Source organism: Pseudomonas sp. Ma2-10, from assembly GCF_054330215.1.
The window spans coordinates 1-55,742 of the sequence record NZ_JBTEYL010000010.1; the positions used below are offsets into that span (position 1 = coordinate 1).

Consider the following 55,742-nt stretch of genomic DNA (forward strand, 5'->3'; position numbering starts at 1 on the left):
CGTCGGGTCGCATCATGGTGCTGGCTCCTGAAGGAAATCGGGAGCAAAGCATCAAGCTTCAGCTATTCGCTTGGAATGTGGGGTTCATGGAGCGGATACGATGGGAGGTCCCTCAACCTCCCATTAAAAATAGTTGCGCAGCTTCTAAAGATGATTTTTTGCTTTCAACTCCTCAACACTGATCTCTCGCATCCGAAACTTTTGAATCTTCCCGGTTACGGTCATCGGAAACTCATCGACAAATTTAAAGTAACGCGGTGTCTTGAAGTGCGCGATGCGTTCCTTGCACCACGTTTGCAGCTCCTGCTCGGTGGCACTGTGGTCCGGATGAAACTTGATCCAGGCGACAATCTCTTCGCCATACCGCGAGCACGGAATTCCGATCACTTGCACATCCGCCACCGCCGGGTGGGTAAAGAAGAACTCTTCCAGCTCCCGCGGGTAAATATTCTCACCGCCGCGGATGATCATGTCCTTGTTACGCCCGGCAATGCATACGTAGCCTTCGTCGTTCATGCTCGCCAGATCACCGGTGTGCATCCAGCCAGCCTGGTCGATGGCTTCGGCGGTGCCTTGCGGGTTGTTCCAGTAACCGAGCATCACGCTATAGCCGCGGGTGCACAGCTCACCGATAGTGCCGCGAGGCACCAGGTTGCCCGCCTCATCGATGATTTTGCTTTCCAGTTGTGGCTGGGTGCGGCCAACGGTGGTGACGCGCAACTCCAGTTCGTCTGACGGACCGGTCTGCAACGACACCGGACTTGTTTCCGTCATGCCGTAGGCAATCTGCACTTCGCTCATGTGCATTTCACTGATGACCCGGCGCATCACTTCGATCGGACAGGTCGCCCCGGCCATGATCCCGGTGCGCAGGCTCGACAGATCGAATTCAGCACGTTTGGGCTGATCGAGCATGGCAATGAACATGGTCGGTACACCATAAAGCGCGGTGGCCTTTTCTTCGGCGACGCTGGTCAATGTCAGCAGTGGATCGAACGCATCGTTGGGGTAAATCATGGTGCTGCCGTGGGTCATGCAACCGAGGTTGCCCATGACCATGCCGAAGCAGTGGTACAGCGGCACCGGGATGACCAAACGATCACTGGCGGTCAGGCCGAGGCTTTCGCCGACCATGTAACCGTTGTTGAGAATATTGTAGTGACTGAGGGTCGCGCCTTTCGGGAAGCCGGTGGTGCCGGAGGTGTACTGGATGTTCACCGCCTGGTCGAAATGCAGGCTGTGTTGACGTTCGCTCAACTGCTCGGCCGACACGCTCCCCGCGAGATCGGCCAATTGCGACCACGGCAGGAAACCCGAGGGCGGCTGAACATCAAGACTGATGACACCGCGCAGCTCCGGCAGTCGTTCGCTCTGCAATGCTCCAATGGATTGCTCAGCCAGCTCGGGAACGAGGCCTTGCAGCATCCCGTGATAGTCGGAGGTCTTGAAGGCGCCGGCGCAGACCAGCCATTGGCAACCGGATTGCTTCAACACATATTCGAGTTCGGAGCGGCGGTAGGCCGGGTTGATGTTGACCAGAATCACGCCGATTTTCGCGCTGGCGAACTGACTGATACACCACTGGGCGCAGTTCGGTGCCCAGATACCGAGACGGTCACCGGCCTGCAAGCCCAGCGCCAACAACGCTTTGGCATGCAGATCCACCGCTTCGGCCAGTTGCTGCCAGGTGTAACGCAACTGTTGATGGCGCACGACCAGCGCCTCCCCGGTCGGGTACTGCGCGACGGTGTTATCGAACGCCTGGCCGATGGTCATCGCCAGCAAGGCTTTGTCCTGGGAACCACGGGTGTAACTGCGCTGCGAGCTTGCACTGGGTTGATCCATGACGACCCCTATTGTCTTTATTAGTGGGTTGTTGGAAAGAGGCATATGGCTAGCCCCGATCATTCAGAACGGGCTCTACTCTCGCTCAAGTTGACGTTAACGTAAAGGGTGATTGACAGCCATTCGCCACAGGCTTACGTTAACGTAAAGGTGAGAGCCACATCACTGCCCTCCCTACCCTACAAAAACGCCAAAAGGTGACCCATGAGCTACCCATCCCTGAACTTTGCCCTCGGTGAAACCATCGACATGTTGCGCGATCAGGTTCAGTCCTTCGTCGCCAAAGAGATCGCACCACGCGCCGCTCAGATCGACATCGACAACCTGTTCCCCGCCGACCTGTGGCGTAAATTCGGCGACATGGGCCTGCTGGGCGTGACCGTCCCGGAAGAATACGGCGGGGCTGGCCTGGGTTACCTGGCCCACGTGGTGATCATGGAAGAAATCAGCCGTGGTTCGGCGTCGGTCGCCCTGTCCTATGGCGCGCACTCCAACCTTTGCGTCAACCAGATCAACCGCAACGGCAATCACGAACAGAAAACCAAATACCTGCCGAAGCTGATCAGCGGCGAGCACATCGGCGCCCTGGCCATGAGCGAACCGAATGCCGGTTCTGACGTGGTGTCGATGAAACTGCGCGCCGATAAACGCGGCGATCACTACGTTCTCAATGGCAGTAAAACCTGGATCACCAACGGCCCGGACGCCAACACCTATGTGATCTACGCCAAGACCGACCTGGAAAAAGGCCCACACGGCATCACCGCGTTCATCGTAGAGCGTGATTCCAAAGGCTTCAGTCGCAGCAACAAATTCGACAAGCTCGGCATGCGCGGTTCCAACACCTGCGAGCTGTTCTTCGATGACGTCGAAGTACCGGAAGAAAACATCCTCGGCGTGCTCAACGGCGGCGTGAAGGTGCTGATGAGCGGCCTCGATTACGAACGCGTTGTCCTGTCCGGCGGCCCGACCGGGATCATGCAGGCCTGCATGGACCTGATCGTGCCGTACATCCACGACCGCAAGCAGTTCGGCCAAAGCATCGGCGAATTCCAGCTGATCCAGGGCAAGGTCGCCGACATGTACACCCAACTCAACGCCAGCCGCGCCTACCTCTATGCGGTAGCGCAAGCATGTGAACGCGGCGAAACCACCCGCAAGGATGCCGCCGGCGTGATCCTTTACAGCGCCGAACGCGCCACACAAATGGCCCTCGACGCGATCCAGATTCTCGGTGGCAATGGCTACATCAACGAATTCCCGGCCGGTCGTCTGCTGCGTGACGCCAAGCTGTACGAAATCGGTGCCGGCACCAGTGAGATCCGTCGCATGCTGATCGGTCGCGAACTGTTCAACGAAACCCGCTAAACGGAGCTGTCCATGGCTATCCTGCATACCCAGCTCAACCCCCGTTCGGCGGAGTTCGCGGCCAACAGCGCGGCGATGCTCAAGCAGGTCGACGACCTGCACACCCTGCTCGCTAAAGTGCAGCAAGGTGGCGGCCCGAAGGCGCAAGAGCGCCATACCTCGCGGGGCAAACTACTGCCTCGTGAACGAATTAATCGCCTGCTCGATCTGGGTTCGCCGTTTCTCGAGATCAGCCAATTGGCGGCCTACGAGGTTTATGGTGAAGACGTTCCGGCCGCTGGCGTGATTGCCGGGATCGGCCGTGTGGAAGGCGTCGAATGCATGATCGTCGCCAACGATGCCACCGTAAAAGGTGGCTCGTATTACCCACTGACCGTGAAAAAACACCTGCGCGCCCAAACCATCGCCCAGCAGAACCGCTTGCCTTGCATTTACCTGGTGGATTCCGGCGGCGCCAACCTGCCACGTCAGGATGAAGTGTTCCCGGACCGTGAGCACTTCGGACGGATCTTCTTCAACCAGGCCAACATGAGCGCCATGGGCATCCCGCAAATCGCGGTGGTCATGGGGTCCTGCACCGCCGGTGGCGCGTACGTGCCGGCGATGGCCGACGAAGCGATCATGGTGCGCGAGCAAGCAACGATTTTCCTCGCCGGCCCGCCGCTGGTGAAAGCCGCCACCGGTGAAGTGGTCAGCGCCGAAGACCTCGGCGGAGCCGATGTGCACTGCAAAATTTCCGGGGTGGCCGACCACTATGCTGAGAGCGACGAACACGCCTTGGCCATTGCGCGACGCAGCATCGCCAACCTCAACTGGCGCAAGCTCGGCGAACTGCAACTGCGCACGCCAATTGCCCCGCTCTACAACAACGACGAGTTGTACGGCGTGGTGCCGGCGGATGCCAAGCAGCCGTTCGACGTGCGCGAAGTGATTGCGCGGTTGGTCGACGGTTCGGTGTTCGACGAATTCAAAGCACTGTTCGGGACGACCCTGGTGTGCGGCTTTGCGCACTTGCACGGTTACCCGATCGCGATCCTCGCCAACAACGGCATTCTGTTCGCCGAGGCCGCGCAGAAAGGCGCGCACTTCATCGAGCTGGCCTGCCAGCGCGGCATTCCATTGTTGTTCCTGCAAAACATCACCGGTTTCATGGTCGGCCAGAAATACGAGGCCGGCGGCATCGCCAAGCATGGCGCAAAACTGGTGACCGCCGTGGCGTGCGCCAAGGTGCCGAAATTTACCGTGATCATCGGCGGCAGTTTCGGTGCCGGTAACTACGGCATGTGTGGGCGAGCTTACGATCCACGTTTCCTGTGGATGTGGCCGAACGCACGCATCGGCGTGATGGGCGCCGAGCAGGCCGCGGGTGTTTTGGTGCAGGTTAAACGCGAGCAGGCCGAGCGCAGTGGTCACAGTTTCAGTGCCGAGCAGGAAGCCGGGATCAAGCAACCGATCCTCGACCAATATGAAGAACAGGGTCATCCCTACTACTCCAGCGCCCGGTTGTGGGACGACGGCGTCATCGACCCGGCGCAAACCCGCGATGTATTGGCCCTGGCCTTGTCGGCGTCGCTGAATGCGCCTGTCGAACAGAGCCGCTTCGGCGTGTTCCGGATGTGATCGGGAGAAAATCATGAGCGACTTCAACACCCTCGAACTGCTGACCGACCCGCGTGGTTTTGCGACCCTGTGGCTCAGCCGTGAAGAAAAGAACAACGCGTTCAACGCTGAAATGATCCGCGAACTGATCCTCGCGCTGGACAAAGTGTCGAGCGATGCCAGTCTGCGTTTTCTGTTAGTGCGTGGACGCGGCAAGCATTTCAGCGCTGGCGCAGACCTTGCCTGGATGCAGCAATCGGCCGAACTCGATTACCACACCAACCTCGACGACGCCCGGGAACTGGCGGAGTTGATGTACAACCTCGCCAAACTGAAAGTCCCGACGCTGGCGGTGGTGCAAGGCGCTGCATTCGGTGGTGCGCTGGGCCTGATCAGTTGCTGCGACATGGCCATTGGCGCCGATGACGCGCAATTCTGCCTGTCGGAAGTGCGCATCGGCCTGGCTCCGGCGGTGATCAGTCCGTTCGTGGTGCAAGCCATCGGCGAACGCGCGGCGCGACGCTATGCGCTGACCGCCGAGCGTTTCGGCGGACAACGAGCGCGGGAAATCGGTTTGTTGTCTGAGAGTTACCCGATCGCAGAACTGGAACAGAAAGTCGACCAATGGATCGACAACCTGTTACTCAACAGCCCGGCCGCCATGCGTGCCAGCAAGGATCTGCTGCGTGAAGTCGGCCACGGCGCGCTGACCCCGGCGCTACGCCGCTACACCGAAAACGCCATCGCCCGCATCCGCGTCAGCGCCGAAGGTCAGGAAGGCCTGCGAGCCTTTCTGCAAAAACGCCCGCCGAACTGGCAAGCCGAAACCACCACCAAGGAGCCGCGTTGATGAGCGCACCTGTTCTCACCACCCTGCTGGTGGCCAACCGCGGCGAAATCGCTTGCCGGGTGATGCGCACCGCCAAAGCCCTGGGCCTGACCACTGTGGCTGTGCATAGCGCCACTGACCGTGACGCCCGACACAGCCGCGAAGCGGATATCCGCGTCGACCTCGGTGGCAGCAAAGCGGCCGACAGTTACCTGCAAATCGACAAACTGATCGCCGCCGCCAAGGCCAGCGGTGCTCAGGCGATTCATCCGGGTTATGGCTTTCTTTCCGAGAACGCCGGATTCGCCCGTGCTATCGAAGAAGCTGGCCTGATTTTCCTCGGCCCGCCCGCCTCGGCCATCGATGCGATGGGCAGCAAATCTGCCGCCAAAGCCTTGATGGAAACCGCCGGCGTGCCGCTGGTGCCTGGCTATCACGGCGAAGCTCAGGACCTCGACACCTTCCGCGACGCTTGCGAATGCATCGGTTATCCGGTGCTGCTCAAGGCCACCGCTGGGGGCGGCGGCAAAGGCATGAAAGTGGTCGAGGACGTCAGTCAATTGGCCGAAGCCCTGGCCTCGGCCCAACGGGAAGCGACCTCCTCGTTCGGCGATTCGCGGATGCTGGTGGAAAAGTACCTGCTCAAACCACGTCACGTGGAAATCCAGGTCTTCGCCGACCAGCAGGGCAACTGCCTGTACCTCAACGAACGTGATTGCTCGATCCAGCGTCGGCACCAAAAAGTCGTTGAGGAAGCACCCGCGCCAGGCTTGAGTCCGGAACTGCGTCGCGCCATGGGCGAGGCCGCTGTGCGATCAGCACAGGCCATCGGTTATGTCGGCGCCGGCACCGTGGAGTTTCTGCTGGATTCGCGCGGGGAGTTCTTCTTTATGGAGATGAACACGCGCCTGCAGGTCGAACACCCGGTCACCGAAGCCATCACCGGCCTCGATCTGGTCGCCTGGCAGATTCGTGTAGCCCGTGGCGAAGCGCTGCCGATGACTCAAGCCGAGGTTCCGCTCATCGGCCATGCCATCGAAGTGCGGTTGTATGCCGAAGACCCGGGCAATGATTTCCTGCCGGCGACCGGTCGATTGAATCTGTATCGCGAGTCCACGCAAGGTCCGGGACGGCGGGTGGACAGTGGCGTCGAAGAAGGCGATGACATTTCACCGTTCTACGACCCGATGCTCGGCAAACTGATTGCCTGGGGCGAGGATCGTGAACAGGCGCGACTGCGGCTGCTGAGCATGCTCGATGAGTTTGCCATCGGCGGGCTCAAGACCAACATCAACTTCCTGCGCCGGATCGTTGGCCATCCGGCGTTTGCTGCGGCCGAACTGGATACCGGGTTCATTCCGCGTTATCAGCAAGAACTGCTGCCAGTCGCCTCGGACCTCAGTGACGAATTCTGGCAAGCCGCCGCCCAGGCGTTTGCCCAAAGCCAGCCGAGTACGACCCGTGCCGACGACCCGGTTTCGCCGTGGGCCAACAGCAATGGTTTCCGTGCCGGACTGCCGGCGGAAATCACTCTGCATTTGAGTTGTGAAGGCCAGGATCGCGCGCTGACATTAGGCGACGCTGATGCCCACACCGCTCAACTCAAGGGCGAGCAACTGCTGACCGAGCACAACGGCCTGCGCCGCCAGCATCGGGCAATCCGCCGGGGCGACGTTCTGTATCTGCAATGGGAAGGTGAGTTGCGCCGCATCGAGTCCTACGACCCGATCAGCGCCGTCGAGGCCAGTCACAGCCATCACGGCGGGCTGACCGCCCCCATGAATGGCAGCATCGTGCGGGTCCTGGTGGAAGCCGGGCAAACGGTCGAAGCCGGGGCGCAGTTGGTGGTGCTGGAGGCGATGAAGATGGAGCACAGCATTCGTGCACCACACGCCGGGGTGATCAAGGCGCTGTATTGCCAGGAAGGCGAAATGGTCAGTGAGGGCAGTGCATTGGTCGAGTTTGAAGAAGCATGAAATGAAGATCGGTCCTACGTCTTGCGAGGACCGATCTGATTAGAACCTGGCTGTCGCCTGAACCACCACACCGATAATTCGACACTCTTCGGAGTAAAGGGCTTTGGGATACGTCGGATTGAGCGGGACCAGGTAACGCTGCCCGCCCTCTTCTATCAGTTTGCGAAAGGTCGCCTCGGCGCTGTCGGGCCATTGGGCGATCACCAGCTTTCCGGGCTCCGGCACAATGGCCGGGTCCACCAGGATCATCATGCCCTCGGCGATGCTCACGCCGGTGGGTGCGGTCATCGCATCGCCGACCACCACCAGCCAGAATGCCGGGCCCTGGGCGTGGTAATCGGTCAGTTCGAAACGTGGCTTGCCATACACCGACAGCTCACCGTCGCGTACCTCGGCAGGCGCCCGCCAGTCACTGACCGGGTAGCGGAAATACGGGTTGTACTTTTGCGCCAGGGAAATCTCGTTGTCCGGCAGGGCTAAAGGCTCCCGGATCACCATCGCCACTTCCAGAAAATCCATCCCGAGCGCCCGCAAGACACGGTTCATGTCTTCGATGCTCGGCTGACGGCGTTTATTCAGCCAGTGACCCACGCCGCCCTGGGACATCCCAAGACGGTCGGCGAGTATCTCTTGAGTGACTTTGAGTTCACTCATCTTGGCCTTGACCAATTCAATCCATTTATCCATGTGCGGCACGATACGTGGGCGCCTCCGGCCATCAAAACACAAATTGTAGTATTTAATCTCTCGTCATAAATACAGTACGTACTAGGATTGGTTCACGGATCTAAACCTATCACGGAGCTTGCCATCGCCATGTCCATCCCCTGCAACGACCTGCCCGACATGCAAATCGACACTTCCCTCACCTCGCCCAAAGGCTCTGCCGCCGCGCAACGAGCGCTGGACTATTACTTGAAACCAGCTGTTTCAGAGGAAGTGGTCGAAGAACGTTTTTTTGACGTAAACCGCAACATCAGCTGCGAAGAGGCGCTGGTCCATGCCACGGATTTGCTGCGTTGTGCCGCCGCTATCGCGCACGAGTCAGCCAGCAATTTGCAGGGAGCAAGTCGGGACCTGGCGTTTTCGGCGGTACACATGATCGACATGGCCAAGGCAATGGTAGATCGATCCCTGGAGGGCGATCAGAACGGGTGAGACGAGGGTACTGTCGAGGAGGAAGGGAAAGAATTTTCCAATCGAGCAGATAAAAACATTTGACTTGCAAACGAGAATGATTATTATTGCTTGCAGCTGGTCGCGAGATCAGCCGATTGTCCAAGTGACCTTAGGTCGGTCTCCTGGACTATCTCCTCATCAGGCTAATCACGGTTTTTGACCCGGCTTTTTTGCCGGGTCTTTTTTTTGCCAGTTATTCTGGCTTTACCTTCAGGCTAATGAAGTCTTTAGGTGCTGCAAATTCGAATGGCGCGGATGATATCAAAAGAATATCCATTGGCAAAAGAAGCCCGGCATCATTGGTCCAAACTAATCAAAAATAGCGCTTGAGAATCAATCGCACAGTCTCTAAGCTGCATAAGCGTCAAGGAGGACGCCCCCCGCTTCATCCCAGAATTTCCCGGCTTCCCCCTTCCCAGCGTGTAAAGTAACTGCCATAAAAATCATATTCAGGAATCGACTATGACCGTGGCTAAATCCTCTTTCGACATCAGTGCCAACTTCGACAGTGGCAACATTAAAGTGCTGGACATCAGCAATCCGTTGCAAGCCCTGCTGGCCATCACGCCAGACACCCGCAGCCAACACTTTCAGTGGTTCCACTTCAAGGCCAGCGGTCTGCACGTTGGTCAGGAACACTGGTTTCGTCTGAACAACGCCAGCCAGTCCTCCTACAACAAAGCCTGGGATGGTTATCAGGCGGTGGCATCCTACGACCACGTCAACTGGTTCCGGGTGCCGACCATTTTCGAAGGTGACTGCCTGCGCTTCAGCCTTGAAGCCACCGCCACTCACGCCTGGTTTGCTTATTTCGAACCCTACAGCCGCGGTCGTCATGACTGGTTGATCGAACAAGCGCTGACCAAGGCCGGTACCGAACTGCTGGCCACCGGCAAGAGCGTCGAAGGTCGAGACATCCAGCTGCTGCGTAAAGGCACAGGCGCCGAAGGTCAACGCAAGGTCTGGATCATCGCCCAGCAACATCCCGGTGAACACATGGCCGAATGGTTCATGGAAGGCGTGATCGAACGTCTCGACAAACACGACGATCCCGTATTGAACAAACTGCTGACCAGCGCCGATCTGTACCTGGTTCCGAACATGAACCCCGACGGCGCTTTCCACGGTCACCTGCGCTCCAACGCCATGGGCCAGGACCTGAACCGCGCATGGCAGAGCGCCAGCCAGGAAATCAGCCCGGAAGTGCTGTTCGTTCAGCAGCAGATGGAAAAGTACGGCGTGGACCTGTTCCTCGACATCCATGGCGATGAAGAAATTCCCTACGTGTTCACCGCCGGTTGCGAAGGCAACCCGGGCTACACGCCACGAATCGAAAAACTTGAAGAGCACTTTCGCAGTCATCTGAAGCACCAGACCAAGGACTTCCAGACCAAGCACGGCTACACCCGCGACGAACCGGGCAACGCCAACATGACCCTGGCGTGCAACAGTGTCGGCGAGAAATTCGACTGCCTGTCGCTGACTCTGGAAATGCCCTTCAAGGACAACAACGACGCACCCAATGCGCTAACCGGTTGGTCCGGCAAGCGCTCGAAGCAGTTGGGCAAGGATGTGCTGACTACCGTCGCGGGCATGGTCGATACCTTGCGCTGAATGATCTTTTAGCCGCGATCCTTGCCCCGCAACATGCTGTCCAGCACGTCATCGCGGCGCACCCAACCGTGAAACAAGGCCGCCGCCAAATGCAGTAGCACGGTCAAAAACAGTAGATACGCCAAATACCCGTGAGCCTTGCGCAGGAGCGCAAACACTTGCGCATTGGCCGGCAGGATCGATGGCAACTGCAATGAACTGCTGAGCATCACCGGATCCCCCGCCGCCGACATCATTGCCCAGCCCAGCAGCGGCAGGACCAGCATCAAGGCGTACAACAAAACATGCGAAGCCTTGGCCGCCAGCGCTTGCCAACCTGGCAGATCCGCTGGCAGCGGTGGCTGTTGAGTGGAAAAGCGCACGGCCAGGCGCACGATCACCAAGAGCAAAATCGCGACGCCTAAGGGTTTGTGCAGATGAATCAGCCACTGATGACGCTCGGACACCGAAGCGGCCATGCCCGCGCCGATAAACAGCATGGCGATGATCATCAGCGCCATCAGCCAGTGCAGCAATCGCGCTAACGGCGCGAAGTGGTTCGGTTGAGCGCTCATTGACGAGACTCCTGTTTATTAGCCGCGGGCAACTGGTTGACTTCGCTGGTACGACGCAAGTAGGAAGTGGCGTACCCCGCTGAACGAGCGGCGAGCAACGGGTCGTCGGAACCTTCTATGCCGGCGGGCAGTACCAGCGGGTCGTAGTTGATGTCACGGCATTCGCCATTGAGTTGAGGCTGAGTGCTTTCGAGCACCAGAGTGCCGGCGTTCAACATTTTGCGACCCTCGGGCCAGGCTTTGCTGGCGTCGTTGACCGGGTCGCCAGGGTTGGCCAGGGTGATGTTCAACTGCCAGCGCAGCGGCCCTGCGGAAATGCGTTGAACCAGGTCTTTCTCCAGGAATTCACCCCCTTCAGGCGCCGTAGCACCCGCGGCATCCTGAGCGACTGGCACCATGCTCCAGCGCACCGCCTGCCGTTGCCCGATCGCGCTCACCAGGTAAAACGCATTGACGCTGTTGTAGGTCTCCGTCACGTAACTGGCCGACGGCTTGGCCGTTTTGATCCAGGCCAGGAACGGTGCTGCTTCTGGATGCGAGCCGAAGAACGCCGGCACCGCAGTGGGGTTCGGCTTGCCGGTGGCCGGGTCCGGTGACTGGGCTTGTTGCAACTGATAAAACGCCTCGGGCGTACCCACCGGAAACACCGGCATACTGTTCATTCCGGTGCGCCACTGCTGGCCGTTGGCCTGGGTGAATCGCAATGCCAGGCTGCGGATCGGCACGCTGTTGTCTGGCGCATAAGGATTGCCGGCCGGTAATGCGAAACGCCCGACCACCGGGGTCCGCGCTACATTGAACACCTGAGCGCTGGAATAGCTGCGCGCCTCACCGCTGCTCTCGAAATGTCCGATCACGCACACGCCTTTGGAGTGGTTGCGCCGGAAACCCGGGTGTACGCCATTGTTGGTCTCCAGCACATTGATCAGCTTTTTCGGCGTCAGGCGGTGTGGGTCAAAGGTACCGTTGACGTAGGCAAAAGCCCCGGCCACTGCGGCAACCACCACAGCGATACCCGCCAGACGTAACGTCAGGCTCGCGGCACTCAAGGGTGGCCGGGTGGGCGGTGATGAGCGATCTACCATGAAAGACTCCAGGGCCATCGGCCACAAGTGAGAAGGATCAAGCAGACGAACCCCACGGCGGTTTATTCCATCGCGCGGTATTTATTTTTTCAGGCGTGGAATAACCTCCAATGCCGGGCGTCTTCCTAGTCCACAGCGTAGTGACTCGCCAGAACTTCATGAACGATATCGACGAACAGCTGAGAGAAATCATTCCCAGATTGCGCCGGTTTGCCGTGTCGTTGACGCGCAACCCCAGCAGTGCCGACGACCTGGTCCAGTCTTGCCTTGAGCGCGCGCTGTCGAGTTGGAGCAACAAACGCCCTGAGGGCGACTTGCGCGCCTGGTTGTTTTCGATTCTGTATCGACAGTTTCTCGATGCTCTGCGGCGCTCCCGGCGTTATGCACGGATGCTCGAATTCTTTACCGGGCGTGAAGATTCACAGCCGTCGGCGGAACGCACTGTGATCGCCCAGTCAGCCTTGCAAGCTTTCGATCATCTCACCACCGAACAACGCGCCCTGCTGCTCTGGGTCTCGGTCGAAGGCTTGAGTTATAAAGAGGTCGCCGAAATTCTCGACGTCCCCACCGGCACCGTAATGTCTCGCCTGTCCCGTGCCCGCCAGGCCTTGCGCCAGCTCAGCGATGGCGAAATCACCCGCCCTTCTCTGCGGAGACTCAAATGATCAGCCTGCCCCCAAGCGAGCGTGACCTGCACGCCTACGTCGACCAGCAACTCAGCGATGCCGACCGACGTCTGGTGGACACTTTTCTGGCCAGCAACGCGCAAGTGGCGGCACAAGTGCGTGCCTGGCAGCAGGACGCCCAGCAATTGCGAGCGGCATTGAGCGGCGCCCTGCAGCAACCGGCCAACCCGGGGCTCGACCCGGCGCTGATTCGCCAGCGCCTCAAACGACAATCTCGCCGCCACCTGGCCAGCGCTGCCGTGTTGCTGATCGCGGTCAGTGTCGGCGGGGTCAGCGGCTGGCAAGCCCGGGAGATGACGCTCATCAGTACCACGCCGCCGATGACCGATGCTCTGCAGGCCTATCGCCTGATTGCCCAGCAAGGCATCCTGCCGGCCGATTACAACGTCAGCGGCGACGGTGACATGCAAGGTTGGCTCGATCGCTATTTCACTCAGGCCAATCGCTTGCCTGACCTCTCGGGCGCCGGTTTCAAACCGGTCAGCGGACGCTTGCTGAGCACCGAGCAAGGGCCCGCAGCGATGGTGGTCTACGAAGATCAGAGCGGGCACAAGATCAGCTTCTACGTCCGCCCACCGGGTCCGAAAAACTACTTGTTGCCCAGGGGCAGTCGCAGCGATGGCGAGTTGCAGGCCGAGTACTGGTCGGGGGGCGGGTACAACTACGCGATGGTCAGCCCGACCGATACGCCGGCGGCGCAGATGCTCAAGCAGACCGTCCAGTTCTGACTCCCGATACTCATCGTTCCCACGTCGAGGCGTCGAAACGTCCGCATGGGAACGATCGACGTAGCAGTCAGCCCTGCCCGAACACTCGCGAAGGCCGGCGCAGTAACGGGTCGACGTCAGGGATCCGGTCTGACACGTCCCCGCCCTTTGCCGGTATCATGTCGCCCGCTCCCAGGCCTCCGCGCCTTCCTCCCGATCAAAGTGAATCTGTTCATGGATACCCTTGCCCAACTACGCGCCGGCCGACTGTCGGGCGTTACCCGCCTGGACCTCACCGGCGGCCTGACGGAGTTTCCGCGAGAAATTTTCGACCTGGCGGACTCGCTGGAAGTCCTCAACCTCAGCGGCAATGCCTTAAGCAGTCTGCCGGACGACTTGCACCGCCTGACCCGTTTGCGCGTGTTGTTCTGCTCGGACAATCTGTTCACCGAACTGCCTGACTGCCTGGGCCAATGCGCCGCACTGACGATGGTCGGCTTCAAGGCCAACCGCATCGAACGCGTGCCAGGCGCGGCCCTGCCACCGTTGCTGCGCTGGCTGATCCTGACCGATAACTGCGTCACGGAACTGCCCGCCGAGCTGGGTGAACGCCCGCACCTGCAAAAACTCATGCTCGCCGGCAACCGCTTGCGACGTTTGCCGGAGAGCTTGCGTCATTGCCATCGACTCGAACTGATCCGCATCGCCGCCAACCGGTTGACCGGGTTGCCCGAGTGGTTGCTGACCCTGCCAAGCCTGACCTGGCTGGCGTACGCCGGCAACCCGCTGGAGACCGAAGCCGATGCGGCCGCTCTCGAAGCCACGCCACACATTCCCTGGTCCGAACTGGGTCTGGCGCAGCAACTGGGCGAAGGTGCGTCGGGGGTGATTCATCGGGCTATTTGGGATCGACCGGGCCAACCGGCCACTCAGGTCGCCGTCAAACTCTACAAAGGCGAAATGACCAGCGATGGCTCGCCATTGCACGAAATGAACGCCTGCATCACCGCCGGCGGTCACCCCAACCTGATCCGGGTTAAAGGACGCGTCGTCGGGCATCCAGAAGCCCAGGCCGGGCTGGTGATGCAATTGATCGATCCGAGCTATCGCAATCTGTCCGGGCTGCCGAGCCTGGTGTCATGTACCCGCGACATTTACGCCAATGACACCCGGTTCAGTGCTGGCGTGGCATTGCGCATCGCGTGTGGCGTCGCCTCGGTCGCCGAACATTTGCACCGGCATGGCATCACCCACGGCGACCTCTACGGCCACAACATTCTGTGGAATCAGCACGGTGATTGCCTGCTGGGGGATTTTGGCGCGGCGTCGTTTCATGCCACCTCGGACAGCCTTGAAAGCCGTGCGCTGCAACGCATCGAGGTGCGGGCGTTTGGTGTTTTGCTGGGGGAATTGTTGGAGCGGATCGATTCGGGGTTGAGCGATGACGGTCGTGTGCAGCTGGCGCAATTGCAGCAGCGCTGCTGTCAGCCGCAGGTGCTGACGCGACCGGGGTTCAGCGAGCTAGTTCAGGCGCTGACGGTATTGGCCTCAGCCACGGGAAGCCAACACAAACCTGTGGCGAGGGGCCTCGCCACAGGTCATCACACGCTCGAAGCGGTTTAACCCGCCAACCCGACAAACATGTCCTGCACGTCATCGTGGTTATCGAGGCCTTCGAGGAAGGCTTCGACTTCAGCCATCTGCTCATCGCTCAGACCGCTGACCGGGTTTTTCGGCTGATAGCCCAGCTTGGCCGACAACACGGTGAACCCTTGCTCGGGCAGCGCTTTCTGCACGGCGTCCAGGTCCACAGGCTCGGTCAGGAACAAGGTCGTGCCCTCTTCTTCGCCCGGCTCGAAATCCTGGGCGCCGGCTTCGATGGCGGCCATTTCCGGATCGGCGTCTGGGCTGTCCGGGGACGCCTCGATCAAGCCGACATGGTTGAAGTCCCACGCGACCGAACCGGAAGCGCCCAATTGGCCCTTGCGGAACGCGACGCGGATTTCAGCGACGGTGCGGTTGATGTTGTCAGTCACACATTCGACGATCAGCGGCACCTGGTGCGGTGCGAAGCCTTCATAGGTTACACGATGGTATTGCACGGTTTCGCCGAGCTGGCCCGAACCTTTCTTGATCGCGCGATCCAGGGTTTCGCGGGGCATCGACGCTTTTTTAGCCTGTTCAACCACCAGACGCAGGTGTGCGTTGGTAGCGATATCGGCACCGTTACGGGCAGCAATGGTGATTTCTTTTACCAGTTTGCCGAAGATCTTGCCCTTGGCGTTAGATGCCGCTTCTTTGTGTTTAACCTTCCACTGTGCGCCCATTACTCACTCTCTTGATCTGTGGCGCCGAGACATCTATTGGCCGACGCAGGGCGCAAGTTTATACGCCCTAAAGTTGGCAATCGACCAAAAAATCTACCCTGTTCACGCGCATGGCGAATCGACATCTTCACCGGCAGTTGTAGGGCGATTCTGAAACTTCGGTTTGCAGTGACCATAAAGGGCTGTGGTTTCGTACCCTCTGCGCCCGTATTCCATGACAGAAGCGCGTTCGATGCACAACGACAAGGAAAGTCCCTTCACCCTGACACTTCTCGACGGCGATTTGAGTTTGCAGGTGTTGCAGTTCAGTGGCCGAGAAGCCCTCAACCAGCCCTATCGATTCGACATCGACGTCATCGGCCTCGCACCGGCCATGAGCCTCGACCGATGGCTGCAACAGCCGGTGTACCTCAGCCTAATGGAAGGCCAGGGTATTCATGGCGTCCTTCACAGTGCCAGCCGCGAGCATCGCGGCCCCCACCGGATCGACTACAAACTGGTGCTGGTGCCCTACCTTCAATGGCTCGACCGGCCGTGTTCACGCCGCGTCTTTCATCACCTCAGCGTACCGATGATCCTGCGCCAGTTGCTGGAGGAACATGATGTGCCCGAGGGGAGCTATCGTTTCGAATTATCGAACGGGCACTATCCCGTCCGGCCTTTTTGCATTCAGTACGAGGAGAGCGATCTGGCATTGCTGCAACGGCTGTGTGAAGCAGAAGGCATTCACTATCACTTCGAACATCAGCGCGACGGGCATGTGCTGGTCCTGGCGGATGACAGCCTGAGTTTCCCCCAGGAACCCGTGCTTACGCCTTTCCAGGGCGACGCGCCCGAAGACAGCGACGAGCCGGTGATCCGTGAGTTGTTCCAGCGCCATGACTCGCGGCCCTATCCCTCACGACTGGAGGCCAGGAACCGTGGCTCGCAAAAACCCGACGATGGCGCGGCCAACCACGCTTTCAACAAACCATTGCCGGTGATGGTCCGGCCCGCGTCCGAGCACATCCATCACGATCAATTGAGCCGACGACAACTGGACCGTCTGCGTTGCCAGCACCTGCAGATCCACGGTCAAAGCAACCAGAGCGAACTGCGCAGCGCTCGGATCGTGCAAGTGGCAGAACACCCACTGCCGAATTTCAACGATCAGTGGCTGCTCACCGAAACCCGACATCAGGGGCAACAACCTTCGATTCTTGCCACCGACAAACCCGTCACTGTCCGCCATTACCGCAATCAGTTCACCGCCATTCCCTGGTCAACGGTATTCAGGCCGGCGCTCAGACAGACCCGGCCGAGTATCCCGGGTTATCAGCCCGCCCGGGTGCTTGGCCTGGCCGGGCAGCCGGCTGTGCTGGATGATCGTGGTCGAATACAGGTCAGGCTGTGGCCAACAGCGACATCAGATCCGCTTGAATCTGCCGGTCTCTGGCTTCCGGTGGCCCTTGCAGACCCGAACGGTCTGATTGACCCGTCCAGCCTGCCAAGGGCCGGCAGCGACGTCCTGATCAGTTTTCTCGACAGTGACCCGGACCGGCCAGTGCTGTGCGTCGGCATGGGCCATCACCCGCGCGCTCGGACCGTTCCCGGGCCACGCCGCGATAGCCACTTGCTGCTCGACTGGCTGGTCAATCGCCCGGACCTCACGCCCTGACACTCAGCCCTTGTCGGCCTTGCCTGCCGCCGCCGCGAACTTCGCCAGACGCACGTCCAGATGCCGTGGCCGGCGCCCGTGATCCTCGGCGCGCTCCTTGCGGCGGATGGCGTTGCGCACCATCAGTGAACCGAGGTAACGAATCGGTTCCGGCGGAAAGAAGCCCAAAGGGCCGTTGACCAGAGGCGAACGGGTCCAGGCGTTGTCCAGCCCCTGGACCATCGAGGCGAGAATCTGCCCGCCCATATGACACGGGCCAACCCCGCTGCCGGAGTATCCGAAACCGTAAAACACGTTGCCGCTGGCACTCATCTGACCGAAGAACGGCAAACCGGTGACGGAGCGATCAGACGGACCGTTCCAGGTCGCTTCGACCTTGACCTGAGCAAAAGCCGGAAAGAACTCGTTCAGGCTGTGCTGCAACAAACCGGCATAGGGCGATGGCTGATCGAACACCGGCAACATTCGCCCGCCGTAAGCAAAGGTGTTGCCGCCCTTGCCAAGCATGATTCGGCCGTCTGGTGTGTTGTGGTAGTAGTGCACGAAAACCCTTGAGTCGAGCACGGTGACGCCGCTGGTCAAACCGATTTCGTTGAGCAGATCGGGGCGCGGCTCGGTGATCAGCATGTCGCTGGAAACAATCGCCACACTGCGCTCGAACTGCGCAAACGCCCGGGCCATCCAGGCGTTCATCGCCAACACCACGCGATCCGCACGGACAGTGCCATTGGGGGTTTGTATCCCCGCAGGCTTGCCCTCCTGCAGCCCGGTCATGGCCGTGTGCTCGTAAATCCTCACGCCGAGTTGCAAGGCGACCCGGCGCAAACCGCGCACCAGTTTGCCCGGCTGCACACTGGCCGCAGCGGGGGAAAACCAGCCTTCCAGGTGTTTGCTGGAACCGGCCATGCGTTGCACATCGGCCACCGGCCTTTGGGTGAAGGAGTTGATGCCATTTCGCTCCAGTGCTGCGATCACGGCGTCGGTCGAGCCGCATTGGGCACGGTTGGTGGCGGTGTAAAGCGTACCGTCGAGGCGGTAATCGGCATCCACCGCGTACTGCTCGCAAAAGGCACCGATGGCATGGATGCTGCGTTCCGACGCCTTGACCAGTCGCACGGCTTCTTCGACACCGAACAGCCGTTCAAGGGTGAAGTACTTGGCCGACCACGACAGTGCACAGCCACCGTTGCGGCCACTGGCGCCGGCGCCGCAGATATCGGCCTCGATCAGCACCACATCCAGTTCCGGGTTTTGCTCCTTGAGCATGATCGCCGTCCACAGCCCGGTGTAGCCGCCGCCGACGATGCAGACGTCGGCGCGGGTGTCGCCGGCCAAGGGTTCGCATGGCGCGCAGAGCTCGGCCGCCAGCGCCTGTTCCAGCCAGAAAGGTCTCATGGGGTCATCCTTAAGTACGCAGAGGTTTTATGGTGATCGGCTGGTTAGGCACGAAGGCGATTTCGGCACGCAGGCCAGCCGGACGGCTGTTCCAGTAAGGGATCAGCACCAGAGCTGAAAACATCGCACAGCCGGCGAAGACGATGAACACGGTGACCGAGTCGAAGTAGCCCGGCAGCAATCCACCGAGAATGGCCCCGACCGAGCCGCAACCGTTGACGAAACCAGCCGATGTGGCGCCCGCCTTGGCGGTGCCGAAATCGATCGCGGCCGCACCGCTGATCATCGAGTCCGGCCCATACAGGGTCAGGCCCATGGCGAACAGCAGCGCCACCACCAGCATCACGCTGCCGGTATGCAGGGCCCCCATAAACAAAGCCAGGGTCACGGTCAACGCCAACAGGCTGAGCACACACGCCGGCATGCGCCGGGCGCCGAACAGTTTGTCTGAGGCCAGACCCAGCAGAATCGGCCCGAGCAACCCGGCCAGTTCAAACGCGGTCGGAATGATTGCAGCGCCGACCTTACCCACCGAGGGCATCTGCTCGAAGACGATCACCGGTCCCCAAAGCAGAATCGCGTAGCGCGCCGGTTTCAGCAGAAAGTACGCCAGGCCCAGAACCAGCACGGTGCGGTTGCGCAGAATTTCTTTTAACGGCTCCAGAATGCTGATTTTGCTTTGCGCGTCGGCCTCTTGCGCCGTCAGCTGTGGCTCCGGTTCCACCGCCGGCAAGCCAACGTCTTCGGGTTTGTTACGCTGAAAAATAAAAAACAGCACGGCAACCAGGCCAACCACCGCCGCACTGGAAAAGAACGCCGCATGCCAAGTGCCGATCAGCGTATACGCCCACCAGCCAGCAAACGGCGACGCCACCAGCCCACCAAAGGCATAGCAGGAACTCCACAACCCAAGCACCCGCCCGCGCTGCTGGGCGGGGAAGAAACTGCCGAGGTTCTTGCACAGCCCGGACCAGCCGGTGGACTGGGCAAACCCTTGAATCAACATGCAAGTAGCGAAGATTGGCAACGTCGCAAAACTGCCCATCACCAAGGCTGCCGCGGCTGAAATCAGCAACCCGCCAAACACGACGACCCTTGGGCCAAAGCGGTCGGCCAGAATGCCCCAGGTGAATTGCCCGATGGCGTAGGCGGTCAAGTAGATGGCGTCGAGGTTGGCCATGGCCATTTTGTCGAGCATGAACGTGGGGTCTTCGGCGATCCCCAGTTTCGCCACGGAAAAAGCTTTGCGGGTGAAGTAGAACGCGGCGTAAGCGAGCCAGGTGATCGCGAAGATCTGCACGCGCCAACGCTTGATAGTGCCGATGTGCTTGTTCATTGTGGTTCTGACCTCAGGGTGTGAGTGTGCCGGCAGAAATTGAGAAATAACGCCTGTTTTTTTATTGTTGAGCACTTCGATATCGCCGCTTCCCTGGGGCGATATCGGTCAGATGAGTCCTGCTGTTGCACGCACAGGCTCATGGCCGCCAACGCTGTTCGACTGGCCAGTCACCGTTGGCTGGGGTCGATAAAAACAATTACTGATTAATAAGTGAAATCGATTTATCGTATTTCCAATATAAGCTCAGCTTGTTACTGGAGGTTTCGATGTCGGTTTCCCACACCCAGCTCAAAGCCTTCCACGCCGTGGCCGTCCATGGAAGCTTCACCAAAGCCGCCGAGCGGCTATTCCTCACGCAACCGGCGATTTCCGACCAAGTGCGCAAGCTCGAAGAGCGTTTCGGTGTGCTGCTGTTCCACCGCAATAAACGCTCGGTACGCCTGACCGATCTGGGCGAGCGTTTGCTGAGCATTACCCAACGATTGTTCGTTATCGAGGCCGAGGCGCAGGAACTCTTGCATGACTCCAGGGCCTTGCAGACCGGCAGTCTGATTCTCGCGGTGGATGCGCCAGTGCACGTGTTGCCGCAGATTGCTCGCTTTTGTGAGCGCTACCCCGGCATCAGCGTGAAGATCGAAACCGGCAACACCGATGAATCGCTGTTTCGGCTGTTCAACTATCAGGCCGACCTGGCGTTGCTGGGTCGGGAGGTGAGTGACGAACGTCTGATCTCGTTACCGCTGCGCAACGACCCGATGGTGGCGTTCGTTTCGCGCCATCATCCGTGGGCCGACCGTGAGTCGATTTGCCTCGCTGATCTGGATGACACGCCTTTGGTGCTGCGGGAAATCGGTTCGGTGACGCGGCAAACGCTGGAAGAAGAAATGGCCCAGGCAGGCTTTCGCATTCGCCCGGCGATTCAGGTTGAAGGTCGGGAAGCGGCGCGTGAGGCGGTGGTCGTGGGGATTGGCGTTGGTGTTGTATCCGCCGCCGAGTTCGGCGCGGATTCGCGGGTGTGTGCATTACCGATTACCGACTGCAAACGACGATTGACCGAAACACTGGTGTGCTTGCGCGAGCAGAGTTCGCGGCGGGTGGTGGCAACGTTTCTGGAGATGGTTCGCGAGAGCCTGGCATAAGCAGACCTGGCCCCATCGTCGGTTACAAAGCGGGCGCCAACCCAAAAAACGCCTGTATCAAGCGCAAATCCCGCCGCCGTTCCATGCACCCAATCATGTGCCGATTGACCAATCCGTCACCCAGAATCGGCACCGCCGCCACCCGCGGGTCATGGCTGACCTCCACCGAGGACACCACGCCGACCCCCAACTCTGCGGCGACGGCTTCGGTCACCGCCTCACGACTGTCCAACTCCAGCAGCACCCGTGGACTGACCAACGCCGCTGCACACGCCTCGTCGAAGGTGCGCCGGGTGATCGAACTTGGCTCGCGCAACACCATGATCACCTGATCCAGGGCCTTGAGCGGTACCCCCTTGGACATCCGCGTCCAGGGATGACCGTCGGGCACCAGCGCACAAATCCGCGATTCGCTTAAGTCTTGCAAATGCAGGCCCTTGCGCGGTTCGACCTCAGTCAGCACCGCCACGTCGGCATGTTCCGACAGCAACGCCGCCAAGGTTTCCTGAGCATTGCCCAGGCGCAGGTTCACGGTAATGCCTGGATACCGCGCGCGCAGGCTGGCGAGCATCGGCATGACCATGTGCGGCCCATCCGCCGCAACCTCCAGACGCCCGGTCAGCAACTGCCGGTTGGCCTCGAGCATCACCTGCGCCTCTTCGGCGAGACCGAACATCGCCCGGGTGATCGCCGCCAGTTTGGTGCCCTCCTCCGTCAGCTCCACCCGTCGCGCGGTACGCCGCAACAGGGTGATCTGGTAATGCTCCTCCAGCGCCTTGATGTGCCCGGTGACCGCCGGTTGGCTGATGAATAGCCGCGCGGCGGCCCGGGTGAAGCTGCCCTCGCGGGCCACCGCGTCGAATGCGCGAAGCTGGAACAGGTTCATGAATAACCCTCACTGATGGCTGGCATAACAACAAACAATTTGATTGATAGCACGGCAAATTGCAATTTAAGCCCCGTAGCTTCATCCCATCGATTGCGAGGACACGAGAATGAGTACCGCCGAACCCATCCTGCTTACCCCCGGCCCACTGACCACATCGGCCCGCACCCGTCAGGCGATGATGGTCGACTGGGGTTCATGGGATGACCGCTTCAATCAACTGACCGCCAGCCTGTGCGAACAACTGCTGACGATCATCAACGGCGGCGACAGCCACCACTGCGTGCCCCTGCAAGGCAGCGGCACCTTCGCAGTCGAAGCGGCGATCGGCACGCTGGTACCTCGCGACGGCAAAGTCCTGGTGCTGATCAACGGCGCCTACGGCAAACGCCTGGCGAAAATCTGCGAAGTCCTCGGCCGTTCCTTCAGCACCTTCGAAACCGCCGAAGACGAGCCGACCACCGCCGCCGACGTCGACCGCCTGCTGTGCGCCGATGCCCGCATCACCCACGTCGCGCTGATTCATTGCGAAACCAGCACCGGCATCCTCAACCCCCTGCCGGAAATTGCCCACGTCATCGCGCAACACGGCAAACGCCTGATCATCGACGCCATGAGTTCTTTCGGCGCGTTGCCGATCGACGCGCAACAGGTGCCGTTCGACGCGCTGATCGCCGCTTCGGGCAAATGCCTGGAAGGCGTGCCGGGAATGGGTTTTGTCTTCGCTCGCAAAGAAGCGCTGGCCAATGCCGCCGGTAACTCGCACTCGCTGGCAATGGACCTTTTCGATCAGCACACCTACATGGCCAAGACCGGACAATGGCGCTTCACCCCGCCGACCCACGTGGTCGCGGCGTTGCACGAAGCCCTGCTGCAATACAACGAAGAAGGTGGTTTACCCGCCCGGCATCAGCGCTATGCCAACAATTGCCAAGTGCTGCTCGATGACATGGCCAAATTAGGGCTGCGCAGTTTCCTGCCCGCGGCTATTCAGGCGCCGATCATCGTCACCTTTCATGCGCCGAAAGATCCGCGCTACCAGTTCAAGGAATTCTACGAACGCGTCAAGGCCAAGGGTTTCATTCTCTACCCCGGCAAATTGACCCAGGTCGAAACCTTCCGCGTCGGCTGCATTGGCCACGTCAACCAGGCCGAGATGCACGCGGCCGTGGCGGCGGTGGCCGAAGTGTTGCGCGAGATGGAAGTCCTCGACATCTGATTCACGACAATTTGTAGCCGCTGCAGGGCTCTTCATTCCCCACTACAGGATATGAGACATGAATTACGCAAACCCAACCAAACTGCAAGCCGCCATCCTCGACTGGGCCGGCACCGTGGTCGACTTCGGCTCTTTCGCGCCAACTCAGATTTTTGTCGAAGCCTTCGCCGAGTTCGACGTCCAGGTGTCCATCGAAGAAGCCCGCGGCCCGATGGGCATGGGCAAGTGGGACCACATCCGAACCCTGTGCGATCAGCCGGAAGTGGCCGAACGTTATCGCACAGTGTTCGGCCGTACGCCGACCGACGATGACGTCACCGCTATCTACAAACGCTTCATGCCACTGCAAATCGAGAAAATCGCCGAACACTCGGCGCTGATCCCGGGCGCACTGGACACCATCGCCCACCTGCGCAAGCAAGGGATCAAGATTGGTTCCTGCTCCGGCTATCCAAAACAGGTGATGGACAAAGTTGTCGAGCTGGCCGCCACCAACGGTTACGTCGCCGACCACGTGGTCGCCACCGACGAAGTGCCCAATGGACGCCCATGGCCGGCCCAGGCGCTGGCTAACGTGATTGCGCTGGGCATCAATGATGTCGCAGCCTGCGTGAAGATCGACGACACCGTGCCGGGCATTCTTGAAGGTCGTCGCGCCGGCATGTGGACCGTAGCGTTGATCTGCTCGGGCAATGCACTGGGCCTGGACTACGAAGGTTACCGCGCCCTCGGCAGCGACCAACTGGCCAGCGAACGCAAGCGCATCCACGGTATGTTCGAAGGCTCACGGCCGCACTACATGATCGACACCATTACCGATTTGCCGGAAGTGATCGCCGATATCAACCAGCGTCTGGCCAAGGGGGAGATGCCGCAAACCAACTGATTGCGCCTCTCGCGGCATAAAAAAGCGCCAGCGCGTAAACGCAACTGGCGCTTTTTTTTTTGGCCAAACACCTGATCCAGAGCATTGAACGCCCAAATAGCCACAGGCAAATCGAGCAAAGCGGATTACAGTTAAAGCACACCGCCGAACAAGAACGGTGGCTCGATCTGACCTGTGAGGAACACCGTATGCCCTGGAAGAATTCCGATTCACGCTACAGCACCGTATCGATCGCGCTGCATTGGTTGATGTTGGTCCTGCTGGCGCTGGTTTACGCCTGCATCGAATTTCGCGGAATCTTTCCAAAAGGCAGTGGCGCCCGGGCGCTGATCACCGATTCGCACTTCATGCTGGGCTTGACGGTGTTTGTATTGGTCTGGCTACGGCTGTTTGCTCGCACCCTGGGCCCCGCACCGCAAATTTTCCCGGCCTCGCCTCACTGGCAGACCGTGTTGGCCAAACTGATGCACTGGGCGCTGTACATTTTCATGATCGCCATGCCGATTCTGGGCTGGCTGATCACCAGCGCAAAAGGTCACCAAGTGATGTTCTACGGCTTCGACCTGCCGCTGCTGATCGCGGAAGACAAGGCGTTGGCCAAGCAGATTGAGGGTTGGCATGAACTCGGCGGCACCATCGGATACTGGCTGATCGGCCTGCACGCCTTGGCGGGGATTTATCACCACTCTGTAGTGCGTGATAACACTTTGCTGCGGATGCTGCCCAAGCGCGGGTGAACCCCGCCGCTCACTGAAACCCCCGGCGGCCCTGCAAACCGCCGGTATGGACGAAAATCAAACGCGTGCCTTTTTCGAATCTTCCCGCTTCTACTTGCCGCTCGAGCGCCAACAGTGCTTTGCCGGTGTACAACGGTTCGAGGGGAATGCCGCTGGCCTGTTCGGTCTGATCGATGAATTCGAGCAACAGCGGATCGACGTTGGCAAAGCCGCCGCGGCTGGCGTCGAACAACTCATAAGCGCGACGCTGTAAACCCGCCTCCCGCACGATCGAATCGACCTGCTGCGCAACCCCATGATCGTCGGGCACCGCCAGCGCACCATATACGGGGTGTTCACCTGCTTCGGCCAGCACCAGACCGGCCAGGGTCGTGCCCGTTCCACAGGCCAGCCACCAGCCATCGTAATCGCGCCAGCCAAGAGCGTTCAGTTGCTTGCTGACCATTGTCCTCAGTTGCAGGCAGCCCTTGGCGCCCTGCAAACCGCCGCCACCTTCCGGCACCGGATGCAGATCGGGATACTGCGCCTGCCATGGCAACCAGAAACCCGGCTCGTGCCGCGCTCGATAACCGCCATAACCCAGCCAATGCAATTGCATGCCAAACGCCTGCAAATCTTTTACTGTCGGTGTTTCTTGCGGATGTCCACGCAGCAGTCCAACGGTGCTAAAACCGAAACGTTTGCCCGCCGCCGCCAGTGCATGCAGATGATTGGAATAGGCACCGCCCAGACTGATGATGCCTTTGGCACCGATCTGGTCAGCGGCTTTCAGATGCTCAATTAGTTTGAACCACTTGTTGCCGCTGATCAGCGGGTCGATTTGGTCAAGACGCAGGATGGCGACTTCGATGCTTGATCGCGTGAGCCAATCAAGATGAAGAAGGTCGAGGGGGGCCTGGGGTAGCCATTCGTTGGGCGGGAGAAGCATCGATGCCGGCTCTGGGTGAAGAGCCGGCATCTTAACAGCCGCGGTGATCGTTAGAGTTCAGCCGCCAGACGCGAACCCTGGTTGATCGCGCGTTTGGCATCCAACTCCGTGGCCACATCCGCGCCGCCAATCAAATGCACGTTCTGCCCGGCCGCCACCAGCCCCTCCTGCAATTCACGCAGCGGATCCTGTCCGGCACAGATCACGATGTTGTCCACCGGCAGCAATTGCGGCTCGCCGGTTTCGCCGATGCGGATGTGCAAACCTTCGTCGTCAATCTTCAGGTACTCGACGCTGTTGAGCATCTGCACCTGCTTGTTTTTCAGGCCAGTGCGGTGAATCCAGCCGGTGGTTTTACCGAGGCCCTCGCCGACCTTGGACTTCTTGCGTTGCAGCAGGAACACTTCACGCGCCGGTGCGTGAGGTTCAGCCTTGATGCCGGCGACACCGCCGCGCGCTTGCAGATGCGTATCGATGCCCCACTCCTTCCAGAACGCCTCGCGATTCTGGCTCGTGGCCACGCCCTGGTGAACCAAAAACTCTGACACATCGAATCCGATACCACCGGCGCCGATTACCGCAACGCGCTTGCCTACCGGTTTGCGCTCAAGGATCACGTCCAGGTAACTCAGCACCTTGGCGTTCTCGACGCCCGGAATCGCGGGAGTTCTTGGGGCGATGCCAGTGGCGAGAATGATCTCGTCGTAACCGCCGTCTACCAGTTGTGCGACATCGACGCGGGTGTTCAGGCACACCTCGACGTGAGTGGTCTGCAGTTTGCGGTTGAAGTAGCGCAGGGTTTCGAAAAACTCTTCCTTGCCGGGCACGCGCTTGGCGATGTTGAACTGGCCGCCGATTTCGCTGGCCGAATCAAACAGCGTCACCTGATGCCCGCGCTCGGCGGCCACGGTAGCCGCAGACAAACCCGCAGGACCGGCACCGACCACCGCAATTTTCTTGATCTGCTGCACTGGCAGGTAGTTGAGTTCGGTTTCGTGACAGGCGCGCGGGTTCACCAGGCAACTGGTCAACTTGCCGCCGAAGGTGTGGTCCAGACAAGCCTGGTTGCAACCGATGCAGGTGTTGATTTCATCGCCACGACCGGCCGCCGCCTTGTTGACGAAGTCGGGGTCGGCGAGGAACGGCCGCGCCATGGAGACCATGTCGGCATCGCCTTCGGCCAGAATCTGCTCGGCAACTTCAGGGGTGTTAATACGGTTGGTGGTGATCAGCGGAATGCTCACCGCCCCCCTCAGCTTGGCCGTGACCTTGCTGAACGCGCCGCGCGGCACTTTGGTGGCGATGGTCGGGATCCGCGCTTCGTGCCAGCCAATGCCCGTGTTGATGAGGGTCGCACCGGCCTGCTCAATGGCTTTGGCCAGCATCACGATCTCTTCCCAGGAGCTGCCGCCTTCTACCAGGTCGAGCATCGACAGGCGGAAGATAATGATGAAATTCGGGCCTACCGCTTCGCGTACCCGACGGACGATTTCCACCGGCAGGCGCATGCGGTTTTCATAGCTGCCGCCCCAGCGATCAGTACGGTGGTTGGTGTGGGCCACGAGGAATTGATTAATGAAATAACCTTCGGAGCCCATGATCTCGACGCCGTCGTACTCGGCCTGTTGCGCCAAGGTCGAACAGGTGACGAAATCGCTGATCTGCTTCTCGATGCCTTCCTCGTCCAGCTCTTTTGGCTTGAACGGGTTGATCGGCGCCTGAATGGCGCTCGGCGCGACCTGTTTCGGGCTGTAGGCATAACGCCCGGCGTGAAGGATCTGCATGCAGATCTTGCCGCCCGCCTCGTGCACCGCGCGGGTGACGATTCGGTGCTTGAGCGCTTCGTCCTCAGTGGTCAGTTTGGCTGCGCCGGAGTACACCCCGCCCTCATCGTTCGGGCCAATACCACCGGTAACCATCAGGCCAACGCCGCCCAGAGCTCGTTCGGCGAAGTACGCCGCCATGCGCTCGAAACCGCCGGGCTTTTCCTCAAGACCGGTGTGCATCGACCCCATCAGGGTACGGTTGCGCAGCGTGGTAAAACCCAGGTCCAGCGGGGCCAACAGGTGCGGGTAATGAGCGGCGGCCATCGGTAACTCCACATCGAGCGATCACGGAAAAATTGCAGGAGCTCTGCGGCCCCCGTCAGTCATGCTGGACAGACTAAGAGTCGTGCCACTGTCACTCAATGACCGTAACTGACAACTTATTGATCCAAATGTGCAGCGCCCCTTGGCAAGTGTCGGCATGCGCCCTACCCTAGTGGCGAATCCTGAACACGGCCGTTGACTGTTTCCCCATGCGCAAACTTCTGTACCTGACCTTCTCCATGGCATTGATTGCCGCCCTTACGACCTACGCCATGTGGGCCGCGGACCGTCCGGTGGGTCATTACCTGTCGGACCTGCGTATCAATCTCGCGATCGACCAAGGCACACCCGCTGATCGCGGCAATTTGCTGGGCATCCAGCCCGAGCTGTTTCCCACCGACTATCAAAGCCCCGAGCGCCTGCACCGCAAGCTGGCGGCTTATTTGCAGAAGGCCCAGGACCAGGGCCTGCTGAATGAAAAAACCATCGTCGTCCTGCCCGAACATGTCGGCTCCTGGTTGATGGTCAGTGGCGAGAAAGATGAGCTCTATCAGGCCGCCACGCTCAAGGAGGCCATGCACTGGCTGGCGGTCAGCAACCCACTGAAGTTCGTCCGCGCGCTGATCAGCGCCAAGGGCGACAAACGTCTGGACGACGCGTACCTGCGTATGAAGGCCAAAGGCATGGCCAAGGACTACCAGGCGCTGTTTGGTGGTCTGGCGAAAGAATTCCACGTGACATTGGTGGCGGGCTCCATTGTGCTGCCTGAGCCCAGCATCATCGACGGCACCCTGAAAATCGGCCACGGCGCGTTGTACAACAGCAGCGTGGTGTTCGGTCGCGATGGCTTGCCGATCGGCCAGCCCCAGCGCCAGATGCACCCGATTTTCGATGAACATGAAGTCATCGCCGCCAATGGCGAGCCTGCGCTCAACGTCGTCGACACCCCGGCCGGACGCCTGGGTGTGCTGATCGGCAGCGACAGTTGGTACCCGGACAATTACCGTAAGCTCGACGACCAGGGGGCGCAGTTCGTCGCGGTTCCTGCGTTTGTGGTCGGGCGTGGCACCTGGGACAAACCGTGGCGCGGTTACAAGGGGCTGTCGACGCCTGGCTCGGTCAGTCTCAAGGCCGGGGAGCTCAGCGAGGGGCAGGCCTGGCATCGTCTGACACTCACCGCTCAACCGCCCAGCAGCCAGGCAATCGCCGGCATGAGCGTGTTCCTGCGCGGTCAGTTCTGGGATCAGGGCAGCGCCGGTCAAAGTTTTCTCAGCCGCAACGGGCAGCAGTTCGCCGACGGCAATGCCCGTGGCGCGCGTTTGCTGAACCTCTGGTTGTAACCGATGAAACCGTTGCCGATGCGCCTCGGCGATCTGTCGGTGGGCTTTGTTCATAGCCTGGCCGACGCCGTGCGCAGCCACGGTGCAGACCCTCAGCCGTTGCTCGAACAATACGGCCTGGACGCGGCTCGCCTCAGCGAAGCGGGTGCCCGGCTCTCGATCCCGCGCTACATGCGCCTGGGCCACAGCGCCATTCAACTGACCGACAACCCGGCACTTGGCTTGCGCATGGGTCAGCTCAGTCGCCTGAGCCAGGTCGGCCTGGCCGGGGTCACGGCCGCTCAGGCGCCAACGGTACGAGAAGCCGCGCGGTGCCTGATTCGCTTCGAGGCCTTGTATGGCTCCAACTATCGAGGTCAATCGAGCTTTCACGAAGACGCCCAAGGGGCCTGGCTGCGGTTTTATTCCATCAGCCCTTACAACGCCTATAACCGCTTCGTGGTGGATTCAATCATCGCTGGCTGGTTGCAGCAACTGTCCAGCATAAGCCCTACCCGGTTGCGGGCCGAACGCATCGATATCGAATTTGGTGAGCCGGATTACCGAACAGCTTATGACGTGCTGGGCGACTGCCCGATCCAGTTTGGCTGCGAGCACAATCAACTGCGCTTGAGCCTTGCCAGCCTGGCCCAGCGCAACCCGGAACACTGCCCGAGCACCTGGCGACACTTGCTGCAAGTGTGTGAACGGGAATTGGAGCAACTGACACGCACCCGCAGCCTGCGTGAACGCATCACTCAGTTACTGGGGCCGTTGCTCAATGGTGGTCGGGAACCCGACCTGGAAGAAGTGGCGGCACGCCTGAAGCTACCGACCTGGACCTTGCGCCGCAAACTTGCCGAGGAAGGCACGCAGTTTCGCGCGATCCTCAATGACACGCGTCGCGACCTGGCCATGACCTATATCCGCGATACCGAACTGGCATTCGGAGAAATCGCCTACCTGCTGGGTTTTGCCTCAGCCGAAGCCTTCCAACGGGCCTTCAAACGCTGGCGCGGCCAGACTCCCGGTGAGTTTCGCCGCAGTCATCGCCAATCCGCTTGATGCTTACAGCTCGGTAGCGTCTTCGGCCGGTTCCAGCGGGTCCAGTTCAAACGCCTGATACTCGAGCAGCTCTTCTTGATAATCGTCCATTTTGAATCCCCACAGCTCGTTGAAAAAAACGCCTGAACAAATGACCAGCGCCCCGAGCATAAAGTGCCCACGTGAAAGAAAAATGACACGGGCACGCCGCTCAGCAGCTACTTAATAAAACGTAGCAGGCCGTCAGGAATTTATCACAGGATTTTTCGATACAGGCCGTAGGACAACGGCCTGGGTTGACGCGGATCAATTTAAAAGCCGTTGCGGGATCGGTGTCTTCTGACCTGATCCCGCGCCGTTAGAGCACGATTACTCGCCTGATACAGGAATGGCCGAAATAGGCTCGGTGGGTGGAGGCAGGCTTGATTGGGGCGCAGGAGTAACCGTTTCCGGGGCTGATGCCGGCTCGGTGTTATCGGCCGGAATAATCGGAGCGGCCTCAGGCGGCGGTGCAACCGGCTCAGAGGCTGCTGGAGCAGCTTCGGCAGGCGCCGGCTCAGGTTCTGCCGCAGGTGGCGGAGTCGGCGCCAACGGAGCCGGTACGGCCTGGGCTTCAGGCACACCGAGTTCGGGTTTCGGCTTCTCCTTGATGTGCGCGGCCTTTTTCGCTTCCGGCGGCAGGAACAACTCGACCAGGGTGAAGAAGCGCTCGTAGAACGCGGGCGACGATACGGTTTCGCTGGCAACCTTGACCATCGAGTCGTCGGACGAGCCGATCGGCATCGACACAGAACCCAGCACGCCTACACCAACGCTGGCGGAGTTGTTGGTCTTCTTCAGCGCATAACGGTCCTGCAGGGCGTTGGCGAACATGGTCGCGTGGAGCCCCTCACTGCCGTCATCGGCACAGACCACACTGAAGCTGATCTCCATGTGGGTCTCGCCGGTCTGCTGGAAGCTTTTGTGTCCGCTGATCAGTTTCGGGTCGGAGCTGGTGATGATGTAGCCCTGGCTGAGCAACGCCCGACGGGCAGCTTCGCACGTCTGCGCATCCGTCACCGGGTAGCTGCGCGAAAACGTTCCGGAGTCATCGAAGTTCTCATGCTCATAGATCGGGGCTTTCTTGGACGAGCAGCCGGCAGCGGCGGCCAGCACCAACGCCAGCCCGGCAACACGCATGGGAAATGATTTAAACATTGAACATCCTGAGGAAAACGGTTCGGCGCGTATTGTGCAACAGATCGATGCTTAGCGGAGTATCGATTAATGTCTTAAAACAGTTACAAGTGTACTGACTGTCATTTACAGGAAAAAGTCGCACGGTAAACACTTAGGCGACGGGTAACCCGGACTGCCTTTGTTTCGGCCAAAAAAAACCCCAGCCTTTCGGCCGGGGTTTTTGTTTAGCGCAAAGCTCAGTCAGGCATCAGTAGCGTTCGATCTCAGCCTGGCTTTCCAGCAGTTTGCGGTAGGCCGCAAAGTCCTGTTGACCAATGCGCGAAGCAAGGAAGCGGCGGTACTGAGCCTTCTCTTCTTCAGTCGGCGCAGCAGCTTCATTCACGCCGTTCAGACGCACAACCACCAGGCTACCATCGGCCAGAGTCACGCTGCTGAAGGTCGGTTTGTCCTTGGCGGCAGGCTTGGGCATGCGGAACAGCGCCTGCAGCACGGTTGGGTCAACCCCTTCCTGGCCACGCGTAGCTGCCTGAGTCACTTTCCAGCGCTGACCGTCGATCACCTTGTCCAGCGCCGTCTTGCCATCGCGCAGGCTGACAATCAGCTCTTCAGCCTTGGTCTTGGCGGCAGCACTGGCGTGCTCTTTGGCCAATTGCGCGCGAATACTGGCAGCTACGCTTTCCAGCGGCAGTTGCGCAGGTTTCAGGTGCTCCTTGGCGCGCAGCACGATCACGGTTTCCGGATCGAGCTCGATGGCGGTGCTGTTGGCACCCTCATCCAGCACTTCAGGGCTGAACGCAGCAGTGATCACCGCACGGTTGGCCGCAACCCCTTCGCCACCTTCATGGCCGAACGGTTTGGACGTATGAACAGTGAGCTTGAGGTCCTGCGCCGGCTGAGCCAGATCGGAGGATTCGAACGACGAATCTTCCAGTTGCTTGATCGCCTCGACGAAAAGCTGCTCGACCTGCTGGGTTTTCAGATCACGGATCAGCTTCTCTTTCAGGCTAGCGAGCGTCGGCACTTCAGGAGCCTCGACACCCAACAGCTTGATCAGGTGGAAACCGAAGTCAGTGCGGACCGGCGCCGAGACCTGATCCTTGGCCAGCGCATACAGCGCTGTTTCGAAGGCTGGATCGTAGACATCAGGACCGGCATAACCAAGGTCACCGCCGTTGTTCGCCGAACCAGGATCCTGGGAGACCTCCTTGGCCAGGGCTTCGAACTTCTCGCCTTTTGCCAGGCGTGCCTGAATCTCTTCGATCTTCGCCTTGGCTTGCGCTTCGGTCACCTTGTCGTTCACTTCGATCAGAATGTGCGCGGCCCGGCGTTGTTCGGACAGGTTCGCGGTTTCTTTCTGATACGCCGCTTGCAGGTCTTCGTCCTTGACGCTGACCTGATCAAAGAAGGAAGCCTTCTTCAACTCGAGGTAATCTATGACCACCTGATCCGGCGTCATGAATTCCTTGGCGTGATCGTCGTAGTAGGCTTTGACTTCATCGTCGGTCAGCTTCACCGCCGCCGGGTCAGCCTTGACGTCCAGGGAAGCGAAATCGCGGGTCTGTTTCTCCAGACGGGCGAATGCCAGAACCTGTGCGTCAGTGACGAAACCGCTACCTGCCAGACCCGCGCGCAGCTGACCAATCAGCATTTCCTGAGTCAGCATCTGACGAAATTGCATCCGGCTGTAGCCGAGTTGGCGAATAACCTGGTCGAAACGCTCAGGGCTGAACTTGCCATCAACCTGGAATTCAGGCGTTTGCAGGATCACCTGGTCCAAAGCAGCTTCGGAAAAAGCGAACTTCGAGTTTTCTGCGCCTTGCAGCAGCAGTTTGCGATCGATCAGGCCTTTGAGGGCCGATTCGCGCAGCATTTTTTCGTCGAGCAAGGAAGCATCGAAATCCTTGCCCAGCTGTTGCGTGAGCTGACGGCGTTGCATATCGACCGCCTGGCTCAGCTCGCCCTGGCTGATCTCTTCACCATTGACCTTGGCCGCATCATTACGATGGGTAGTGGCCTGAAAAATGGCGTCGAAACCGGTCAACGCCATCAGTGCGACGATGACCCCAATAATGGTCTTGGCAATCCAGCCTTGTGAATTGTCCCTGATATTCTGCAGCATGCGTCCCCCAGAAACGGTTGAACTTCAAAAATTAGGCAACCGTGGAGCGTGGGTAGAATCCGGATAGAAGAAAGGCGCATCCGAGGATGCGCCTTCTCGTAACTGGCGGAGCGGACCGATGACTCGAGCTTGCGAGCCTCGGCGTCTCAAATCGGCGACTCGCCGACTGGACTACCGCTCCGCTGCCAGGTCAGGCATGACCCCGACCCGGATAGGCAAAAACCTGAATCGAACTTAGTTGACAGCTTCTTTCAGTGCTTTACCGGCTTTGAAACCTGGTTTTTTAGCCGCTGCGATTTCCAGCGTCTTACCGGTCTGTGGGTTACGACCAATGCGAGCGGGACGATCAGTTACGGAGAAAGTACCGAAACCAACCAGAACAACGGAGTCGCCAGCCTTGAGAGCGCCAGTGACGGATTCGATTACAGCGTCCAGCGCACGGCCAGCAGCAGCTTTCGGGATATCAGCGGATGCAGCGATAGCATCAATCAGTTCCGACTTGTTCACTCTAAGTCCCCTTATATCTATTTGAGTATGATTCTAAGTTTTTTGGTGAAAGCAAAAACGAGTGCTGAATGGCCTACAGGCACTTAAGAGCCGCTTTATAACAAGGGCTCTAAAAAGCTGTCAACAAGCCACCCAGGCAAATGCGTACTAATGCGTGCTAATTCTTTCCTTAGAGTCAGACTCGCGCTTTTCATCCTTTGCAACTATCTCTGGAGCTACATCTGGCAAGGGCTCCGGCGCGTATTGCAGCGCAATTTGCAGGACCTCGTCAATCCATTTAACCGGTTTAATCTGCAGATCTTGCTTGATATTGTCCGGAATTTCCTTCAGATCGCGTACGTTCTCTTCAGGAATGATCACCGTCTTGATTCCGCCACGGTGAGCAGCGAGCAGTTTTTCTTTCAAACCACCAATCGCCAGCACTTGACCACGTAACGTAATTTCGCCGGTCATCGCGACGTCCGCGCGCACAGGGATCCCGGTCAATGCCGACACCAGAGCCGTGCACATGCCCACACCGGCGCTAGGGCCGTCCTTCGGGGTCGCCCCTTCCGGCATGTGGATGTGCGTGTCACGCTTCTCATGGAAGTCCAGAGGAATCCCCAGGCTCTTCGCGCGACTGCGAACAACGGTCAGGGCCGCAGTGATCGATTCGACCATGACGTCACCCAAAGAACCTGTTTTGATCAACTGGCCTTTACCCGGTACGACGGCGGCTTCGATAGTCAGCAATTCGCCACCCACCTGAGTCCACGCCAGCCCGGTGACCTGACCGATCTGATCCTGAGATTCCGCCAGACCGTAACGGAATTTACGCACGCCCAGGAAGTGTTCCAGCATCTCGGCAGTGACCTTCACCGAGAAGCGTTTTTCCATTGAGTGCTCTTTGACCGCCTTGCGGCAAACCTTGGCAATCTGGCGCTCCAACCCACGTACACCGGCTTCGCGGGTGTAGTAGCGGATGATGTCACGGATCGCCTCGGCGTCGAATTCCAGCTCGCCTTTTTTCAAGCCGTTAGCCGTAATCTGCTTTGGCGAAAGGTATTTGACGGCGATGTTGATTTTTTCGTCTTCGGTGTAACCCGGCAGACGAATCACTTCCATCCGGTCCAGCAGGGCTGGTGGAATGTTCATGGAGTTCGAGGTGCAAAGGAACATCACATCGGACAGGTCGTAGTCGACTTCCAGATAGTGATCGTTGAAGTTATGGTTCTGCTCAGGGTCGAGCACTTCCAGCAACGCCGACGCCGGATCGCCACGCATGTCGCTGCCCATTTTGTCGACTTCATCGAGCAGGAACAGCGGGTTTCGGACGCCCACTTTCGTCATCTTTTGAATCAATCTTCCTGGCATCGAACCGATATAAGTACGGCGATGACCACGAATTTCCGCTTCATCACGCACACCGCCGAGGGCCATGCGCACGAATTTCCGGTTGGTGGCGTGAGCAATCGACTCCGCCAGAGAGGTTTTACCCACCCCTGGAGGACCGACCAGGCACAACACCGGACCACGAATTTTCTTCACTCGCTTCTGCACCGCGAGGTATTCGAGGATCCGCTCTTTGACTTCTTCAAGACCATAGTGGTCTGCATCGAGAATGTCTTCAGCGCGCGCCAGATCCAGGCGCACTTTGCTCTGCGCCTTCCACGGCACCTGAACCAGCCAGTCAATATACGAGCGCACCACGGTCGCTTCCGCAGACATTGGTGACATTTGTTTTAACTTGTTCAGTTCACCCTGGGCTTTGGCCAAGGCATCTTTCGGTAGACCGGCGGCATCGATGCGCTTTTTCAGCTCTTCGATTTCGTTGTGGCCTTCGTCGCTGTCGCCGAGCTCTTTCTGAATGGCCTTCATCTGCTCATTCAGGTAGTACTCGCGCTGGCTGCGCTCCATTTGTTTTTTGACGCGACCACGAATGCGTTTTTCGACTTGCAGCAGGTCGATCTCGGCATCCAGCAACGCCAGAACGTGCTCGACCCTGGCCGACAAATCAATGATTTCGAGGATTTCCTGCTTCTGCTCGATCTTCAGGGCCATGTGCGCGGCCATGGTGTCAACCAGGCGGCCTGGTTCGTCGATGCTGTTGAGCGACGACAGGACTTCAGCCGGGACTTTCTTGCCCAGTTGCACATATTGTTCGAACTGAGCCAGCAGGCTGCGTACGAACACTTCCGACTCGCGCTCTGGCGCGTCGACTTCGTCAATCAATGAGACTTCGGCACGGCAGTAGCCGTCCGCTTCGCTGAAACGCTCAATGGCGCCCCGCTGCTCACCTTCGACCAAAACCTTGACCGTGCCGTCAGGCAGCTTGAGCAGCTGTAGAACGGTAGCAATGGTACCTACGCGATAAAGTGCATCTTCACCGGGATCGTCGTCAGCAGGGTTTCTCTGAGCCAGCAGAAGGATCTGCTTGTCGCCCGTCATCGCTGCCTCAAGGGCTTCGATGGATTTCTCGCGCCCCACGAACAGCGGGATAACCATGTGCGGATAAACCACAACATCACGCAATGGCAGGAGAGGCAATTCGATGGTTGTCTTCATGATTTCGCCTCTACGGCGGCCATAAGGCCGTAAACAGATGGAAGTGAGCTTGAAACCAAGATGGGGGCTACCTTCAAAAAAAACAAGCTTAAAGAAGGTGTTAAAACGCGCAAAAAGCAAAGGGGCCCGAAGGCCCCTTCTTTATTCCAGCAGCATGACACTCAGGCGTCTGGCGCTGCCTTGGCAGCCGGCTCACTGTTTTCGTAGATATACAGTGGCTTGGACTTGCCTTCTATAACGCTTTCATCGATCACCACTTTACTCACCTCAGACTGCGAGGGGATTTCATACATAGTGTCGAGCAATACACCTTCGAGAATCGAACGCAGTCCACGGGCACCGGTTTTGCGTTCCAGGGCACGTTTGGCGACCGATTTCAGAGCGTCGGCCCGGAATTCCAGGTCCACACCTTCCATCTCGAACAGCTTGGCATACTGTTTGGTCAAAGCATTTTTCGGCTCGGTGAGAATCTGCATCAACGCAGCCTCGTCTAGCTCGTCCAGCGTAGCAAGTACCGGCAAACGACCAACGAACTCCGGGATCAGACCGAACTTGACCAGATCGTCAGGCTCGACTTCACGCAGGGACTCACCGACTTTCTTGCCTTCTTCCTTGCTGCGCACTTGCGCGTTGAAACCAATGCCGCCCTTGGTGGAACGGTTTTGAATAACCTTTTCCAGACCGGAGAACGCACCACCGCAGATGAACAGGATGTTACGGGTGTCGACCTGAAGGAATTCCTGCTGCGGATGCTTGCGACCACCTTGAGGCGGAACGGACGCGACCGTGCCTTCGATCAACTTGAGCAGGGCCTGCTGCACGCCTTCACCGGAAACGTCCCGAGTGATCGACGGGTTGTCAGATTTGCGCGAGATCTTATCGATCTCATCGATGTAGACAATGCCCATTTGGGCCTTTTCTACGTCGTAATCGCACTTCTGCAGCAGCTTCTGAATGATGTTTTCGACATCTTCACCCACGTAACCTGCCTCGGTGAGGGTGGTTGCGTCGGCGATGGTGAACGGAACGTTCAGTAAGCGGGCCAGTGTTTCGGCAAGCAGGGTTTTACCCGAGCCTGTCGGGCCGATCAGCAAGATGTTGCTCTTGCCGAGCTCGACATCGTCATTCTTTTTGTCACGCTGGTTCAGGCGCTTGTAGTGGTTGTACACCGCTACGGCCAGAACCTTTTTCGCACGTTCCTGACCAATCACGTACTGATCAAGGATGCCGCTGATTTCTTTAGGCGAAGGCAATTTATGCGCGCTGCTTTCGGCCTGGGCTTCCTGCACCTCCTCACGGATGATGTCATTGCACAGGTCGACGCACTCGTCACAGATAAAGACCGAGGGGCCGGCAATCAATTTGCGCACTTCATGCTGGCTTTTGCCACAGAAGGAGCAATAGAGCAGCTTGCCGTTGTCCTCGCCGTTGCGGGTGTCAGTCATTCGTTCGATCCAAATCCGATAGGCTTGCAACACAAGATGAAGGCTATTGCGGGCTTTTTCAAGCCCGCAAGTGATCGGACGCGCCGACCAACCCTATTTTGAGCTGCTTAATTTAAGCGGGGCGCTGGTTGATCACTTCATCGATCAACCCGTATTCACGCGCTGCTTCTGCACTCATGAAATTATCGCGATTGGTATCGCGTTCGATTTCTTCAAGAGTGTGCCCGCTATGCTTGGCCATCAGCGTGTTGAGACGCTCACGAATGAAGAGGATTTCCTTGGCATGGATTTCGATGTCCGAAGCCTGGCCCTGGAAACCGCCCAGTGGCTGGTGAATCATCACACGCGAGTTCGGCAAGCAGTAACGCTTGCCGGGGGCACCGGCCGTCAGTAGAAACGCACCCATGCTGCACGCTTGACCGATACAGGTGGTCGACACGTTTGGCTTGATGAACTGCATGGTGTCATAGATCGACATCCCCGCTGTCACCGAACCGCCCGGGGAGTTGATATAGAGATGGATGTCCTTGTCCGGGTTTTCCGCTTCAAGGAACAGCAGTTGCGCACAGATCAGGTTGGCCATGTAGTCCTCTACCGGACCAACCAGAAAGATCACTCGCTCCTTGAGAAGGCGCGAGTAGATGTCATAGGCGCGCTCGCCACGAGCAGACTGCTCGACAACCATCGGGACCAGGCCGCCTGCGGCCTGGATATCAGAGTTCTGCTGAATATACGAATTACGGAACATGCTCTGCAGTCACTCCCAAATAGTTATGTCTTGAATACGCATAAGCCAGCACGAAGGCTGGCTTATGGTGTGTACTTCTTACCGCAAAAACGATCAGTCGGCTTGTGGAGCTTCTACCGGCTTGACTGCTTCTTCGTAAGAGACCGATTTGTCGGTCACGCTAGCTTTCTGCAGAACAGTATCCACAACTTGCTCTTCCAGCACAACAGAACGAACTTCGTTCAGTTGCTGGTCGTTCTTGTAGTACCAGGACACAACCTGCTCAGGCTCTTGGTAAGCCGAAGCCATTTCCTGAATCATTTCACGAACGCGATCTTCGTCAGGCTTGAGGTCGAATTGCTTGACCACTTCAGCCACGATCAGACCCAGCACAACGCGACGCTTGGCTTGCTCTTCGAACAGCTCGGCCGGCAGTTGCTCAGGCTTGATGTTGCCGCCAAACTGCTGAACAGCCTGCACGCGCAGACGGTCAACTTCGTTGGACAGCAGAGCCTTAGGCACTTCGATCGGGTTGGTGTCGAGCAGGCCGTCCATTACCTGATTCTTGACCTTGGATTTGATCGCCTGACGCAGTTCACGCTCCATGTTCTTGCGAACTTCGGTGCGAAAGCCTTCCAGACCAGTTTCCTTGATGCCGAATTGAGCGAAGAATTCTTCGGTCAGTTCTGGCAGTTTTGGCTCGGAAACCGTGTTCACGGTCACGGTGAACTCAGCGGTTTTGCCTGCCAGGTCGAGGTTCTGATAGTCCTCTGGAAAGGTCAGGTTCAGAACGCGCTCTTCGCCGGCGTTAGCGCCAACCAGACCGTCTTCAAAACCAGGGATCATGCGACCGGAACCCAGTACCAGTTGAGTACCTTTGGCGGAACCGCCAGCGAACACTTCACCGTCGACCTTGCCATCGAAATCGATGTTCAGTTGGTCTTCGTCTTGAGCAGCGCGATCGGCCACTTCGAAACGGGTGTTCTGCTTGCGCAGCACTTCCAGCATTTTGTCCAGATCGGCATCAGCCACGTCAGCGCTCAGGCGCTCAACCGCGATACCGTCGAAACCGGCAACGGTGAACTCAGGGAACACTTCGAAAATCGCGACGTATTCCAGGTCTTTGCCAGCTTCCAGCGATTTCGGCTCGATCGAAGGAGCGCCAGCCGGGTTCAGCTTTTGCTCAACAACAGCTTCGTAGAAAGAAGACTGGATCACGTCGCCAACCGCTTCCTGACGTGCATCAGCACCAAAACGGCGCTTGATTTCACTCATTGGCACTTTGCCTGGACGGAAGCCAGCAATCTTGGCCTTTTGGGCAGTCTGCTGCAGACGCTTGTTGACCTGAGTCTCGATGCGCTCAGCCGGCACGGTGATGCTCATGCGGCGCTCAAGAGCAGAAGTATTTTCAACAGAAACTTGCATGGATATTCCTCGTTGCACAGACGTTAGCCGGCCGTTTCCGACCCCAGAATCAAGGGCATGCATTCTAGTGGGTCAAACTCAAGAAGTCACCCTACTGAAAACGGGTAAAAAAGCAGCAGGCAATTTATAGGCGGGGACAAACGGTTGTGCCTCGCCCTGTTCGCAAATACAGCCAATCATGCCAGGGCTCTGCGCCAATCTTTCTATATATAGAAGGCATCGGCAATCCATCCCTGACAGTCGACCCCACGAGGGGGTCAACGGGCGAATCGGCATCATCGAGAAACATAATTCCGACGATCCGAACCACCCTCTCGACCCAGAACCTGCGGCCGCTTTGAAAATTCAGACTTCTAAAACAAAAACGGCGCAGCCCTTTTCAGGTGCTGCGCCGTTTTCTGCTATTAAATAGCTACTTGTAATGGTGCGGACGGAGAGACTCGAACTCTCACACCTTGCGGCGCTGGAACCTAAATCCAGTGTGTCTACCAATTCCACCACATCCGCTTCAAGCTTTTAAAGCAAAGGCGCCAGACTGTTAATCTGGCGCCTTTCTAAATATGGGGTGGACGAAGGGGATCGAACCCTCGACAACGGGAGTCACAATCCCGTGCTCTACCAACTGAGCTACGCCCACCATATTGCCATGTTGCGTTACTTGTGCCAAAGCTGCCTAATGGCGCACCCGGCAGGACTCGAACCTGCGACCATCCGCTTAGAAGGCGGATGCTCTATCCAGCTGAGCTACGGGCGCCTTGTTAATCTGTATTCTTGGACGATTACAAACTAAGTGCTTTCAGTCTCACCGAATCAAACATCAACTCTGCTCGACCTTCTTAACCAGTGCTAGGCTGTGCCCGACAAGTGCGACGAATGTTATAGGTGAGCCTGAAGGTCGTCAACTCTTTTCTAAAAAAAATTCATTTAATTAAAGGGGTTAGGGGAATTTGCAGACCAAGCGCCTTTGCCCTCACCGCATGACATGCGAGAATGCGTTCTCTTTTTTTCCCCTCTCGATGGTTAACCACGCGCAATGACTGCACAACTAATCGACGGCAAATCGATCGCCGCCAGCCTGCGCCAGCAGATCGCCAAACGCGTCAACGAGCGTCGCCAGCAAGGTCTGCGCACGCCCGGTCTCGCGGTGATCCTGGTCGGCAGCGATCCCGCCTCTCAGGTTTATGTCTCGCACAAGCGTAAAGACTGTGAAGAGGTCGGCTTCATTTCCCAAGCCTACGACCTGCCTTCCGAAACCACTCAAGAAGCGCTGACCGATCTGATCGATCGCCTGAACGACGATCCTGCGATTGATGGCGTTCTGCTTCAACTTCCTTTACCTGAACACCTGGACGCCTCCAGATTGCTGGAACGCATTCGTCCCGACAAGGACGTCGACGGTTTCCATCCTTATAACGTCGGCCGCCTCGCCCAGCGTATTCCGTTGCTGCGTCCGTGCACCCCTAAAGGCATCATGACGTTGCTGGAAAGCACCGGTGTCGATCTCTACGGGATGGACGCAGTGGTTGTCGGGGCTTCCAACATTGTTGGCCGCCCGATGGCGATGGAATTACTGCTGGCTGGCTGCACCGTGACCGTCACCCACCGCTTCACCAAGGATCTGGCAGGCCACGTCGGTCGCGCCGATCTGGTGGTGGTCGCCGCCGGCAAGCCGGGGCTGGTAAAGGGTGAGTGGATCAAGGAAGGCGCGATCGTGATCGACGTCGGTATCAACCGCCAGGAAGACGGCAAACTGGTCGGCGACGTGATCTACGACACCGCCCTGCCCCGCGCCGGCTGGATCACTCCAGTCCCAGGTGGCGTTGGCCCGATGACCCGCGCTTGCCTGCTGGAAAACACGCTGTACGCTGCCGAAACACTGCACAGCTGAGTTCGCATTTTCATTGCGGCGACGAACAACGGAACCCCGCCATTGGCGGGGTTTTTTTTGCCTGAACTAAAAACGCTACCACTCGCCGGAAACCTACTGTTTATAGGGGCTTTCTAGGACTTCGACCTGTTCATTGAACAACCATCGACAGTTCTTCAGCCATACTCCTAAAATGCATCGTTTTTAAAGAAACAACCCGTTACATAACGGTTTATCCACACCTAACGAGTTTGCCAGCGTGAAAATCCGTCTTTCCATCCTGAGCCTATTTTTTGCATTTACAGGGACTTTCACCACGCCAATGACCAACGCTGCGGACACCACTTCGGCGCCGCGGGATACGTCACAACTGAAGATCGCTTCCGGCAGCGCATTGCTGTTAGATCTGCAGACCAACAAAGTCATCTATGCCAGCAATCCTGACGTGGTTGTGCCGATCGCTTCCGTCAGTAAACTGATGACTGGGCTGATCGTGGTTGAAGCCAGACAGAACCTGGACGAATACCTGTCCATCAACATCAGCGACACGCCGGAAATGAAAGGCGTGTTCTCCCGCGTGAAACTCAAAAGCGAATTACCGCGCAGGGAAATGCTGCTGATTGCCCTGATGTCCTCGGAAAACCGTGCTGCCGCGAGCCTGGCCCATCATTATCCGGGTGGCTACGTCGCGTTCATTGCCGCAATGAATGCCAAGGCGAAAGCACTGGGCATGACCAGCACACACTTCGTCGAACCCACCGGCCTCTCCCCTCGCAACGTGTCCACGGCCCGCGACCTGAGCAAACTGCTGATCGCTGCGCACAAGTACCCGCTGCTGACCGAGCTGAGTACGACCAAGGAAAAAACCGTCTCGTTCCGTAAACCCAACTACAGCCTGGGTTTCCGTAATACCGACCATTTGGTCAACAAGCCAAACTGGGATATCAAGCTGACGAAAACCGGCTTCACCAATGAGGCAGGTCACTGCCTGGTGCTGGTCACCAGCATGGGCAATCGCCCGGTTGCGCTGGTCATCCTCGACGCCTTTGGCAAGTACACACACTTTGCCGACGCCAGTCGCATTCGCAGTTGGGTGGAAACCGGCAAGAGCACGAACGTGCCGTCTGTAGCGTTGCAGTACAAATCCGACAAGAATCTCAAGCATCGTCAGAGCGGCGTGGTTGAAGCGTCGAAATAAGTAAACGACAGGTAAACGAAAGCCCCGATTGTTCGGGGCTTTTTTCGTCCAGTGTTAATCATTGGGCAACGGCATCTGGTCGCCATCTGGAATGCCGTCCCCGGCATTCGGATCTCTCGTGCCGTGGGGATGTTCCGTTGGCACTACCATCGGACGCGCCAAGGGATCCCTTAACGGATCGTTCGGATCCATCACGGGGTCAACACCCTCTTGCGGCGTGGTTGGAACGCTGTCCGGACGTTTGTCGTTGAAACTCGAATCGGTAGACATACGCACCTCACTCAGGCTCAAGGTTTCAGATCGGCCAGTGGATCGTAAGGCTTCGCGGGAGCCTTGGTATTGTCGCCCGGCTTCACATCCCTGGGCGCCTTGGCAGGTCCGATGGGGTCGACCTGAGGATCGGCGAGGTCTGGCGAGTCGGGATCGAAGCCCAACTCATCACCCGAAGAATGCTCAGACGAGTGCGGGCCGACGGGGGTAGTGGAATGTGTCATGGGCACCTCCTTTGAGTCTGGCCCGGAGAGATCCGGGCTCTACGTCTTTAGAGGTCGGCAACGTGCAAGGGTGCCCGACAGATGACGAACGGACTTATTGCGCACTCAGCGCTTTCTTCGCCCTGGCGGCGGCCCGCTCCTGTCCTGCCTGGGCAAGGTCGCTTGCTGCCTTGAGCCATCGCTGTTGATCGACATTGGCCGGCAGTTGATTCGGCTTCTGAATCAGCACGGCCCAGCCACCGGCATCCTTGAGCGCCGATTCAAACGAACCGAAGCCCATCAATTCCCGACGATTCATGCCCGCGCGCAGCAGCACTGTTTGCTTCTGACGGTTGTACCCGGCAAGAATGGCGTAACGCGGTTCAGCCCAGAACGCCGAGCCTTCCGTGAAACGCACCATCACCGGGTAACCGGCCGCCACCTGAGTCAACAGGGCAGGCAGATTGCTGTCGAGGGGATAGACGACCATGCCGTAGTCGCGAGCGAGGTTCTGCATGTTCTGCTGCAACTGGGCTTCGGCACCCGGTAAATGCAATGGTTTTTCGAGCAGGCCTGGCGTAATCACAATGCCTTGCTGGGATAGTATGCTGGCCAGCACTTGCGGCCCACTCTGGTTCGCCATGCCGCGGTAGAACGTGCCACTGAGCTCGACACGCTCCGGCAGGCGTTTGATTTCAGGCGCCACACTCCCCGCGCAGCCAGTCAGACCTGCAACGCAGCCAACGACCAGCACTAAAGATCGAATTCGAGAAAATACCCGCACCATCATCACTCTCTTGATCAGACGCCAGGCATACGCACTCCCGGCTTGGCCGTCGATCATAGGACGCCGAGCAGCAGCGGTATAGCCTTAACCGGTAGATGATGGCATTCGATAGAGCGAACTGATTGGTGACAGCCGACCTTTGGTGAACAGCTTGAAACACAGCAGCGACTAGACTGTCACGTGCAAAGAGTGTGCGCCCGCAACAGGGCGAAGAGGAGGCACTGATGAGCCTGACAATGACCATTGTGATGTTGATTTCTGGCTGGCTGGCCGTTGCCACTGCCATGTTATGGGGGGTCCTGCGCATTACCCGCCGGCACCATCATCCGGCTCAGTCGGCGCCAGTGGCGACACCCGATAAAACCGCTGAACAGCACGCTACCGCGCACTGACCGACACTTTTGTGTATCCAAACAAAAACGGCCGCCTGGGCGCTTTCGAGCGCAGGCGGCCGTTTCGTTTAACGCAGGTTAAACTTCAGCGGCTAATCGCTTCTGCTTTGCCCGTCGCGACATCATATTCAAGCCCTCGATCGTCGCCGAGAACGCCATGGCCGCATAGACGTAACCTTTCGGTACGTGGGCACCGAAGCCTTCGGCGATCAGCGTCATGCCGATCATGATCAGGAAGCCCAGCGCCAGCATCACCACCGTCGGGTTGTCGTTGATGAACTTGGCCAGAGGATCGGCCGCCAGCAACATCACCAGTACCGACACCACCACCGCGATGATCATGATCGGCAAATGCTCGGTCATGCCGACAGCGGTAATGATGCTGTCAATGGAGAACACCATGTCCAGCAGCAGGATCTGACCGATCGCGGCGGCAAAGCCCAAGGTCACGGTCGAGGTGGCCGATGTCGGATCATCCGGTGCCGGGTCCATGCTGTGATGAATCTCGGTGGTCGCTTTCCACAACAGGAACAGGCCGCCGGCAATCAGGATCATGTCCTTCCAGGAGAACGTCTGGCCGAAGATATCGATCACAGGCTCAGTCAACTGGACGATGAACGCGATGGTGCTCAGCAGCGCCAGTCGCAGGATCAGCGCCATGCCGATACCAATGCGCCGCGCCTTCTGCCGGTGCTGCTCGGGCAGTTTATTGGTCAGGATCGAAATGAAGATCAGGTTATCGATGCCGAGCACGATTTCCATGACGATCAACGTAGCCAGGGCGACCCAGGCAGTGGGGCTTGCAGCAAGTTCTAAAAGGTATTCCATGGGTCAGTCCTGACTCTTTGAGACGGTTTAGATTTCCAGGGACGTAGAATCGGTTTTGTCCGTTTCTTTGGCCGGTTGTTCTTTCTTGCTGATCAGGCCGCCAGTGGCGTCACTGATTGCCTGCTCGGCAGCTTTGTGGGTGTCGTCGATCGCTTGTTTGGCGGTTTCGGCAGCCTTGCCCATCAGTTGCTGAGCGCTTTTTTCGGCCTGATCACAACCGGCCAATACCAGTAAAGACGTGATCAACAGTGCCGTGGTTTTAAGCTTCATGATGCTTTCCTCGATAGAACAAACAGGGCCGAAAAGGCCACCCGTTGATAGCGGGGCATTCTAGGGAGGCGAACACTTCAGGAAAATTCGTATTTTTTGCAGTTATACTTCGGTTTTTACGAACTGTAGGTCGTCATGCTCAACTATCGGCAATTGCATTACTTCTGGGTGGTGGCCAAAACCGGCAGTATCGTGCGCGCCTGCGAGCAGTTGAATCTGACACCGCAGACCATCAGCGGGCAGATTTCCCTGCTCGAACAAACCTATGGCATCGAGTTGTTTCGCCGGGTCGGCCGGCAGCTGGAACTCACCGAAGCCGGGCGTCAAACCCTGCCCTACGCCGAGCAAATGTTTCAGCTGGGCGGCGAATTGGAGCTGATGCTGCGAGCTCAGCCCAACGAACAGCAAATTCTGTTTCGGGTAGGGGTGGCAGATGTGGTGCCCAAATCCATCGTCTATCGCCTGATTGCGCCGACCATGGGATTGAGCGAACCGCTGCGCATCACCTGCCGGGAAGACAAACTGGAACGCTTGCTCGCCGACCTGGCGATCCAGCGGCTCGACCTGGTGATCTCCGACAGCCCGATGCCATCGCATCTGGACATCAAGGGCTACAGCCAGAAACTCGGGGAATGCGGGATCAGCTTCTTCGCCACGGCTGAACTGGCGGCGCAATACGGTCAGGATTTCCCCCGCCGCCTGCACGGCGCACCGCTGCTGATTCCAGGGCCGGAGACCGTGGTGCGCAGTCGCTTGCAGCGCTGGTTTGCCGAGCAGCAGATCCAGCCGCGCATCGTCGGCGAATTCGACGACAGCGCCTTGATGCAGGCTTTCGGCCAATCCGGCAGCGGGATTTTCATCGGCCCGAGCGTGATTGCCGATGAAGTGAAACGCCAATACGGTGTGGAATTGATTGGCCAGACCGACGCGGTAACCGAGTCGTTCTACGCCATTTCGGTGGAACGCAAGGTCAAGCACCCCGGCATTGTCGCCATTACCGAAGCGGCCCGACGCAAGCTGTTCACCGAGCTGTGAGGTGTCAGGCGCAGACTTCGCGGGGCTTGAAGGTCATCAGCGCGATGGCCAAGAGGATCGAGGCGAGGATAAAAGCGGACGCCGCGAAACCAAGACCTTGCAGGCCTACACCGTCAATGACCCTGCCGCCGATCATGGCGCCCAGGCCGATCCCGAGGTTAGCCCCGGCAATGTTCAGCGATGCGGCGAACGCCGGCGCTTCGGGTGCAGCCTTCATCAATCGCACATGGCTGACCAGGAACAACGCCGCCTGAGTCACGCCCCAGATCCCCATCGCCGCTGCCAGACCCAGCGGCGAATGGATGTTTGGTACCAACGCCACCAGGCCGGCGATCATGAACGCGCAGAACATCATCGAGGCGATCAACGGGTGACGATCCACCGCGCGTCCGCCCAATGAGTTGCCGATCAAGCCGACCGCGCCGAAGCCCATCAGGCACCAGCCGACCACCGTGCCGTTGAAACCGGCCAGTCGCTCAAGAATGTCCGCCAGATAGGTGTAAGCGGTGAACATGCCGCTAAACACCAGGATCGACAGCAGCACATGGCCTACCATCAGCGGACTGCGCAGGATTCTGAACTGCGAGCGAAAGCTCACCTGATGCTGGTGCAGATTGGTTTTCGGCAGGTAGATAAACAGCAGCAACGCCTTAGCAAACGCGATCACCGCCAGAATGCCGAAGGCACTGCGCCAACCGAACGCATCGGAGATCAGTGTGCCCACCGGAATGCCGAACACCGTGGCGCAAACAATGCCGAAACCAATCTTGGCGATGGCGCGGCCGGCGTAGTCCGGGCCGACAATGTCCACCGCGGTTTCACTGGCCAGCGCCCAGAACACCGGCAACCCCAACGCGGGGATCAATCGGGCGACGGACATCACCCAGATATTTGGCGCAAATGCCGCAAGGGTGTTGGCCAGGCCGAACATGATCAGCACCGAGATGAACAACTTGCGGCGCTCGAAGCGGGCGAAGTACGCAGTCAGGAACGGCCCGAATGCCGCGACCGTGAAGGCGAACAAGGTCACCAGCAAACCCGCCTGGGGGATGCTGACGTCAAGGTCTCGAGCGATCGCCGGCAACAGGCCGATGATGATGAATTCCGTGGTCAGCACCGTAAAGCCGGCAGCAGACAACAGAAGGATGGGCAACAGCATGCAGAACTCCAGAAAACAACGACACCAGCGGTAGCCCGAAGGCCCACTGGCATGACTTGAAAATGAGGATGGCGAATCTTAACAGAGTGTTTCCGATCAGGGTTGCACGAACCTGCCGATCTCGTTGACCCCGCGGGCGGCAGATCGTCACAGGTCTGAAGGATAAAGACCACCCTGTGATAAAGTCCGCGCCCTGCGATACGTACACCTTATTCATCGGCCATTGATTGGCATTGATGTCGCGATACGCCCGCACCTAAAAAATCAGAGATGCCGTTTTATGACCGTTTCATCCCCTTCGCTATGGTTACGCCTGAATCGCTTAAGCCTGGTCACACAGATCATCATCAGCCTCATCGCCGGGATTGCCCTGGCCCTGTTCGCGCCGGAGGTAGCAAAGTCCACTGCGTTTATCGGCAAAGTTTTCGTATCGGCGCTTAAAGCTGTCGCGCCGATTCTGGTGTTCGTGCTGGTCATGGCGTCCATCGCCAACCATAAGCACGGCCAGGAAACCCACATCCGGCCGATTCTGTTTCTCTATCTGCTGGGGACTTTCGCGGCGGCGTCGGTGGCCGTTGTCGCCAGTACGTTGTTCCCCTCGACCCTGGTATTGGCGGCTCACGACATTGCGGTCACCGCGCCAGGCGGTATCAGTGAAGTGCTGAAAAGCCTGCTGTTGAGCGTGGTCGACAACCCGGTCCACGCGCTGATGAATGCCAACTTTATCGGCATTCTGGCGTGGGCGATTGGCATGGGCATTGCTATTCGCCATGCCGGTGACACCACGCGCGAGGTGCTTGGCGACTTGTCCAACGGCGTGACCCTGATCGTGCGTTTGGTGATTCGTTTTGCGCCGCTGGGCATTTTCGGCCTGGTGGCGTCCACCCTCGCTACCTCCGGGTTTGGAGCCTTGATCGGCTATGTGCATCTGCTGGCGGTATTACTGGGCTGCATGCTGTTTGTGGCGCTGGTGATGAACCCGATCATCGTATTCTGGAAGCTGCGTCGCAACCCGTATCCGTTGGTGCTGATGTGCCTGCGGGAAAGCGGCATCACGGCGTTTTTCACCCGCAGCTCGGCGGCGAACATTCCGGTCAATCTGGAATTGAGCAAGCGCCTGGGCCTGCACGAAGACACCTACTCGGTCTCGATCCCACTGGGCGCAACCATCAACATGGCGGGCGCGGCGATCACCATTACCGTGCTGACCCTGGCCGCCGTGCACACGCAGGGCATCGCCGTGGACATTCCGACCGCCATCCTGCTGAGCCTCGTCGCGGCGATCTGTGCCTGTGGCGCTTCGGGCGTGGCGGGCGGCTCGTTACTGTTGATTCCACTGGCGTGCAGCCTGTTTGGCATCCCCAGTGAAATCGCCATGCAGGTGGTGGCCGTCGGGTTCATCATCGGAGTGCTGCAGGACTCGGCGGAAACCGCGCTGAACTCCTCCACCGATGTACTGTTCACCGCGGCGGCGTGCCTGGGCGAAGACGAAAAAGCACAACGCCGGGCTTAAGTCCGGCGCATTAAAAAGCCCGCCAAGGTTCACACCTTGGCGGGCTTTTTAACGTCGGGAGGTTTAGAACGCGCCCATGTAATCGCGCTTGCCTACTTCCACACCGTTGTGACGCAGCAGTGCATAGGTGGTGGTGACGTGGAAGAAAAATTGCGGCAGACCGTAGCTCAGCAGGTAAGCCTGGCCGGTGAAGCGCTTCTCTTTCGGCGTGCCCTGACGGGTGATGATTTCGATGCCTTCCTTGCCGTCGATCTGTTCAGGTTTGATCTCGCCGATGAAGGCCAGCACTTTGGCGATCAGCGTTTGAAGCTCGGCGAAGGTGGTTTCGGTGTCGTCGTATTTCGGCAGTTCAACTTCAGCCAGACGCGCGGAAACGCCCTTGGCGAAATCAACAGCGATCTGCACCTGACGGACCAGCGGGAACATGTCCGGGTACAGACGGGCTTGCAGGTAAGCATTTGGGTCGATGTTCTTGGCAGTGGCGTGGGCTTCGGCCTTGTTCAAAACGTCGCTCAGGGCGTTGAGCATTTGTTTGAAAACCGGGACGGATGCGGCATACAGAGAAATAGTCATGGCAGTCTCGTGTTGTGACAGGAGGGAAACGTGGGGCGATTATAGCCATGCGCGGTCCCAGGTGAAGCGATAGATATTGGCTGGCTGTCCGGGATGACAACGGCCGTTATCAGCATCGGCACCGACGATCGACCACTGCGCGCGCGAAGTTCCCCCCAATTCACGGGCGACCTGTGGATTGAAACATCGGCTCAGCAGTTCATCGGGCACCAAGGCGTACGCCTGACGGTGTTCGCGCAGCCATTGAGCGGCCTGCTCGACCGTGGAGCCGATCATCCCGAAATGCACGATCGGCTGTCGGGCGAATAACCAATGCCCCTCACGCCAGTTGACCAGCACCAGGTCTGCGCCTTGAGTCATCGCCGCCGCTTGCGCCATCAGTGCCTCGTGGGGATTGGGCCCGTCCTTGATCGGGTCGATGAAACCGCGAGCGAACCACAGCGTGAGCCACGTGACGGTCAACACTTGCAATACCCGCCGGCCGCGCGGACGCGTGCCGAACCAGCGCTTGAGCAGCCACGGAATCAGCGGCGCGGCAACCAGCACCAGCCCCGGCAACGCCGGATAGATGTACAACTTGCGTTTACCACTGCTCAGGCAGAAGAACAGTACGACCAGTACGACCCAACCCAGCAGCACCAGCACTCGACCGTCGCGCTTGCGCAACTGCCTGCGCCAGGCGGGCACGAGCCACGGCAAGGCCAGCACCAACGGCATCCAGTATTGCGGGATGACCTTGACGAAGAAGTACCAGAACGGTTCTCGGTGATCCCACGCGGCGGCATAGCGCCCCGCTGTCTGGCGCAGCAGAATTTCCCGTGCGTAAGCGATTTCGTCAGCGGCGCCATTGAATGCGATGGACACCGCCAAGGGCAGCAGCCAGATCGCGACGGCGCCAAGCACCCCCAAAAAACCCAGGCACCACTTGCGCGCCTCGCCTGGCATGGCCACCACGCCAGGCCAGCCTTTGCGCACCGCGTAGGCATACGGAATCAGCATCAACGCCGGGACGAAGCCGACCCCTTTGGTGATCACGCCAATGCCCATGGCCGCGCAACCCGCGTAAAACCACCGCCAGGCGGGCCCGAGCAGCAAGTGACGAGCCAGGCCGTACAGGCCCAGAGTGGTGAACAGAATCAGAAAACTGTCGATCTGACCGGTCCGCAGAATGCTGTAGGTCTGATAGGTGGCCAGGTACAACAGCGCTGCTGTTCGTCCAGCCCGCTGATTCCACAACCGGCGACCCAAGTCGTAGAGCATGGCCGTGACCGATGTGGCAGACAACAGCCCCGGAATATAAAGGGCAACGGCTGGCATTCCGGTGATCCAGGTAAAAAACGCCACCGTCCACATAAAAATCGGTGGTTTATCGCCGTAGATTTCAGTGGCTCGGTGGGGAATCAACCAAGATCCGTTTTGCAGCATCTCCAGCGCAACGCCGAGGAAGCGCTCCTCGTCGACATTCTGCGGCTGGCGCAGCCCAAACCCGGCGCCGACCAACAAAAGAGCAAGCAACATCAGCCCCAGGCATTCGACGCTGGGTGACAGGGTTCGGCGCACGGTTCAGTCCTTCAAGGTTTTTCTGCGGGCAATCAATTGCAGGTTGCGCAAATAGACGATCGAGCCGAACGCTTGACCGGCGATGAAAACCGGGTCTCGTCGGTAAATGGCGTAAGCGAACAGCAGCGCACTGCCGACGATGCTCAGGTACCAGAAGCTCACCGGAATTACGCTGCGCTTCTTGTACTCGCTGCACAGCCACTGCAGGACAAAGCGACCGGTGAAGGCGATCTGGCCACTGAAACCGACCACCAGCCACAGGGTTTCGCGGGACAGGTTCATCCTTCGATCTCCTGCGCATGGGCATGCAGGCGCGTGCGCCTGATCAGCCACCAGACGCCGATCAGATCGAGAATGCCCACCAGGGCGCGGTCGATATTTCCGTATTTGGATACCCCGGCCGTGCGAGGCCGATGATTGACCGGATGGGTGATCATGCGGCCGTTATGACGCTGGATCAGGGCAGGAATGAACCGGTGCATGTGGTCGAAGTACGGCAAGCGCAGAAACGCCGCCCGCTGTATCAGTTTCAGCCCGCAGCCGGTGTCCGGCGTCTGGTCCTTGAGCATCCGGCGGCGCAACCCGTTGGCAACACGCGAGGCCCAGCGCTTGCTCGCGGTATCGCGACGGTTGACCCGGTGCCCGGCCACCAACTGCAGGTCGCCGCGGCCCTGCGCACTGCGCACTAATGCCAGCATGCCGGGGATATCCGCCGGGTCGTTCTGACCGTCGCCATCGAGCGTGGCCAGCCACTGGCCCCGAGCGGCGAGCGCCGCATGGTAGAGCGATGTGCTCTGCCCCAGCGAACGCTCATGGCGCAGGATACGCAACGTGCTCAGGCCGCTGTGCCGGGTTTGCTGCAGTTCCTGCAAGGAGGCATCAGTACTGCCATCGTCCACGACGATGATTTCATACGCCTCATCGATCAGTGCGATACGGATTTCTTCGAGCAGTGATTTGAGATTGCTCGCCTCGTTCTTTGCCGGAATCAGAACGGATACAAATATGTCTTGGCTCATAGAGGCCCCTATTACCCTGGATTTTCATGATCAAGGGCCAACATTTCATCTCTGATAAAAGTGGCGATACCACTTCACAAATTCCGCGACGCCAACCTCAACCGTCACGTGTGGACGGAAATCGATCCACTGCGCCAATGCCGACACATCCGCCCAGGTCTTGACCACATCGCCAGCCTGCAGCGGCAGGAAATTGCGTCGGGCTTCCTTATCCAATGCCGACTCCAGACACTCGACGAAATCCAGCAGCGCCACCGGCGAGCCTCGCCCGATGTTGAACACTCGGTGGGCGCCATCGCCAGGTCCGTCCGATAACGGCGGTCTTGGGCGCAGGCGCGCAATGCTTTCAACGATGTCGTCGATGTAGGTGAAGTCGCGCGACATCTGGCCTTGGTTGTAGAGATCAATCGGCCTGCCGTTGAGGATCGCTTCGGTAAACCTGAACAACGCCATGTCGGGGCGCCCCCAAGGTCCGTAAACGGTAAAAAAACGCAGGCCGCTGGCCTTCAGTCCATACAGATGGCAGTAGCTGTGGGCCATCAGCTCATTGGCACGCTTACTGGCGGCATACAACGAAACCGGATGATCGACTGGGTCTTCGACGCTGAACGGCATTTTGCTGTTGGTGCCGTACACCGAACTGCTCGATGCATAAATCAGATGTTCGGGGCGATGGTGTCGGCAGGCTTCCAACACATTCAGAAAGCCCACCAGGTTCGATTGCGCATACACGTCCGGGTTGTCCAACGAGTAGCGAACGCCCGCCTGGGCAGCCAGATGGATAACCTCTGTGAAGCCGTGATCCTTGAACAATGCCATCAAGGCCGATTTGTCGATGATATCCAGTGCCTGAAAATGAAAGCCCGCCAAGGGCTTCAACGCCTTGAGCCGTGCGTGTTTGAGTTCCACGCTGTAGTAGTCGTTGAGATTATCGATACCGACCACCTCAAAACCTTCCTGACACAAGCGCTTGACCGTGTGATACCCGATGAAACCGGCGGCGCCGGTGACCAGTACGGTCATAGCGGGCGCGCGCCGATCAGCGCATTATTGCGGGTCGATACCCACGTCAGCTTCATGCCTTGCTCCACTGCACAATTAATAAGGCCGGTGACGTCGTCGATGGGGATTTTCGCCGTACCCGTGATGAACCGCAGTCATCTGCAGCCCTGCATACGGTGCACGTCTGATGGTTAAGAAGACGTAACAGGTTGATTTAAGTTTTGTGACCATTGCCAAGGTGCGGCGACGAATTCAGTTGCCATTGGCACACGTCAAACTAAAGTGCATGCCAGCAGGAGAAAATCATGAAACCGGGAAGGAATGCAGAATCATGAGCACTGAGCAAGAAACGACCTTCGACGAGCCGCGGCTCAACAGCACCGAAATCCGCATTCTGGGTTCGCTGATCGAAAAACAGGCCACCAGCCCGGAAACCTATCCGCTGACCCTCAATGCGCTGATGATTGCCTGCAACCAGAAAACCAGCCGCGAACCCGTGATGAACCTCACCCAGGGTCAGGTCGGCCAAAGCCTGCGTGCCCTCGAAGGTCGCGGCTTTACCAAACTGGTGATGGGCAGTCGGGCGGATCGCTGGGAACACAAAGTCGACAAGGCACTGGAACTGGTGCCGGCTCAAGTCATTCTTGCGGGGCTGCTGTTTCTGCGCGGGCCACAAACGGTCAATGAACTGCTGACCCGCAGCGGCCGCATGCATGACTTCGAAGATGCCGAACAGGTGGTGCATCAACTGGAACGCTTGATCGCTCGCGGTCTGGCGCTGTTGATTACGCGCCAGGCCGGTCAGCGTGAAGATCGCTACATGCACACCTTGGGCGACCCGGCGGACATCGAAGTGATCCTGGCGGCACGGCAGAACCCGTCCGAGCGTGGCGCGGGTGGCGGCGTATCGGTTGAGCGGATCGAAGAGCTTGAGGCGCGAATTGCGGCGCTGGAAGAGCGTCTGGCCCGCCTCGAATAACCCTGCGCTACTCGCCGTCCCGCATACTTGCCGGAATCCGGGTACTCGCAAATCTCAGGTGATTGCTGGGTGCTGACCGCCAGGTAGCGCAGCTCAGCGTTGCTGATGTTGATGATCTGGTGCGCGGTTTCGGTTCTGCGCACCGGGATAGCCAAGGCCACTGCGGGCAAATTCCACGGCGTTGTGAAACTGCTCATCGGTTGGCCGCACGCCGGTGTACAGCACGAACTGCTCCAACGCCTGGATTGCGATCACTTCCAACCCGGTGATCACTCGCTTGCCTTGAGCACGAGCGCGCATAATCAACGGTGTTTCCGAAGGGACTGCCACTACATCGAAGACAATCTCGGCAGCAGCGATGGTTTCAACATCGAACGCCAGTTGATCAGCCTCGGGGCCGGACATGCCAATCGGTGTGACGTTGATCAGCATCTGCGGTCGCTCCGCGCCCAGCTCCGCTTGCCATCGATAGCCCAGGGATTGGGCCAACGCCCGTCCGGTACGCTCGTTACGGGCGACGATCAGGCCATTTTTGTAGCCACCATCGCGCAAGGCGCTGGCCACAGCCTTGGCCATGCCACCGCTGCCGCGCAGGGCAAAGGTCAATTCCTTCGGCACCTGGTGGGTGTCAAGCAACCGGGCGATCGCGATGTAATCGGTGTTGTAAGCCTTGAGGTGGCCGTTAGTGTTAACGATCGTGTTGATCGATTGAATGGCCGCAGCGGAGGCATCC

Annotated in this window: 52 protein-coding genes, 3 tRNA genes and 1 pseudogene (1 of these 56 running past the window's edge); 22 read left to right on the plus strand and 34 right to left on the minus strand. The window is 58.8% G+C overall.

The genetic code is table 11. The features are described from left to right. Positions 1-144: 144 nt before the first annotated feature. Positions 145-1,845, minus strand: coding sequence for an AMP-binding protein (locus tag ACXPVS_RS14095; RefSeq protein WP_458510482.1), 1,701 nt, complete (start codon positions 1,843-1,845; stop codon positions 145-147). Between the two features lie 204 nt (positions 1,846-2,049). On the opposite strand from ACXPVS_RS14095, the gene ACXPVS_RS14100 reads away from it, so the two are divergent. From ACXPVS_RS14100 to ACXPVS_RS14115, 4 genes are read left to right on the plus strand one after another with little or no spacing between them, the layout of a single operon-like run. After that, a complete protein-coding gene (locus ACXPVS_RS14100) occupies positions 2,050-3,213 on the plus strand; it encodes an isovaleryl-CoA dehydrogenase (protein WP_129436997.1) in 1,164 nt (387 codons plus the stop codon). A gap of 12 nt (positions 3,214-3,225) precedes the next feature. Next, a complete protein-coding gene (locus tag ACXPVS_RS14105; RefSeq protein ID WP_458510483.1) occupies positions 3,226-4,833 on the plus strand; it encodes a carboxyl transferase domain-containing protein in 1,608 nt (535 codons plus the stop codon). A gap of 13 nt (positions 4,834-4,846) precedes the next feature. Next, positions 4,847-5,662, plus strand: coding sequence for a gamma-carboxygeranoyl-CoA hydratase (locus tag ACXPVS_RS14110; protein WP_458510484.1), 816 nt, complete (start codon positions 4,847-4,849; stop codon positions 5,660-5,662). Further along, complete coding sequence (locus ACXPVS_RS14115; RefSeq protein ID WP_458510485.1) at positions 5,662-7,617, plus strand: acetyl/propionyl/methylcrotonyl-CoA carboxylase subunit alpha; 1,956 nt, start codon at positions 5,662-5,664, stop codon at positions 7,615-7,617. The genes ACXPVS_RS14110 and ACXPVS_RS14115 overlap by 1 nt, the downstream gene beginning before the upstream one ends. A gap of 39 nt (positions 7,618-7,656) precedes the next feature. On the opposite strand, the gene ACXPVS_RS14120 is transcribed toward ACXPVS_RS14115, so the two are convergent. Beyond that, complete coding sequence (locus tag ACXPVS_RS14120) at positions 7,657-8,304, minus strand: LexA family protein (protein WP_458510486.1); 648 nt, start codon at positions 8,302-8,304, stop codon at positions 7,657-7,659. Between the two features lie 129 nt (positions 8,305-8,433). On the opposite strand from ACXPVS_RS14120, the gene ACXPVS_RS14125 reads away from it, so the two are divergent. Beyond that, complete coding sequence (locus ACXPVS_RS14125; protein ID WP_458510487.1) at positions 8,434-8,775, plus strand: DUF6124 family protein; 342 nt, start codon at positions 8,434-8,436, stop codon at positions 8,773-8,775. Between the two features lie 483 nt (positions 8,776-9,258). Further along, positions 9,259-10,410, plus strand: a complete 1,152-nt coding sequence (locus ACXPVS_RS14130; RefSeq protein ID WP_458510488.1) for a M14 family metallopeptidase — start codon at positions 9,259-9,261, stop codon at positions 10,408-10,410. A gap of 8 nt (positions 10,411-10,418) precedes the next feature. Here the strand turns inward: ACXPVS_RS14130 and ACXPVS_RS14135 are convergent, their stop codons facing one another. Further along, on the minus strand, positions 10,419-10,964 hold the full coding sequence (locus ACXPVS_RS14135) for a cytochrome b (RefSeq protein ID WP_458510489.1): 546 nt from the start codon (positions 10,962-10,964) through the stop codon (positions 10,419-10,421). Next, positions 10,961-12,049, minus strand: a complete 1,089-nt coding sequence (locus ACXPVS_RS14140) for a catalase family peroxidase (RefSeq protein ID WP_458510490.1) — start codon at positions 12,047-12,049, stop codon at positions 10,961-10,963. The genes ACXPVS_RS14135 and ACXPVS_RS14140 overlap by 4 nt, the downstream gene beginning before the upstream one ends. Before the next feature lie 158 nt (positions 12,050-12,207). Here ACXPVS_RS14140 and ACXPVS_RS14145 point away from each other — a divergent pair, with 158 nt between their 5' ends. The 3 genes from ACXPVS_RS14145 to ACXPVS_RS14155 all read left to right on the plus strand — a co-directional run bounded on the left by ACXPVS_RS14145 (position 12,208) and on the right by ACXPVS_RS14155 (position 15,065). Then, positions 12,208-12,714 carry an RNA polymerase sigma factor gene (locus ACXPVS_RS14145; RefSeq protein WP_458510610.1) on the plus strand — a complete coding sequence of 169 codons (507 nt, stop codon included), beginning with the start codon at positions 12,208-12,210 and terminating at the stop codon, positions 12,712-12,714. Then, entirely contained in the window at positions 12,711-13,463 is a 753-nt protein-coding gene (locus ACXPVS_RS14150) for an anti-sigma factor family protein (protein WP_458510491.1), read from the plus strand. Before ACXPVS_RS14145 ends, ACXPVS_RS14150 begins: the two co-directional genes overlap by 4 nt. 213 nt (positions 13,464-13,676) lie before the next feature. Continuing rightward, positions 13,677-15,065, plus strand: a complete 1,389-nt coding sequence (locus ACXPVS_RS14155) for a leucine-rich repeat-containing protein kinase family protein (RefSeq protein WP_458510492.1) — start codon at positions 13,677-13,679, stop codon at positions 15,063-15,065. Here ACXPVS_RS14155 and ACXPVS_RS14160 read toward each other — a convergent pair. Beyond that, positions 15,062-15,769 carry a YebC/PmpR family DNA-binding transcriptional regulator gene (locus tag ACXPVS_RS14160; RefSeq protein ID WP_458510493.1) on the minus strand — a complete coding sequence of 236 codons (708 nt, stop codon included), beginning with the start codon at positions 15,767-15,769 and terminating at the stop codon, positions 15,062-15,064. The genes ACXPVS_RS14155 and ACXPVS_RS14160 overlap by 4 nt on opposite strands. 232 nt (positions 15,770-16,001) lie before the next feature. Here ACXPVS_RS14160 and ACXPVS_RS14165 point away from each other — a divergent pair, with 232 nt between their 5' ends. Beyond that, positions 16,002-17,426, plus strand: a complete 1,425-nt coding sequence (locus tag ACXPVS_RS14165) for a type VI secretion system Vgr family protein (RefSeq protein WP_458510494.1) — start codon at positions 16,002-16,004, stop codon at positions 17,424-17,426. Positions 17,427-17,429: 3 nt separating this feature from the next. Here the strand turns inward: ACXPVS_RS14165 and ACXPVS_RS14170 are convergent, their stop codons facing one another. Then, the gene (locus tag ACXPVS_RS14170; RefSeq protein WP_458510495.1) at positions 17,430-18,821 is read right to left on the minus strand and encodes an FAD-dependent oxidoreductase; all 1,392 of its coding nucleotides are present in this window, start codon (positions 18,819-18,821) and stop codon (positions 17,430-17,432) included. Positions 18,822-18,831: 10 nt separating this feature from the next. Continuing rightward, the gene (locus tag ACXPVS_RS14175) at positions 18,832-20,157 is read right to left on the minus strand and encodes an MFS transporter (protein ID WP_458510496.1); all 1,326 of its coding nucleotides are present in this window, start codon (positions 20,155-20,157) and stop codon (positions 18,832-18,834) included. A gap of 269 nt (positions 20,158-20,426) precedes the next feature. On the opposite strand from ACXPVS_RS14175, the gene ACXPVS_RS14180 reads away from it, so the two are divergent. Next, complete coding sequence (locus tag ACXPVS_RS14180; protein WP_458510497.1) at positions 20,427-21,299, plus strand: LysR family transcriptional regulator; 873 nt, start codon at positions 20,427-20,429, stop codon at positions 21,297-21,299. A 22-nt stretch (positions 21,300-21,321) separates the two neighbouring features. Here the strand turns inward: ACXPVS_RS14180 and ACXPVS_RS14185 are convergent, their stop codons facing one another. Further along, entirely contained in the window at positions 21,322-22,185 is an 864-nt protein-coding gene (locus ACXPVS_RS14185) for a LysR substrate-binding domain-containing protein (RefSeq protein WP_458510498.1), read from the minus strand. 109 nt (positions 22,186-22,294) lie between these two features. Between ACXPVS_RS14185 and ACXPVS_RS14190 the strand changes: the two genes are divergently transcribed. The 3 genes from ACXPVS_RS14190 to ACXPVS_RS14200 all read left to right on the plus strand — a co-directional run bounded on the left by ACXPVS_RS14190 (position 22,295) and on the right by ACXPVS_RS14200 (position 25,027). Next, positions 22,295-23,404 carry a 2-aminoethylphosphonate--pyruvate transaminase gene (locus ACXPVS_RS14190; RefSeq protein ID WP_458510499.1) on the plus strand — a complete coding sequence of 370 codons (1,110 nt, stop codon included), beginning with the start codon at positions 22,295-22,297 and terminating at the stop codon, positions 23,402-23,404. Positions 23,405-23,462: 58 nt separating this feature from the next. Then, entirely contained in the window at positions 23,463-24,290 is an 828-nt protein-coding gene (gene phnX, locus ACXPVS_RS14195) for a phosphonoacetaldehyde hydrolase (RefSeq protein ID WP_458510500.1), read from the plus strand. Positions 24,291-24,478: 188 nt separating this feature from the next. Further along, positions 24,479-25,027, plus strand: coding sequence for a cytochrome b (locus ACXPVS_RS14200; RefSeq protein WP_458510501.1), 549 nt, complete (start codon positions 24,479-24,481; stop codon positions 25,025-25,027). 10 nt (positions 25,028-25,037) lie between these two features. Here ACXPVS_RS14200 and ACXPVS_RS14205 read toward each other — a convergent pair whose 3' ends face one another. Both ACXPVS_RS14205 and ACXPVS_RS14210 read right to left on the minus strand, forming a co-directional pair. Further along, a complete protein-coding gene (locus ACXPVS_RS14205; protein WP_458510502.1) occupies positions 25,038-25,955 on the minus strand; it encodes a 1-aminocyclopropane-1-carboxylate deaminase/D-cysteine desulfhydrase in 918 nt (305 codons plus the stop codon). Between the two features lie 50 nt (positions 25,956-26,005). Continuing rightward, a complete protein-coding gene (locus tag ACXPVS_RS14210; RefSeq protein ID WP_458510503.1) occupies positions 26,006-28,045 on the minus strand; it encodes an oxidoreductase in 2,040 nt (679 codons plus the stop codon). A gap of 209 nt (positions 28,046-28,254) precedes the next feature. On the opposite strand from ACXPVS_RS14210, the gene ACXPVS_RS14215 reads away from it, so the two are divergent. Together ACXPVS_RS14215 and ACXPVS_RS14220 are read left to right on the plus strand one after the other, a co-directional pair. Further along, positions 28,255-29,385 carry a carbon-nitrogen hydrolase family protein gene (locus ACXPVS_RS14215; protein ID WP_458510504.1) on the plus strand — a complete coding sequence of 377 codons (1,131 nt, stop codon included), beginning with the start codon at positions 28,255-28,257 and terminating at the stop codon, positions 29,383-29,385. A 3-nt stretch (positions 29,386-29,388) separates the two neighbouring features. Beyond that, complete coding sequence (locus tag ACXPVS_RS14220) at positions 29,389-30,429, plus strand: AraC family transcriptional regulator (RefSeq protein ID WP_458510505.1); 1,041 nt, start codon at positions 29,389-29,391, stop codon at positions 30,427-30,429. Between the two features lie 3 nt (positions 30,430-30,432). Here the strand turns inward: ACXPVS_RS14220 and ACXPVS_RS14225 are convergent, their stop codons facing one another. The 11 genes from ACXPVS_RS14225 to ACXPVS_RS14275 form a co-directional block, all read right to left on the minus strand. Then, positions 30,433-30,579: a hypothetical protein gene (locus ACXPVS_RS14225; RefSeq protein WP_458510506.1), complete on the minus strand. Its 147-nt coding sequence runs from the start codon at positions 30,577-30,579 to the stop codon at positions 30,433-30,435. A 198-nt stretch (positions 30,580-30,777) separates the two neighbouring features. After that, positions 30,778-31,605: a DUF2242 domain-containing protein gene (locus tag ACXPVS_RS14230; RefSeq protein ID WP_458510507.1), complete on the minus strand. Its 828-nt coding sequence runs from the start codon at positions 31,603-31,605 to the stop codon at positions 30,778-30,780. Positions 31,606-31,834: 229 nt separating this feature from the next. After that, complete coding sequence (locus ACXPVS_RS14235) at positions 31,835-33,706, minus strand: SurA N-terminal domain-containing protein (protein WP_458510508.1); 1,872 nt, start codon at positions 33,704-33,706, stop codon at positions 31,835-31,837. A gap of 234 nt (positions 33,707-33,940) precedes the next feature. After that, positions 33,941-34,213 (minus strand): HU family DNA-binding protein, encoded by a 273-nt coding sequence (locus tag ACXPVS_RS14240; protein ID WP_002552737.1) that lies wholly within the window; start codon positions 34,211-34,213, stop codon positions 33,941-33,943. A gap of 147 nt (positions 34,214-34,360) precedes the next feature. Then, positions 34,361-36,757, minus strand: coding sequence for an endopeptidase La (lon, locus tag ACXPVS_RS14245; protein WP_458510509.1), 2,397 nt, complete (start codon positions 36,755-36,757; stop codon positions 34,361-34,363). A 161-nt stretch (positions 36,758-36,918) separates the two neighbouring features. Next, positions 36,919-38,202, minus strand: coding sequence for an ATP-dependent Clp protease ATP-binding subunit ClpX (gene clpX / locus ACXPVS_RS14250; RefSeq protein ID WP_458510510.1), 1,284 nt, complete (start codon positions 38,200-38,202; stop codon positions 36,919-36,921). 112 nt (positions 38,203-38,314) lie between these two features. Continuing rightward, positions 38,315-38,950, minus strand: a complete 636-nt coding sequence (gene clpP / locus ACXPVS_RS14255) for an ATP-dependent Clp endopeptidase proteolytic subunit ClpP (RefSeq protein ID WP_219097672.1) — start codon at positions 38,948-38,950, stop codon at positions 38,315-38,317. Between the two features lie 93 nt (positions 38,951-39,043). Further along, the gene (tig, locus tag ACXPVS_RS14260) at positions 39,044-40,354 is read right to left on the minus strand and encodes a trigger factor (protein WP_458510511.1); all 1,311 of its coding nucleotides are present in this window, start codon (positions 40,352-40,354) and stop codon (positions 39,044-39,046) included. A 422-nt stretch (positions 40,355-40,776) separates the two neighbouring features. Beyond that, positions 40,777-40,861 (minus strand) — tRNA-Leu (locus tag ACXPVS_RS14265). A 54-nt stretch (positions 40,862-40,915) separates the two neighbouring features. Then, positions 40,916-40,991, minus strand: a tRNA-His gene (locus ACXPVS_RS14270). Between the two features lie 40 nt (positions 40,992-41,031). After that, positions 41,032-41,108, minus strand: a tRNA-Arg gene (locus tag ACXPVS_RS14275). A 279-nt stretch (positions 41,109-41,387) separates the two neighbouring features. On the opposite strand from ACXPVS_RS14275, the gene folD reads away from it, so the two are divergent. Beyond that, complete coding sequence (gene folD, locus ACXPVS_RS14280; protein WP_458510512.1) at positions 41,388-42,242, plus strand: bifunctional methylenetetrahydrofolate dehydrogenase/methenyltetrahydrofolate cyclohydrolase FolD; 855 nt, start codon at positions 41,388-41,390, stop codon at positions 42,240-42,242. Positions 42,243-42,480: 238 nt separating this feature from the next. Continuing rightward, positions 42,481-43,419 carry a D-alanyl-D-alanine endopeptidase gene (pbpG, locus tag ACXPVS_RS14285; RefSeq protein WP_458510513.1) on the plus strand — a complete coding sequence of 313 codons (939 nt, stop codon included), beginning with the start codon at positions 42,481-42,483 and terminating at the stop codon, positions 43,417-43,419. A 54-nt stretch (positions 43,420-43,473) separates the two neighbouring features. Here the strand turns inward: pbpG and ACXPVS_RS14290 are convergent, their stop codons facing one another. The 3 genes from ACXPVS_RS14290 to ACXPVS_RS14300 all read right to left on the minus strand — a co-directional run bounded on the left by ACXPVS_RS14290 (position 43,474) and on the right by ACXPVS_RS14300 (position 44,736). Then, on the minus strand, positions 43,474-43,689 hold the full coding sequence (locus ACXPVS_RS14290) for a hypothetical protein (RefSeq protein ID WP_458510514.1): 216 nt from the start codon (positions 43,687-43,689) through the stop codon (positions 43,474-43,476). A 17-nt stretch (positions 43,690-43,706) separates the two neighbouring features. Beyond that, a complete protein-coding gene (locus ACXPVS_RS14295) occupies positions 43,707-43,913 on the minus strand; it encodes a DUF6021 family protein (RefSeq protein ID WP_458510515.1) in 207 nt (68 codons plus the stop codon). Positions 43,914-44,007: 94 nt separating this feature from the next. Then, the gene (locus ACXPVS_RS14300) at positions 44,008-44,736 is read right to left on the minus strand and encodes a peptidase C39 family protein (RefSeq protein WP_458510516.1); all 729 of its coding nucleotides are present in this window, start codon (positions 44,734-44,736) and stop codon (positions 44,008-44,010) included. A gap of 167 nt (positions 44,737-44,903) precedes the next feature. Between ACXPVS_RS14300 and ACXPVS_RS14305 the strand changes: the two genes are divergently transcribed. Then, on the plus strand, positions 44,904-45,071 hold the full coding sequence (locus ACXPVS_RS14305) for a hypothetical protein (protein WP_458510517.1): 168 nt from the start codon (positions 44,904-44,906) through the stop codon (positions 45,069-45,071). Between the two features lie 78 nt (positions 45,072-45,149). Here ACXPVS_RS14305 and ACXPVS_RS14310 read toward each other — a convergent pair whose 3' ends face one another. Then, positions 45,150-45,899, minus strand: a complete 750-nt coding sequence (locus ACXPVS_RS14310) for a TerC family protein (RefSeq protein ID WP_458510518.1) — start codon at positions 45,897-45,899, stop codon at positions 45,150-45,152. A 27-nt stretch (positions 45,900-45,926) separates the two neighbouring features. Then, positions 45,927-46,169, minus strand: coding sequence for a hypothetical protein (locus tag ACXPVS_RS14315; protein ID WP_458510519.1), 243 nt, complete (start codon positions 46,167-46,169; stop codon positions 45,927-45,929). Between the two features lie 135 nt (positions 46,170-46,304). Here ACXPVS_RS14315 and nhaR point away from each other — a divergent pair, with 135 nt between their 5' ends. After that, positions 46,305-47,204 (plus strand): transcriptional activator NhaR, encoded by a 900-nt coding sequence (gene nhaR / locus ACXPVS_RS14320; protein ID WP_458510520.1) that lies wholly within the window; start codon positions 46,305-46,307, stop codon positions 47,202-47,204. Positions 47,205-47,208: 4 nt separating this feature from the next. Here the strand turns inward: nhaR and ACXPVS_RS14325 are convergent, their stop codons facing one another. Further along, positions 47,209-48,363 (minus strand): MFS transporter, encoded by a 1,155-nt coding sequence (locus ACXPVS_RS14325; RefSeq protein ID WP_458510521.1) that lies wholly within the window; start codon positions 48,361-48,363, stop codon positions 47,209-47,211. A gap of 280 nt (positions 48,364-48,643) precedes the next feature. Between ACXPVS_RS14325 and sstT the strand changes: the two genes are divergently transcribed. Further along, positions 48,644-49,876, plus strand: a complete 1,233-nt coding sequence (gene sstT, locus ACXPVS_RS14330; protein ID WP_458510522.1) for a serine/threonine transporter SstT — start codon at positions 48,644-48,646, stop codon at positions 49,874-49,876. A gap of 63 nt (positions 49,877-49,939) precedes the next feature. Here sstT and ACXPVS_RS14335 read toward each other — a convergent pair whose 3' ends face one another. From ACXPVS_RS14335 to ACXPVS_RS14355, 5 genes are read right to left on the minus strand one after another with little or no spacing between them, the layout of a single operon-like run. Then, the gene (locus ACXPVS_RS14335) at positions 49,940-50,449 is read right to left on the minus strand and encodes a DUF1993 domain-containing protein (protein ID WP_458510523.1); all 510 of its coding nucleotides are present in this window, start codon (positions 50,447-50,449) and stop codon (positions 49,940-49,942) included. Positions 50,450-50,488: 39 nt separating this feature from the next. Beyond that, positions 50,489-52,009, minus strand: coding sequence for an ArnT family glycosyltransferase (locus ACXPVS_RS14340; protein WP_458510524.1), 1,521 nt, complete (start codon positions 52,007-52,009; stop codon positions 50,489-50,491). Positions 52,010-52,012: 3 nt separating this feature from the next. After that, on the minus strand, positions 52,013-52,291 hold the full coding sequence (locus ACXPVS_RS14345) for a lipid-A-disaccharide synthase N-terminal domain-containing protein (RefSeq protein WP_458510525.1): 279 nt from the start codon (positions 52,289-52,291) through the stop codon (positions 52,013-52,015). Further along, complete coding sequence (locus ACXPVS_RS14350) at positions 52,288-53,028, minus strand: glycosyltransferase family 2 protein (RefSeq protein ID WP_458510526.1); 741 nt, start codon at positions 53,026-53,028, stop codon at positions 52,288-52,290. The genes ACXPVS_RS14345 and ACXPVS_RS14350 overlap by 4 nt, the downstream gene beginning before the upstream one ends. A 45-nt stretch (positions 53,029-53,073) precedes the next feature. After that, the gene (locus ACXPVS_RS14355) at positions 53,074-54,051 is read right to left on the minus strand and encodes an NAD-dependent epimerase (RefSeq protein WP_458510527.1); all 978 of its coding nucleotides are present in this window, start codon (positions 54,049-54,051) and stop codon (positions 53,074-53,076) included. Positions 54,052-54,361: 310 nt separating this feature from the next. Here ACXPVS_RS14355 and ACXPVS_RS14360 point away from each other — a divergent pair, with 310 nt between their 5' ends. Next, positions 54,362-55,009, plus strand: coding sequence for a YceH family protein (locus ACXPVS_RS14360; protein WP_458510528.1), 648 nt, complete (start codon positions 54,362-54,364; stop codon positions 55,007-55,009). A 20-nt stretch (positions 55,010-55,029) separates the two neighbouring features. On the opposite strand, the pseudogene ACXPVS_RS14365 reads toward ACXPVS_RS14360, so the two are convergent. Together ACXPVS_RS14365 and ACXPVS_RS14370 are read right to left on the minus strand one after the other, a co-directional pair. Then, positions 55,030-55,140, minus strand: a pseudogene (locus tag ACXPVS_RS14365) (cupin domain-containing protein); the annotation flags it as partial. Continuing rightward, on the minus strand, positions 55,103-55,742 hold the 3' portion of the coding sequence (locus ACXPVS_RS14370) for a shikimate 5-dehydrogenase (RefSeq protein WP_458510529.1). The gene runs 239 nt beyond the window's last position; the window shows 640 of its 879 coding nt (coding positions 240-879); the start codon falls outside the window, past its right edge — the gene reads right to left on this strand; the stop codon is at positions 55,103-55,105. The pseudogene ACXPVS_RS14365 and the gene ACXPVS_RS14370, both read right to left, overlap by 38 nt.

What these genes read in the sequence shown, in the direction of transcription:
- ACXPVS_RS14230 (WP_458510507.1), bottom strand. Translation starts at nt 31,605, where the DNA reads ATGTTTAAATCATTTCCCATGCGTGTTGCCGGGCTGGCGTTGGTGCTG.
- ACXPVS_RS14305 (WP_458510517.1), top strand. Translation starts at nt 44,904, where the DNA reads ATGAGCCTGACAATGACCATTGTGATGTTGATTTCTGGCTGGCTGGCC.
- ACXPVS_RS14165 (WP_458510494.1), top strand. Translation starts at nt 16,002, where the DNA reads ATGCACAACGACAAGGAAAGTCCCTTCACCCTGACACTTCTCGACGGC.
- ACXPVS_RS14130 (WP_458510488.1), top strand. Translation starts at nt 9,259, where the DNA reads ATGACCGTGGCTAAATCCTCTTTCGACATCAGTGCCAACTTCGACAGT.
- ACXPVS_RS14355 (WP_458510527.1), bottom strand. Translation starts at nt 54,051, where the DNA reads ATGACCGTACTGGTCACCGGCGCCGCCGGTTTCATCGGGTATCACACG.
- nhaR (WP_458510520.1), top strand. Translation starts at nt 46,305, where the DNA reads ATGCTCAACTATCGGCAATTGCATTACTTCTGGGTGGTGGCCAAAACC.
- phnX (WP_458510500.1), top strand. Translation starts at nt 23,463, where the DNA reads ATGAATTACGCAAACCCAACCAAACTGCAAGCCGCCATCCTCGACTGG.
- ACXPVS_RS14190 (WP_458510499.1), top strand. Translation starts at nt 22,295, where the DNA reads ATGAGTACCGCCGAACCCATCCTGCTTACCCCCGGCCCACTGACCACA.
- ACXPVS_RS14360 (WP_458510528.1), top strand. Translation starts at nt 54,362, where the DNA reads ATGAGCACTGAGCAAGAAACGACCTTCGACGAGCCGCGGCTCAACAGC.
- tig (WP_458510511.1), bottom strand. Translation starts at nt 40,354, where the DNA reads ATGCAAGTTTCTGTTGAAAATACTTCTGCTCTTGAGCGCCGCATGAGC.
- ACXPVS_RS14325 (WP_458510521.1), bottom strand. Translation starts at nt 48,363, where the DNA reads ATGCTGTTGCCCATCCTTCTGTTGTCTGCTGCCGGCTTTACGGTGCTG.
- ACXPVS_RS14120 (WP_458510486.1), bottom strand. Translation starts at nt 8,304, where the DNA reads ATGGATAAATGGATTGAATTGGTCAAGGCCAAGATGAGTGAACTCAAA.
- ACXPVS_RS14115 (WP_458510485.1), top strand. Translation starts at nt 5,662, where the DNA reads ATGAGCGCACCTGTTCTCACCACCCTGCTGGTGGCCAACCGCGGCGAA.
- ACXPVS_RS14105 (WP_458510483.1), top strand. Translation starts at nt 3,226, where the DNA reads ATGGCTATCCTGCATACCCAGCTCAACCCCCGTTCGGCGGAGTTCGCG.
- lon (WP_458510509.1), bottom strand. Translation starts at nt 36,757, where the DNA reads ATGAAGACAACCATCGAATTGCCTCTCCTGCCATTGCGTGATGTTGTG.
- ACXPVS_RS14220 (WP_458510505.1), top strand. Translation starts at nt 29,389, where the DNA reads ATGAAACCGTTGCCGATGCGCCTCGGCGATCTGTCGGTGGGCTTTGTT.
- clpP (WP_219097672.1), bottom strand. Translation starts at nt 38,950, where the DNA reads ATGTTCCGTAATTCGTATATTCAGCAGAACTCTGATATCCAGGCCGCA.
- ACXPVS_RS14300 (WP_458510516.1), bottom strand. Translation starts at nt 44,736, where the DNA reads ATGATCGACGGCCAAGCCGGGAGTGCGTATGCCTGGCGTCTGATCAAG.
- ACXPVS_RS14215 (WP_458510504.1), top strand. Translation starts at nt 28,255, where the DNA reads ATGCGCAAACTTCTGTACCTGACCTTCTCCATGGCATTGATTGCCGCC.
- ACXPVS_RS14350 (WP_458510526.1), bottom strand. Translation starts at nt 53,028, where the DNA reads ATGAGCCAAGACATATTTGTATCCGTTCTGATTCCGGCAAAGAACGAG.
- ACXPVS_RS14315 (WP_458510519.1), bottom strand. Translation starts at nt 46,169, where the DNA reads ATGAAGCTTAAAACCACGGCACTGTTGATCACGTCTTTACTGGTATTG.
- ACXPVS_RS14095 (WP_458510482.1), bottom strand. Translation starts at nt 1,845, where the DNA reads ATGGATCAACCCAGTGCAAGCTCGCAGCGCAGTTACACCCGTGGTTCC.
- ACXPVS_RS14155 (WP_458510492.1), top strand. Translation starts at nt 13,677, where the DNA reads ATGGATACCCTTGCCCAACTACGCGCCGGCCGACTGTCGGGCGTTACC.
- ACXPVS_RS14100 (WP_129436997.1), top strand. Translation starts at nt 2,050, where the DNA reads ATGAGCTACCCATCCCTGAACTTTGCCCTCGGTGAAACCATCGACATG.
- ACXPVS_RS14185 (WP_458510498.1), bottom strand. Translation starts at nt 22,185, where the DNA reads ATGAACCTGTTCCAGCTTCGCGCATTCGACGCGGTGGCCCGCGAGGGC.
- ACXPVS_RS14205 (WP_458510502.1), bottom strand. Translation starts at nt 25,955, where the DNA reads ATGCTTCTCCCGCCCAACGAATGGCTACCCCAGGCCCCCCTCGACCTT.
- ACXPVS_RS14345 (WP_458510525.1), bottom strand. Translation starts at nt 52,291, where the DNA reads ATGAACCTGTCCCGCGAAACCCTGTGGCTGGTGGTCGGTTTCAGTGGC.
- ACXPVS_RS14290 (WP_458510514.1), bottom strand. Translation starts at nt 43,689, where the DNA reads ATGTCTACCGATTCGAGTTTCAACGACAAACGTCCGGACAGCGTTCCA.
- ACXPVS_RS14335 (WP_458510523.1), bottom strand. Translation starts at nt 50,449, where the DNA reads ATGACTATTTCTCTGTATGCCGCATCCGTCCCGGTTTTCAAACAAATG.
- ACXPVS_RS14135 (WP_458510489.1), bottom strand. Translation starts at nt 10,964, where the DNA reads ATGAGCGCTCAACCGAACCACTTCGCGCCGTTAGCGCGATTGCTGCAC.
- ACXPVS_RS14125 (WP_458510487.1), top strand. Translation starts at nt 8,434, where the DNA reads ATGTCCATCCCCTGCAACGACCTGCCCGACATGCAAATCGACACTTCC.
- ACXPVS_RS14150 (WP_458510491.1), top strand. Translation starts at nt 12,711, where the DNA reads ATGATCAGCCTGCCCCCAAGCGAGCGTGACCTGCACGCCTACGTCGAC.
- folD (WP_458510512.1), top strand. Translation starts at nt 41,388, where the DNA reads ATGACTGCACAACTAATCGACGGCAAATCGATCGCCGCCAGCCTGCGC.
- ACXPVS_RS14145 (WP_458510610.1), top strand. Translation starts at nt 12,208, where the DNA reads ATGAACGATATCGACGAACAGCTGAGAGAAATCATTCCCAGATTGCGC.
- sstT (WP_458510522.1), top strand. Translation starts at nt 48,644, where the DNA reads ATGACCGTTTCATCCCCTTCGCTATGGTTACGCCTGAATCGCTTAAGC.
- ACXPVS_RS14235 (WP_458510508.1), bottom strand. Translation starts at nt 33,706, where the DNA reads ATGCTGCAGAATATCAGGGACAATTCACAAGGCTGGATTGCCAAGACC.
- ACXPVS_RS14180 (WP_458510497.1), top strand. Translation starts at nt 20,427, where the DNA reads ATGTCGGTTTCCCACACCCAGCTCAAAGCCTTCCACGCCGTGGCCGTC.
- ACXPVS_RS14170 (WP_458510495.1), bottom strand. Translation starts at nt 18,821, where the DNA reads ATGAGACCTTTCTGGCTGGAACAGGCGCTGGCGGCCGAGCTCTGCGCG.
- ACXPVS_RS14295 (WP_458510515.1), bottom strand. Translation starts at nt 43,913, where the DNA reads ATGACACATTCCACTACCCCCGTCGGCCCGCACTCGTCTGAGCATTCT.
- ACXPVS_RS14200 (WP_458510501.1), top strand. Translation starts at nt 24,479, where the DNA reads ATGCCCTGGAAGAATTCCGATTCACGCTACAGCACCGTATCGATCGCG.
- ACXPVS_RS14140 (WP_458510490.1), bottom strand. Translation starts at nt 12,049, where the DNA reads ATGGTAGATCGCTCATCACCGCCCACCCGGCCACCCTTGAGTGCCGCG.
- ACXPVS_RS14310 (WP_458510518.1), bottom strand. Translation starts at nt 45,899, where the DNA reads ATGGAATACCTTTTAGAACTTGCTGCAAGCCCCACTGCCTGGGTCGCC.
- ACXPVS_RS14210 (WP_458510503.1), bottom strand. Translation starts at nt 28,045, where the DNA reads ATGGCCGCCGCTCATTACCCGCACCTGTTGGCCCCGCTGGACCTGGGT.
- ACXPVS_RS14225 (WP_458510506.1), bottom strand. Translation starts at nt 30,579, where the DNA reads ATGCTCGGGGCGCTGGTCATTTGTTCAGGCGTTTTTTTCAACGAGCTG.
- ACXPVS_RS14160 (WP_458510493.1), bottom strand. Translation starts at nt 15,769, where the DNA reads ATGGGCGCACAGTGGAAGGTTAAACACAAAGAAGCGGCATCTAACGCC.
- ACXPVS_RS14175 (WP_458510496.1), bottom strand. Translation starts at nt 20,157, where the DNA reads ATGAACAAGCACATCGGCACTATCAAGCGTTGGCGCGTGCAGATCTTC.
- clpX (WP_458510510.1), bottom strand. Translation starts at nt 38,202, where the DNA reads ATGACTGACACCCGCAACGGCGAGGACAACGGCAAGCTGCTCTATTGC.
- ACXPVS_RS14110 (WP_458510484.1), top strand. Translation starts at nt 4,847, where the DNA reads ATGAGCGACTTCAACACCCTCGAACTGCTGACCGACCCGCGTGGTTTT.